Here is a 57671-nt window from a genome sequence, read left to right as displayed (position 1 = left end):
GGAAAAAAGAATACACGGAAGAACGGATCGTGATCCGCCGGGCAAATGAATATACACCGGAATTTAAAGTCTTATTGCAGCCTTATTATCTTTATTTGTGATCCCGAAGCTGTTCTGCCAATGTCTTCAGATCGGGGACCTGAAGATCAATGTCGGGGTGAGGCAGTGTTTCGGGAGCATTGGTAGTGGTAAGATAGATGGTCCGCATCCCGGCACTTCTACCGAATTTCATATCCGAAATATTATTGCCCACCATTACCGATCTTGTAAGGTCAATATCCGGAAAATCCTCTGCAGCCTGTAACGCCATCCCGGGATTGGGCTTTCTGAAAAAATCGCGGGAGTCCACTGCTGTGGCATAGTAAATAGCAGGTATATGGCCGCCGCTTTTTTTTACTTCATCGCTGAGAAGCCGGTGAATGCCGTGCAGCGCTTTTTCTTCCATAAGACCCTTGCCGATACCCCGCTGGTTGGTAACCACGATCACATGCCGGAAATAATGGGTGAACCGGTGAATGGCTTCCGGCACACCCGGATAGAATTCAAACTCACCTTCGTGAAATACGTAGCTGTCGGGTTTTTCTTCATTGATCACACCATCACGGTCGAGGAACAACGTCCATTCCCTGGTAACGGCGGTCAGGTTAAAAGAGGATGTGCGGAAATCATCCTGGGCTCGGTTATAATCTTCAGGAATACCGATGTCGATAAAATACCCGTCGGAAACGGCTCCTGAAAATTTTCCATCGGTCACAAACCGTTCCAGGTATTCTTTTTCAAATGAAAATTTGGAAGGGAAGTCTTTTTGCAACAACGCTTCCCTGTGAACCAGATATACACCTGCGTTGATTAGTCCGCTTTCATAAAACTGCTTTTCCCTGAAACTTAAGATCTGATGCTGCTCATTGGTGGTTACCACGCCGTACCGGTCGAACTGCTTCATAGGCTTTAAGGCCAGGGTGCAATCTGCTTGCGTCTGCAGGTGCAGGGCGATCAGACCCTGCGCATCAAAGGCAAAAAAACTGTCGCCGTTCACAACAAAGACATTGGCCCCGGCGGCTTTTTGAAGCGCCAGCTTTATAGCGCCGCCGGTACCCAATGGTGTTTCCTCAACACAGCACTGGTACTGGAGTGTGGGAAATTCCTGCTGCAGGTATGCTTCTATTATTTCGTGTTTATATCCGAGACTGAAAATAAAACGCTGGATGCCCTGACCGCGCAGGTAACGGATCACATAATAGAGAAAAGGATGCCCGGCAACGGGCGCCATACATTTGGGAAGATCCGGCACTGCCTCCCGCAGCCGTGTGCCCAGCCCGCCGGCCAGTACAATAACTTCCTGTGCATTTTGCCAGTCTCCCTCCAGGCGTTTCTGAATCATGCGAAAAAATTGATAAGTGATGGCTGCCATCGCTTAAGCAGCGGATGTGCCAAAAGTGAGCGGTGATCTTTATGCTTCTTCTTCGAAATATTGTGCTTCCACCAGCTGACAGATGGTATGACCCAACAGCATATGACATTCCTGTATCCGCGGCGTATCCGAAGAAGGAATATTGATCAGGTGATCGCTGGCGGTTTTCAGCAATCCGCCGGTGGCTCCGGTAAATCCGACTGTGATCAGTCCTTTGGCTTTTGCGTGTTCAAAGGCCCGCACAATATTCCGGGAGTTTCCGGAGGTGCTCAGCCCGATAAGTACATCTCCTTTTTTACCGATACCATCGATGATCCGCGAATAGATCAGGTCGAAGCTGTAATCATTGGCGACTGCAGTAAGGTAGGATGTATTGCAATGCAGTGCTTCTGCAGGCAATGCTTTACGATCCTTGTAAAAACGGCCGCTGAACTCCGCGGCCAGGTGTTGCGCATCAGCTGCGCTGCCGCCATTGCCGCAGAAATATACGCTGTTGCCGTTTCTGAATGCGGTTACAATGAGTGCTATCACCTGTTCTACGGTTTGAAGAAGCGCTGCATTTTCCAGTACCTGCTGTTTTACATCAATCGATGCCTGTACCAGGGATTTGATTTGATTATTCATAACTATACGGTCCAGGTTTTTAAGCCATGTTTTACAAATTGATAGTTTCTATACTGGCCGCCAAACTGGCTCAGGCTGGCCCTTACCCGGTATTTTGTATTGCCGGGACAATAAAAGATCATAAAACCACCGCCTCCGGCTCCGCTGATCTTGCCACCCGAAGCCCCGTTCCTTTTTGCGGTTTCATAAATGGTATCGATGAGGTCGTTATTAATGCCGGCCGCCATTCTCCGCTTTTGTTCAAAGCCGATATCAAGGATGCGGCCTATTTCATCCAGCTGGCCTTTCAGCAATGCTTCCTTCATCATCTGGGCCTGGTACTTCAGCTGGTGCATGGCTTCAATAGACTGGCTTTTCTTTTCGGTAACATTCTTGCTTTGTTCGATAATGATCTTCGCCGACTCCCTGCTGGTGGAAGTATAATAAAGGAGGAGGTTGTTTTCCAGTTCATCCAGGTAACGCTGACGGATCCGCAGGGGATTTACAATTACTTTATCGTTGCTGTAGAACTCCATATAATTAACGCCACCGAAGGTAGCAGCATACTGATCCTGGCGGCCGCCGGCGAGCTGGAGGTCGCTGCGCTCGATTTCGTAGGCGTAATGTGCGATGTCATATTCCCCCAGCGGCAACTGCAGCATTTCTACAAAAGCGCCAACTATAGCTACCACGAGTGTGGAGGAGGTGCCGAGGCCCGATCCTGCCGGAGCATCCACATAGGTGCTCAGACGGAAACCACCATTTGAAAAAGGATAATCTTTTTGGATGCGGTTGTAAACCCCCTTCAACAGGTCAAGGTGTCCATCGAGCGGCAGTGCGGTCTGCCAGTCAAACACCACGGTCTCATCGCGGTCCATGGCTTCCAGGAAGATCTTTCCGTCATCCGTCCGTTCGATCGTGGCATTCGCATTCAGGGAAACCGTTGTATTCAGAATGGCCCCCCCAAATTCATCACAATAAGGGCTGACATCGGTTCCGCCGCCTGCCAGTCCGATCCTTAACGGTGCTTTACTTCTGTGAATCATCTTTTATCGGTTTATTGGCCAGATCAACGATGGCATTGACCAGGTTGGTCCAGCTGTATTTTTGTTTTTCGCTGCGAAGATGTGGAATAAAATAGTTCTCGCCTAATTTAAAAAATTCTGCAATGGCAGCCGCTATGGCCCCGGCCTCCGGAGCTGCCACCAGCCCGCTTTTTCCATGGGGAACCAGGGCCGGCAATCCGCCTACATTGGTCACCACCATTGGTTTCTCAAAATAGTAGGCCAGTGGTGTAACCCCGCTTTGCGTAGCGTTACGATAGGGCTGTACCAGCAGGTCGGCGGCGCACAGGTAGTACCTGACCTCACTGTCGGGAATGAAATCCGTTCGTAGCACCAGCTGATCGCGGATGCCCAGTTCGTCAATCTGATGCTGGTATTTTTCCTGGTCTTCATAAAATTCACCGGCGATGAGTAATTTGAGATCTGAGTTTTGAGATTGGAGATCGGAGACCGGGGCGGTAGCGTTTGAGATTTGAGCATTAGGAGTTGACTGTTGCGTTTTAAGTATTGAAACGGCTTCCAGCAACAGGTCCAGCCCTTTATAATTCCGGATAAAGCCAAAAAATAAAATGATCCTGCTATCGGCAGGCAGTCCCAGATGCGCCCTGGCATCGGCTTTGGAAACGGGTGCCCCGAATGTATCGTAAAGCGGGTGTGGCACCAGCAGCGCCGGTTTCTCTGTAAATTTCCGCAGGTCGCCCAGTACCTTTTCACTCATGGTAACAAAGGCATCACAGGCTTTTATAAAATACCGGGTGAATGCAGTATCGCCGGGACGTTTTTCATGAGGGATAATATTGTCGGCGATGCAGACAACAGCTGTTTTCTTATTTTTCCGCGCCCGTCTCAGGATCGTTCCCAGCGCGGGCCCCATCAACGGCAGCCAGTAACGGACCACAATGATATCAGGCGTTTCTTTTGCCAGTTCCCTGCCAACCCTTAGCCAGTTAACCGGAGATACGGAGTTGATGCGGGTCCGGATGGCAAGGTGTTCCGGGGCGGGCTCGTCTGTATATTGCGATTTTCCGGGAAAAAGGAAAGCGGGATATTGCAGTGAGAAGGACCAGATCGCACAGGCGTATCCTTCTTCGGTAAATGCTTTTGCAAGCCGGTGATTGAATGTTGCAAGTCCGCCACGCAGCGGGTGAGCCGGTCCTATGATGATCACTTTTGGCATTATGCAAATAAAAATGAAAAAGGGGAGAATCGGAAATCGGAAAAGGCCCTGCGGAACAGTACTAGATAATCACAAGTGCAGGACGTTATGAACAGCTGTACTACTCCAATCCGGTCTTCTCTTCGATCAGGTAAGAATTACGGCCCGGTGCATTGCGCGCCAGCAGCTCACTGATAAAGCCGGCCATGAACAGCTGTACCCCGATGACGATCGCTGTTAATGAAATGTAAAAACCCGGCCGGTTGGTAATGGAGAAGTCGGGACTGATCAGTTTCTGCAATGCGAGATAGAGCGCAGAGCAAAAGCCGATGATAAAAAAGAGCATCCCCCATACTCCGAAAAAATGCATGGGTCTTTTGGAGAATCTGCCTACGAATGTGATGGAGAGCAGGTCCAGGAACCCGTTAATAAAGCGGTCCCATCCAAACTTGCTGACGCCATACTGGCGTTTGCGGTGTTCCACTACTTTTTCACCGATCTTTTTAAAACCGGCCCATTTGGCCAGCACCGGAATATAGCGGTGCATTTCACCATATACTTCAATACTCTTTACAACCTTTTTCTTATAGGCTTTCAGTCCGCAGTTAAAATCATTTAATTTGATCTTGGATACCTTCCGGGTTACTGCGTTAAAAAATTTGGACGGAATATTTTTTGTCAGGGTGTTATCATAACGCACTTTTTTCCAGCCGCTTACAAGGTCGTATTTGTCACTGTTCACCATATGGAAAAGCTCAGGGATCTCATCCGGACTGTCCTGAAGATCCGCGTCCATCGTGATGATCACATCGCCTGCAGCAGCACGGAAGGCTTCGTTCAACGCTGCTGATTTGCCATAGTTGCGTTGGAATTTGATGCCCTTGACACAGGGATTTTTTTCACGTAATGCGCCAATCACCTGCCAGGAACTATCGGTGCTTCCGTCATCCACAAAAATGATCTCATAGCTGAACCGGTTTTCCTGCATCACTTTTTCAATCCATGCGGCCAGCTCCGGCAACGATTCTTCTTCATTCAATAATGGTATGACTACAGAAATATCCATTTTTAGTTTTTCTTTGACAAAGATAAGGCTCCGGCCACCACAGTGGTTACAACTACTCCGATGAGCAGGTATTGAAATATGGTTTGTGATACCATGATAGGAACATAGTATTTACGGGTATTTTTCGCTTCTTCTTCAATTTCGCGGGGAGTGCGGTCCTTCGCGGTTTTCAGCCGTTCCAGTTTCGATGCCTGTATCTCCCGTTCGATCATTGCCCCGTTGGACTGAAAAAAGACAAATGTATAAATGGCCATGATCAGTGTAACGACCACAAAACAGCGGAATCCGTTGCTGAAAAGGGCACTAAACACTGAGGAACCGTTTTTTGCGGGATACACGGCCCATACAATTCCTGCACCATAAATTAAAAATACGAGGTATTGGAGCGCTGAATTTGTGGGCACCTGCTTCCAAAGCAACAGCAGCCCCAATAGAACCATCCCTACTCCCGTTATCAGTCCCTTTCTTGTTGCGTTTATCTTCATCTGTTTTCCTCAAAGAGATTTGTCTGTTGATTGTGGACAATGCCCAGCGGTTTCCCGGTAAGCGGTTTGCCCGTAAATGCCGAGTTCTTGCTTTGCGACAGGATCGCATCCGCCGTCAGTTCCCATTTTTGAGCCGGATCGAAAACCGTTAGTGAGGCGGCAGCGCCTTCTTCAATTGTTGGAACCGCCAGCCCCATTATCTTCCGGGGATTGACAGAGAGCAACTCCACCCACCGTTCCTGGGAAACACCGGGCAGGGCCGTATTCAGCACCGCATAAGCCGTTTGCAGACCGATCATACCGTTCTTGGCATATTCGAACTCCACCATTTTATGATCGGTATCATAGGGGATATGGTGCGTGGCAATACAGTCAATGGTCCCGTCCGTAATGCCCTTCTGCAGCGCTTTCCGGTCCTCGGTTGTGCGCAGGGGCGGATTCAGTTTCAGGTTGGTATCATATGTCTGCAGGTCCTCTTCGGTGAAGAACAGGTGTGCAGGGGTCACGGAAACGGTAACTGCTGTTTTCTTCTGGCGTGCTTCTTTGATCAGTTTTAAAGAGGCGGCAGTAGTGATACCGGTCAGATGCAGGCGGGAGGCGGCATAGGCGGTCAGTTTCAGATCCCGCGCAATCAGCAGCTCCTCCGCGATCGCAGGCTTTGCCTGCAGGCCCAGCCGGGTTGACACGATCCCTTCATTCATCAGTCCGCGGGGTTGAATATCCTTATTATCCGGTAACTGGATCAATACGCCGTTGAAGGGCCGGATGTACTGCAGCGCCTTTACCATGATATCTGAAGACTGGATGGCATTTTTTCCATCGGTAAAGGCCACGGCCCCGGATTGCCGCATGTCGTAGATCTCCGCCAGTTCCCGGCCCTCCGTGTTCCTGGTGACAGCGCCCAGCGGATGAATGCTTACGGGAAGCTGTGCTGCCTTTCCTTTTATATAAGCTATCGTCGATTTCTGGTCGATGGCCGGCTGCGTGTTGGGCACAATGCATATATCCGTGAATCCCCCGGCGGCGGCGGCGCGGGCACCGGTGAAAAGCGTTTCCCGCGATTCGAAGCCCGGGTCAGCAAAATCAGAAAAAAGGTCCATCCACCCGGGACTCACATGCAGCCCTTTTGCTTCCAAGATCCTGGCGCCTTTTGCTGAAAGATTTTTACCAATGGATTGAATGATTCCGTTTACTATAAGGATATCTGCTGTACGCCCGTTAAAAGAAGAGGTTGGGTCGATGATCTTCGCTTGCTTAATGAGAATTTTCATTAAGGGGCGAAGATACGTGCAATTTCTGATTTTCTGTCGCTAATATATCAGAAGAATAGGACTGAATGCCAGGTATATAGAAAAGATCAGAATAGTTCGGGAAAAATGAAAAAAAACACTATCTTCGCCCTCCGATTTTCGGATCGGGACGTAGCGCAGCCCGGTAGCGCACTTGCATGGGGTGCAAGGGGTCGCTAGTTCGAATCTAGTCGTCCCGACATAACAAAGAGAAGCTCAGCAGCAATGCCGGGCTTTTTTGTTTTATACCGGTAGCGCATCCCGCCGGGGCGGGCGGGTCGTTAGTTAGCCATTCTCTCTACTGGCACGGTCCGGATCTGGTTAACCCGGCAAAATAGTGAATCGCTGATACTTGCCCATGTACTCACAAGAAGAGCGATCTGGAGAGGCATGTTGATATAATCCATTCGAAAATGCAGGCAAAGTATAAGAAGGTTTTTGACACCTATTACGAATCCTATATTGCACGAATCGATAGCTCTTGATGCGCCGGATTGGCGAACGACTAGGACGGCTTATCAATTCAATTTTCGCGTGCCATATAATTGACAACTTTTTAATCTCCGTATGCAATTAACCCGCTGCGATTGCGTTCAGCTGTGTCAAGTAAGATGAGCAATTTCTTTACGTCATCGTCGGTCTGCAGATCCGTCTTAAAAATATGCTGACGGATTTGGTTAATTAATTCAGTATCCAATCTGAAGTCGGAGTAGAAATTAAATTGCATTCCGATAACTTCTTTTCTTTGCAAATTAGCAAATGTTCTATTATCTAGTGCTCCAACGAATTCCAGGCCGGCTTGTTCGGGATAATCTGGCTGAGGTTGCTCGTCTTGTACTATGTAAAAATCTAACATTTTATTTTTTAGTGTAGAAGTGCCCGTGCGAAACTAAGTGAATTTATCCGAAATTCTTTAATCAACGACAAGTGCACAACCTCATTGAACCCCCTGATATAGCCAGCCTTGGCTTTTACCGGAACATATTCCGTGCGCTCTTTATTTCAGTCCGTATTGAGAAATATCGGAAATAGATCTTGCTGCCCCGGCTGTTAATGGTGTCAGGTAAGGTGCAGAAGGAAGGTAAAGTGATTCACGTTGTGGTGCCGGATAGTTGAACATTTGGGACGAGCGCCCCTCATTTATTTATTGTACTCCATACTCATAGAAGGCTATTGGCCGTGGCTATTCTTATCAGCTCTGCAACGTTTTTTGCTTCAAATTTTTGCAACAGGTTTTTACGGTGGCTTTCTACTGTGAACCTGCTTATATGCAGCTGCCCGGCTATTTCCAATGTTGTTTTACCTGATGCGATCAGTTCAAGTACTTCTTTTTCACGGCTCGTTAAGCGGACAGCTGTCTGATCCGTAGATAATTGCGGTGATGCGATGATCTCTTTCACATCCTGGCTGAAGGTGATTTCTCCTTTTACCGCGGCGCTTATACAACCTACTAGTTCATTCCGGGAGATGTTTTTGAGCAGGTAACCATTTGCACCGCTGTTTAGCATATCCATTATGATTTTACGATTATGGTGATGACTGAGAGCGAGCACAGTAGTTTTAGGAAAATGAAGCTTTATCGTTTTACAAAGTTCAATTCCGTTGATATCGGGCAGGGTTATATCCTGCAAGATGACGTCGACTGTGTGGTGATCCAAAAAAGAAAGCAAATCTTTTCCGTTAAAGAAATGTCCGACAACTTCGATATGCTCTACAGTAGCCAGTATTTTCTCCAACCCCTCCACCACAATGGGATGATCGTCAACCAAAGCTATTTTTGTTTTATATAGTAACATAAAGCTCTATATTTACAATTGTACCTGATGGACTTTTCTTACGAAAATACTCAATGGTGCCATTTAGGTAGGCTATCCGGTTTTTAATATTGGCAATACCCATTCCGTGATGCATGCTGCCATCTTCTATGTCAAAACCTTTACCGTTGTCTTCTACTGTAATTAGGAAAATTTTTTCGTTCTGACTGCATTGTAGCAGGATATTACCGGCGCCAGCGTGTTTCACTGCATTGGTCAATAACTCCTGTACGATACGGTAAATGGAAAGCTGTTCGCTTAACGGGATGCCCTGACTGATGTTGAGGCATTGCAGGTCAACAGATGTGTGTTTGGAGATAAAGGATTCGGCAAGTTCTTTTAAGGCAGCCTCCAATCCGTATCTCAATAAAAGATCCGGCATCATATTATGTGCTATATGACGCAGCTCGGATGCCGAATTGTCCAACTGGTGCATCGCATCTTTTATTTGTTGGCCGTATTGTTCCCCGATATCAGAAGTGATAGCGGAAAGATTGATTTTTACCGCGGCCAGCATACTCCCGATACCGTCATGTAAATCACGGGCAACCCTGTTCCGTTCTTCTTCCTGCGACTGAAGCATCGCCTGTGCCAGTTTTATTTCCTGTTGTTGCTGAATGTCTTTTAATTGCTGATCAGAAATTTTTTTGTTTTTACGGTAAAGTATTATTGAATAGCCGGCAATGGAGATGAACAGGAAGCAGCCCACCGCCAGCAGCCAGCTGGTTAATCTGCTATTTTTACCGGCGAGTACGGCCTGCTTTTTTTCAGATTCAAGACGAATGATCTTTTTTTCATTTTCAGCACTGTGGTATTTTATTTCCAGTTCGTTAATGTCTTTGGTTAGTTTTACTTCTGTGAGGCTATCGCTTAACTGGGTATACATTTTTTGCCACTGGTAGGCTTCCGGCATGTTGCCAAGTCCCGCGTTGGCTGTTGCGAGCTCCTTGTACATTTCCACTCGGTTACTTGCCTGTTCGATGGCTTCTTTATCATTCAATAATTCTGTTAAGATTTTTTTTGCCGCTGTGTATTTTTTAAAAGCCAATAAGGTTCTTGTCTTTTGAAATTTCAGTTCGAGGATAGTTCTTTGCTTATTGGTACCTGATGCCCGGGCTATTCCTTTATCCAGACTATTTATTGCGTCGCCATATTTGCCCAGATAGTGTTCATACATGCCTTTTATGAGGCAATATATCGAATACTGTTCCGATTCAGGGTAAGGTGCTAAAATGTTCTCCAAACGATTCAATACGGCTTTTGCCTGCGGATATTTTTTTAACAGCAAAAAATTTTCTCCGGCTCTGTTGTATGCTGCTGCCAACCGGTTAAACTGATCGGGCAATCGCTCTAAAATTTTAATTGCTTCATTCAGGTAAATTTCTGCTTTGTCATATTGCTCCAGGTTCATAAACGTAACCGCTAAAGCCGTTATTTCTGTTGCTATCATGTTGCTGTCATTCGCCAGCCTGGCCAGTGGGACTGCCTTGTTCAGGATTATGTCGATATGGTCTCTGTCGCGGTCGTTCAGCTGTCTTATCACAGCAATATTATTCCAGATTTTGGACCGGGTACGATAAGCAACCGGCGTGGCAAACTTGCTTAACAGGCTGTCTGCTTTAAGATAGGCAACTTCGCTTCTTACCTCGTCTATATTGAAAAAAAGAAACCCTTCTGATGCGTAGGATGTTGCTATAATGTATGGATACCTGGCACCAAGCGTTCTTGCCTGTTGTAAAATTTGTTTTGCTTTAGCGGTATCTTCATTGGCCCAGTAAGCCATCAGATTTAAATAAGCCTGCGCTTTTACACTATCATTTTTGGTGGTGTTTATGACCCGGTTTAAACTGTCGGCATAAGTTTTCATATCAAGCGGAAACTGTGCCTTCATTGCAAAGGAAAAGCATAGGAGAGAAAAAAATATCGGAATCGTGCGCCCAATCATACCCAAAATAAATGTTTCTTTCATTAATTCGGCTATTTTCTGTAAAAACTACCTGAAAAATCAGGAAAAAATCCCTGTTTTCAGGGATAGTAAAAATCGCCAACAACCGGGATTGTTTGTAATAGCGCCTTATGATAATTTTGTCTGTGAAATTGTAAAGGGGGAACAATTGAAGTTCAAAACGCTTAATCAGCTAACCTTTATGTTGCCTCTCGTAAGGGAAGTCGAAAAACGTTTAGCAGAGCCGTAAGGCAAATCATGTTTCAGGGATCTTTTTTAAAAACTCTTTAAATCATTATGTCGTGAAACCCGTCAAACAGGCATCGTTCTTTTTTCTTTTTTTATTTATTTTTTCTTTTGCCAGAGGCCAGTACGTACAACCGGAAAGAAACGATACTACAATAATCATGTCTCAGCTGCCATTTGATACTGCTGCTGCACGCGCCGCTTTGGGGCGCGGAAACTCAACCATTAAAGGCGTAGCGTTTACAAAACCCCGGAGTGGAGACGGAAGCAAATCCTGGAGCTGGAAACGCATTTATGCTAATAAAGCAATGGTGACATTATTTCCTGTAACTCCTTATTTCCTGGACTTCCTTGAGTTGAAAAAGAAAAAGCAGAACCTCCAAAAATTACGGTATGTTTATTTAAGCAATGAAGCCTATCAATTTCGTCTGACTGCAATTACCAACAGTAACGGGGAATTTACGTTCCCGAATATGAAACCCGGAAGATATTATTTGGAAACAACTGTGGGGCAGGTGGTATCCGGCACTGTTGATGTGTACGCCGGGCATGCCAATACTAATTACGGCAATGTGAATTATTATCAGCAAAAAAATTATAGTAATGATTATTACGATCTGGCTACAAAATTTGTAGAAATCCAAAAAGACGGTGAAGTGGTGGAAATAAAACTGAAATAATAACCCGCGTGCACCACGATCGCCCAGGTCCACTGGCTTGTGCAGCAGTATTGTTCCGTAAATAAATGAAGTCTATGTACCGACCGGAAAGCATGCAGAAGTTTAAACTGGCCACACCTCTGCCCACCAATGCCTCGAAAAATAATCGGGAAATAAGCAGGCAATCACAAGAGCGAAGAGGCAACTGCAAACGGCCGAATCTGGATTTATTATCAAGATTCAGGCAAAGCCGGAATTTCTTTAAAGATGAAAATATAGACAGAATAAACGGAGAAAGCACCAGTATCAAACTTGAAATTTGCTATGATAAAAAGAACAATGATGAAGCGTAATGCAGTACTATTATGTGTGGTATTACTTGTCGCTTTGGCTTCCTGCAGTAAAAAGAGCGACGATAAACCTGATGATACTGCAGGCAAGTATTATTTAACGGTAAAAGTGGATGGAGTAGAAAAAAAAGCCACTGACCAGGGTGGCAGCTCAGGCCTGAAAGCCCAGGTCGTTTATCAGAACAGTTCCGGCCGCAATGTAATCCTGATTAGCGGCAGATGGCGGCTTTCCACCAGTGACCTTACAAAATTGGGAGGTACCGACCTTTTAATACAGCCCTTTCTGGAAAAAGCAGGTACTTATGGCGTGGGGGCGGGTTCAGGCACATTGAATGCTATAAACCATTGGGTGGACATGAATCCTCCATCCGACCGGGTAGATGACGACATTTACACTTCCGGGGGTGAGTACGGCTCCGGAAAAATTGTGGTCGAGTCTTTTGATGGTAAGGAAGTGCGTGGCACATTTCAAAGCACAGTTGTAAATAGTAATAGCAAGACAATAAAACTCAGCGAGGGAAAGTTTTATATGCCGGTAGATATGAGCCGGGCAAAATAGCAGATACAAAGATTACATCTCTCCCAAACCTACTACTTAAGAACTATGAAATGCTCCCGGTAACGGCTATGGAAGCAATAGTCTGCTGGAGGACTCTATTCAACGAATTTATAATGTCTATTAAGATGCAGTTTCAAATTGTACCAGGCTCAAAAGAAGAAATAGCGTATCAGCACTATCACTTTAAGCGGCTAAAATTTGCTTTCGAAAAGGCGATTCAATATGCGAAGGGGGCGATACTGGAAATCGGACCATACACCATTACTTATAACCTGATTAAAAATGGGTTCAATGTAGATACATTGGGGTATTTGTCAGAAGGTGTCAAAGGTGTAAACAAACATATAGAATTCGATCTGGACAGTCTGGGGAAAGGAGGGCACCACTTTATTAAAGGCAATTACAACCTGGTTATAATTGCAGAAGTAATTGAACACCTGCACCTGGATTTAGATCGTATCTTACGCCAGCTTTGGGAACTTACTTCATCCCAGGGGGTTGTAATCATCCAAACACCCAATGCCACAGCTCTTAAAAAAAGAATGGCTATGATTGCCGGGAAAAATCCTTTCCAGATGATCATCGATGATTATCGGCCGGGCTACGGTGGCCATTTGAGGGAATTTACAAGAAAGGAATTGAAGACCTACTCAGAGAAAAATGGGTTTGAGGTTCTGGAACTGCATACACTGAACTATTTCGACTACAGCCATTCATATAAGGCAAGGTTGTATAAATTATTTTCCAACAAATTGCCTCAGTTACTCCGGGACGGGGTGACAATTATATTAAAAAAGCCGGTTTAAAAGAGAAGAGGCTTCAATGATGATTTGGAAGATTAGTAAACGAACCTATTCTACTTACATATTTAAAAATAAATGAAAAAACGTGTATTGGCATTCTTGCTTACAGCTATTGTTTCGGCCGGTTACGGACAGAAAGCAAGCGACAACTACCCTCTGGCTGAACGAACAAAAACTACAGAGCCGCTGAAGATCTCCGGTTATCAGGCTCTTGCCCGTGCTGACCTGATACCGCCCCGCATTCCTGCTTTTTATTACGAACGGAATCCTTTCCTAGCGGAGGACACATCCATGAAGCAACTAAAGCGCCAGCTGACAACGCAAAAGACCCTGAAAGGAGTGGGTATTTTTAATATTGTTTGGGGCGGAGCCTGGTTTGGAGCGGGGACCACGCTTACTCTTATGTCTTCTGAAAACCGGTTGCTGGGTATCATTCCTGCAGCAATAGGAGCAGGTGCCTGTATTATGGGAATCCGGCGCGTAAAGATAAGCCGCCGGAAAATCCGGGACCTGCGTGAACAAATCAGCATCCGGGCAGGGGCAAATACTGTGGCGCTCATTTATGGCTTTTAAACAGCTTTTATAGCAAGGTGACGATATACGGAACGGAATGGGCATCCGGTCATTTTTCGCTTCCTAACGGATCTGCTGCAGGCCGCATCATATAAAAGTCAGGTAAGAAAACAACAGAAATGAATCTAAATACCGTCAGGCTCGAAAAGAAAATGCGCATACTACAGGCGTTGTGCGTCTTTACAAGTATGTTGACTTGTGTGATTTTATTGGTAGGATTTAACACTAACAATAGAAAACGATTTGATGAAATTGATGTGGAGCGGATCAATATAATTGAGAAAAGTGGTAAGCTCCGTATGACAATTTCTAACAAAGAACGATCTCCGGCACCGCTTCATAAAGGAAAAGAATTTGGTCTGGCAGGCAGTAACAGAACAGGAATTATCTTTTTTAATGAAGAAGAATCAGAAGTAGGCGGATTAACTTTTGAAGGGAAGATGAATAATACAGGGAAAGCCGATGCTTATGGCCATTTTTCATTTGACCAGTATAATCAGAATCAGGTACTTTATTTAACATACAGTGAAAGCGATGGAAAGAGGAGTATGGGGCTGAACGTGGATGATTGGCAGGAATCTCCCCCATTTTCAGAATGGAATAAAGCGTACAAGAAAGCCGCTGAAACAATGGTGGGAGAGACCAGAGATAAAAGACTGAAAGAATTAATGGAGCCGATGCAGGGGCAGCCTGCATTCGCAAAAAGGGTTTTTGTTGGAAGGGATAAGGACAGGAAAGCAACGGTTATGTTAGCGGATCGCTCCGGAAAACCCCGGCTACGACTTTCAGTTGATGCAGGTGGAGAAGCAAAAATAGAATTCCTGGATAAAGATGGAAAGGTTACCTACAGCTTATCGGGTGATAAAAAATAGTGTAAAAAGAATAAAGCAACTTGGAACGTGAATGGCGAACACCTTGAACACTTTAAGCTGTAATGTCCGCGTTGTAAAAACGAAGATTACGAGTGTCCGGCAAATCCCCAATATCGGCATGTTCTGTTTTTTCAACCAAATCCTTCGGGTTTGTTCATTTCATTTTTTGCGTAATTCGATTTCGTTCAGCTTTTGAGCCACTGAAGAAAAAGCGGCGATTAAAATACTCCTTTAAAAGTATTGTGATGATGGTCGATCCTTGTCAACTTTGGGCATAAACCGTGAAGTATGAAACAGACACTATTGTTACTCCTGTCTTCCGCTGTTGTTTTATCCCAGAGCTGCAGGAAGGATGATGTAAAACCCCGGGAAACCGTCCTGTATGAGACCGATTTTAGCAGCGATGATGGTCAGTGGCCGACGGGCACACTGGCCACCGGCGTCAGCGCCGATATCCAGAATAATTACTATCAGATAACAAGCAGAAATACCAGCTATTACGTTTATGCCTCATCCCGTTTTAACGGTGTTTCCGGAAACACCGCTATCGAAGCAAGTGTATCCGTAAGTGCAATAGGGAACCCGGCCACCCTGTATCCCGGGGGATTGGCATGGAATATTAACCCGTCCCGTAACCTGGTCTTTATGTTTGGTATTTACCCGGATGGGCAGTTTGCCATTGGCGGCTGGCCCGATGCAAATGGTTTTGTGTCCTATAAAGACCCGACAACGAGTACCGCGATCCGTACGGGCGGATTCAATACACTCCGCATTGAGCTTAGGAATAAACGGCTGTACTTTTTTATCAATGGTACACAGGTGCATGATATGTCGCCTGTCAACGATTCTTCGCTGGACCTGCCGGGACTTATCCTCGGTGGCCCGGACCTTTCAATGCGTACGGATCATTTCAAGGCCGTTCAGTTTTAGTGACCGGCCAGGGATTAAAGACGAGCACTGTTTTTTCGCCTGGAATAAAAGAATGAGCCTTATTTCCCAACCGCTTTTTTCAGCACTTTTTCCAGTCTTTTGCGCTTGCTTTCTTTTTCCAGGTCATTGAGGCGGGAACCAAGCGTGCTTATGAACTGCTGCCGCTGTGTTTCGAGGAGGACCGGCAACGCATTTTCAGCGTACATGGGTAACTGATTGGGCGGACATGTTGCCAGCTGCTCGTTTAAAAGTGCAAAAGCATCCTCTGATAAACTTTTTACTCCACACAGTTGTATGAGGATACCAACATAGTTATCGCGCGTGATGACCGACCCTTTTTCGGCAGTGGCAGCGAGTTTTGGTAATGCAGAAAAAACAGGCCCGGGGTTTTCGGCAGTGACAGTAAGGAGGGCTGCCATGGCGCCCCATTGCATCCTGTTGTCGTTGCTGTCCAGGAGCCGGATAAAATCACCGGTATTGCCGGAGAGGAGCGAAGGCCGGATGGCGCCGATCTCATATAAGGTCTTGATGCAGTCGTGCCGAATATTTTTGTTGTTGTCGGCAAGATGCCGGATGAGTTCAGCTATGGCCTTTTTGTCGCCGGCAGCGGCTATTTGCCGCGCCAGTTCAGTATTGGGTGCCTCATCGCGCCGGTTCAGGGAGGAAGCTAATCGGTCAATTATTGTCATAATGTTTCTTTCGCGCTGAAACGGGATCCGGATGAGCGCCGCTTCCCGGATCCGCTGTGGTACTAATTTACAGCTTTTTCGGGTAAATTTCCGGCTACTGCCGGTTGTTGCCGGAGAGCTTCTGTTCAAGTTGTTCGCGGTACATCCTCCCGATGGGGATCAGGTGATGACTGATGATAATGCGGTTGCGGGTCATCCGGTGTATATGGTCCGCTGCAACGATAAAAGATTTATGTACCCTTATAAAAGCCGGTTCGGCAAATAATTCCTGCATCGATTTTACAGACCCCTTAACAACGGTTTTCCCATGGGCGGTATGAATAATAGCATAATCCTTAAGCCCCTGGATAAAAATGACATCCGCCAGGATCAGCTTTATCTTTTCCACTCCGCTTTTTACAAAAATGAATTCCGGCGTGGTTTTATCCCTTTCCACGCCAGCCTCTTGTTTTTGTAATGCCAGGAAATCGGTCACTCTTTCCAGTGCCTGACCGAAACGTTGCCTGGAAATCGGTTTTAGCAGGAAGTCGATCACGCCCAGTTCAAAGCCTTCAAACGCATAGTTGCGGAAAGCGGTGGTAAATACGGTAACAGGAGGCTGTGGCAATTGTTGCAGCAATTCAATACCGCTCATCTCCGGCATTTCAATATCCAGGAACAGTGCATCCACCGGGTGCGCTTTCAGGTACCGGAGCGCATCGGAGGCATTGCCGAAACTGCCGCACAGTATAGTCTCCTGTAATGGTGCCAGGAAGCCTGCGAGGATCTCCCTTGCCAGGGGCTCATCATCCACGATCACACATTTTAGCTTCATAGCAGGATTTTTAAAAGGGTGATATAACTGTCCGGAAGCGCGCTGGTTTCCAGGCTGTGACGACCGGGGTATAAAAGTTCCAGTCGTTTCCGCAGGTTCTGCAGACCGATGCCGCCTCTGCGTGTTCCTGTTGCCGGCCCCGGTCTGCTGTTGATCAGTTTTACTGTAAGCACGGTATCGATAGTGATCTCCAGGTGGAGGAAAGCTCCGGTACCACCGCGGCTAAGACCATGTTTGACCGCATTCTCCAGCAGCGGAAGTATCAGGAAAGGAGGGATCGAACACTGACCGGGACTGCCATTGATCGTTATCCGGATGTCGGCCGCGCTGTCGGAACGCAATTGTTCCAACTCTAAATAATTGTGCAGGTAATCCAGCTCCTTTTCAAGCGGAATGTATTCTTCATCACTTTCATAAAGCATATATTCCATGAGCCCCGAAAGCTTTAGCACCACTTCCGGGGCATCGTCGGATTTTTTCAGTGTCAGGCCATAGAGATTGTTGAGGGCATTGAACAGGAAATGCGGGTTAATCTGGGCACGGAGAAAATCGACCTCAGCGTTCAGTTTTTCCACGGCGATCCGCTGGATGACCAGTTGCTGTCCGTACCAGTCGATGCTCAGCTTAAGGGCCAGCATCAGGCCAAGATACCACAGGGTGCTGAAGAAGTTGTAGGAGAGGGTTTCCAGCAGGTCACTGTTCCGCATGGGACCGATCACATAACCATAGAGGTAATAGTCGAAGAGACTTTGTGCCGCCAGGTAACCCGCCACCGATAATACAACGGCTGTAATATAGGCCGCATAACGCTTCCGCAGCAGGTAGCGCGGTAAGAAATAATGTAGGTTAAGATAGGCTATCAGGATCAGGAGCAGGATCCGCACCGATACACAGGCTACAAAATAAGGCAGACTGGCTTTCTGGATGAGATACCTTTTTTCATAAATAAAAAAGCCGGTGATCAGTATCCAATAGGCACTGTGCACCAGGAAATAACTCAGTGAGACGCTTCGCTTTGAAAACGGCAGATGTATTCTTTTACTCAGAAGATCCATTTTATAATTTGTTCGTCATAAAAGAAAATAAAAACGGCCGCCCGGAAAAATCAGATCGATCAACAGCACAAATCGTAGAGGAAACCAGCAACAGGAGGCCAGGTCTCTCCCGGTTCACCAGCTATTCCCAACCGCAGGGCGACCGGTGATCCCGGAAATATTCTGTTATGCAATCTACTATATTTAACCGGCCATTCGTGAATTATTTACAATGTTCCCTGCCTGTAATAGCAGGGTATCCGGACCATACGGTGTGTTTTTTATACCATTGATGACGTCCTTCAGGCAACTGGCGGAAACCTGTCTCCTGCTCCTGTATCGCTGTTCATTCATCTATTATTCGGTACGCTGCTCTACTATTTTTTTTCATGGTATTGTATTGGAATACTATTGTGATGTATTATTATTTCACTTTAAAATATTCTGTTATGCAATCCACTACATTTCACCGGCCATTGGTAACATCCGTTATATTGGCTGCCCTTTTTCTTACGTTATCCGCCTTTGCTGCAGTGCTCGGGCTTGACAGTTATGAGATCTATCTCAACAAAACACTTGTTTTAAAGCAATCGGTAAACCAGCCGCTGAATCTGCGCAAACTACAGCTGGATAAAGCAAAGGAGCAGGATCAGTTACGTATCTACTACCGGCATTGTCATTCGCCCCAGACCGGAACGGGGAGAAGCCTGGCCGTCCGCGATGACAACGGTAAACTCCTGAAAAAATGGACCTTCAGTAATGCCGCCAATGGAGATCTAAGTATGGTGATACCCGTAAAAGAACTGCTCCGGTTGCAAAAGGATCATGCGCAACAAAATCTCAGCATTGTTTATACCGCGCAGGAACTTGCGAAAGGAGAAACACTGGCGTTGCTCCGTTTTAAATGACAGTCGGCATTGCCGTTCAGCTGATGCGTCCGGACAGTGTCCCGGGCGCATTACAGCTGCCTGTCCGGCAGAAAGACATAGGTATGTTTCGTAGTAGTATCTTTTTCCTTTTTGCATGCTTTAACAGTTGTATGCCTGCGCCCGGCAAAGGGATGCGCTTATGGTAAAATTGAAATCGATTACATTTTAAAAAACAGTATATTGCAATGGTTATATCTTGCAGTTGTTTTTTAAAAAAACGCTTTCATGATTGCTGAAAAGAAGGTTTTCTTACTGGGGATCGATATCGGCACTTCCGCGGTAAAGGTGGCGCTGGTGAATGCGGCAACACAACAGGTTGTAGCTACGGTAACCTGCCCGGAGACCACCGAACGGACGATAAAAGCCTTGAGCCCCGGATGGGCGGAGCAGGATCCCGAACAGTGGTGGACAGATGTGAAAGATGCACTGCACCGGCTGCGGTCGGTGCCGGGTTGCGAACTGGAAGCAGTAGCAGCGATCGGAATTACCTACCAGATGCACGGCCTGGTGATCACCGATGCCGCAGGCAAGGTGCTGCGGGATGCGATCATCTGGTGCGACAGCAGGGCGATCGGCCAGGGAGAACAGGCATTACAGGCCATCGGCAGCGAACGTTGTCTCCGGCACCTGCTGAATTTTCCGGGAAATTTTACGGCAGCAAAGCTGGCCTGGGTAAAGCAGCAGGAACCCGGACTGTATAAGCGGATAAAAAAAGTAATGTTGCCCGGCGACTATATTGCGCTGCGGTTAAGCGGAGCACTTACCAGCACGCCGTCCATGCTCTCCGAGGGCGTTTTCTGGGACTTCCGGGAGCATGCACTCTCAAAAGATATCCTGGATTGTTTCGGATTTGATCCGGATCTTTTTGGTACACAGCGTGCTGTTTTTGATACACACGGCACCCTGAGTGCGGCTGTGGCCCGGGAGCTTCAGCTGAAAGAAGGGATCCCCATAACCTACAAAGCCGGGGATCAGCTGAACAATGCACTTTCCCTGAATGTGCTGCAGTCGGGAGAGATCGCTACAACTGCAGGCACAAGCGGCGTGATCTATGCCGTAACAGACCAGCTGGTATATGACCCGCTTTCACGGATCAACAGTTTTGCACATGTGAATCATCGGAGTGACCAGGCACGCATCGGACTATTGCTTTGTATAAATGGTGCAGGCATCAGCAACCGCTGGATACGGGACTGTACCGCGGCCGGAACCGGCTATCCGCAGCTGAATGCATTGGCAGCTGCAACTCCCGATGGCGCAGATGGGCTGCTGTACTTCCCTTTTGGAAATGGCGCAGAACGGATGCTGGGCAACAAGACCTTAAGCGCCGGCTTTACGGGGATCGATCTGAATAAACATACCAGCGGACATCTGTACCGTGCCGTTCAGGAAGGTATTGCGTTCGCTTTCCGTTACGGACTGGACATCATGCGGAAGAACGGACTGAAGGCGACTATTGTTAAAGCGGGAAAGGCCAATCTTTTTTTAAGTGATGTGTTTTCAAAAGCATTTGTAAATGTGACCGGACTTACCCTGCAGCTGTACCGGACGGACGCCAGCGTGGGTGCTGCAATGGGCGCCGGTATAGGTGTCGGCTATTATACCGAAGCCACTGCTTTTGAGAAACTGGAGCTGGAAGCGGTACTACAGCCGGATGATGCTCAACGTGCCTTATACGAAGCGGTTTATCAGCGCTGGCTCCGGGCACTGGATCAGCAATTTCTTCATAATAAAATAAATTAATTATGCAGGTACTTACGGGAACAACAGAATATTTTAAAGGGATCGGACCGGTAACATTTGAGGGACAGGACACGGACAACCCGCTGGCCTTTCGCTGGTATGATGAAAAAAGGGTGGTTGCCGGCCGGCCGTTGAAAGAATGGTTGCGCTTTGCCTGCTCTTACTGGCACTCATTCAACGGAACCGGCAGCGATCCCTTCGGAGGGCCCACCCATTTTTTTGAATGGGACCGGAAGACGGATGCACTGGAACGGGCGAAAGATAAGATGGACGCGGCTTTTGAGTTTTTTACAAAAATGTCGCTCCCATTCTATTGTTTTCATGATGTGGACCTCATCGATTACGGGAACGATATAGAGGAGAACGAAAGGCGGCTGGACGCCATTACCGATTATGCACTTGAAAAGCAGCGTGCCTCCGGGGTAAAACTTTTATGGGGAACCGCCAACCTGTTCTCACATGTCCGGTACATGAACGGTGCGGCCACTAATCCGGATTTCAATGTGGTGATGCATGCCGGGGCACAGGTAAAGGCGGCGCTGGATGCCACCATAAAGCTGGGCGGTGAAAACTATGTGTTCTGGGGCGGACGGGAAGGGTATATGAGTCTGCTCAATACGGATATGAAACGCGAGCAGGAACACCTGGCGCGCTTTTTACACCTTTCAAAAGAGTATGCACGCAGGCAGGGATTTACCGGTACTTTTTTTATTGAACCAAAACCCTGTGAGCCCACGAAACATCAGTATGATTATGATGCAGCTACGGTGATCGGTTTTTTAAGACAGCACGGGCTGCTGGAAGACTTTAAGCTGAATATAGAAGTGAACCATGCCACACTGGCCGGACATACCTTCCAGCATGAGCTGCAGGTGGCGGCTGATGCGGGTTTGCTGGGATCGATCGATGCCAACAGGGGCGACTACCAGAATGGCTGGGATACCGATCAGTTTCCCAATAACCTGAATGAACTTACCGAAGCGTTACTGATCATCCTGGAAGCCGGCGGATTCAGCGGAGGAGGTATCAATTTCGATGCAAAAATACGCCGCAACTCTACCGACCCCGCCGATCTCTTTTATGCGCACATCGGCGGCATGGATACCTTTGCCCGGGCATTGATCACCGCTGACGCCATCCTGCAGCAATCGGAATACGGAAAGCTGCGCCGCGAACGGTATGCTTCGTTCGCTGATGGACCGGGAAGGGATTTTGAGGACGGCAAACTGACCCTGGAACAGCTCCGGAACCTTGCTGCAAAAAGCGGGGAGCCGGATACGATCAGTGGCAGGCAGGAGTACTACGAAAATATAATCAACCGGTTTCTTTAAATCATCGGGCTGTTCTCCGTCAGCGGAGCAGCAGCATTCAGTAAATCGTTCTATCGGCGGAAGCACACGGGGATCATCCGGGAGTAGCTTCCGCTTTTTTTTCGATCAGCCGTGCCAGTTCAAAACAGAGTTGATCGATGTGTTCTTTATGGGGATGGAATGCAGAAACATTCGAAAGAAGGATCACACCGTTCCGGGATGCGGGATCGAGGGCCATTGACGAAGAATAGCCGGCGGTGCCACCGTTGTGCCAGTACAGGGTTGTTCCGTAATCCGTTTGAATGATATGCCAGCCCAGTCCGATCTGCAGCCGGTCGTTTACCCGGAAGGTCGGAATCCTCGTAAGTGCCAGTTGCCTGCGGGTACTGTCGAACTGCGCCAGTGCAAACAGGGAGAGGTCGCTGGCACAGGAGCGTAGTCCGCCGGCACCGGACAATACATCGAAATCCCAGTTGGGTACTTCATTGCCTGCAGCATCCAGTCCGCGTACGAGCTGCCCCTCCGGATTGTCGGGGTACAGGTACGTGTGCTGCATATTGAAAGGGGTAAGGACCCGTTTCTTCAGGAGCAAGGGGAAGCTGGTTTTTTGGATCAGCCCCAGTGTATATCCCAGCAATCCGGCACCGAGATTGGAGTACGCATATTTTTCTCCGCCTGCCTGCAGTACTGTTACTTCATTTTTCAGATAATCTTCCAGAAGTGCGCGGTTGTAATTCCTGTAGGGATTGCCGGGGCTCGTTTTTGCTGCCGCAAAATTGGACGGCATCCTCGGAAGACCGGAGGTATGATTGGCCAGCTGTCTGAAGCTGAACTGCATTCCCTTGTTAAACGCGAATGGGTAGCAGGTATCGATGCGGTCATCCAGACCCAGCTCTTTTTGTACCACAAGATCTGCCAATAGTGTTGCTGTAAAGACCTTGGTGATGGATCCTGTCTCAAAGATCCGTGCTTCGTTGTTTACTGCAATAAGGTGGCCCTGTTCTTTTATTACACCGTAAAACGTAACGGATCCGTTTTGAATAAGGGCCAGGGACAACTGTGTTTTTGAAGGGAATTCTCCAGTATGGAGTTTGATAGCTGCCCTTACCTGCTGCGTTATGTAGCTGCTGTCTCCGGTAGCTGCTGTACCGGTTTGGATAGCATGCTGGAAGGTGGCAGACCTGTCAGGCGGCTGAAGAAACAGAGAGGGCTGCTGAAGACGGTTCCCCGTAAATACGGCCAGCAGGCAGATCAGTAGTCGGTTCATATTGCAGCGGCTGTTAATTTATATAAAAGTAATACGGGTAAAAATAAGCAAAGCTCCGGAAGTCCGGGCATGCGGAGTACGGTGTTATCGGATGACCCGGGAAAAGGCAGCTGAATTAAAATGCGGTTCCGGAAAAAAACCTATCTTCGCTCCACAAAATCTACTTTGATGAAAATCATTGCTACATCCACCGCTGTACGACCCCACTAAGTACTATCCGGAAACAACCGTTGTAATATCCCATACAAGTGGCGGCTGAAGGCTCCTTCAGCAATTTTTTTATTTTCATCTAAATCACAAAAAATATGTCTTTTGATCATAAAGGTACCGGAAAGGTATCAGCTGCGCTGTTGTTTTTGAAGCAGGCGTTTAAGGGCGAGGAAATGGATTATACCACCATCAGTATCCGCAGGGCAGTGCTGTTGCTGGCAATACCCATGATGCTGGAAATGAGCATGGAGTCTGTGTTTGCGCTGGTTGACCTGTATTTTGTAGGTCATTTAAAGGAAAGCAGTTTTGCAATTCAAACGGTCGGACTTACCGAGTCGGTACTCACCGTGATGTATTCCATCGCCATCGGGATGAGTATGGCAGCCACTGCAGTGGTGGCCCGCCGTATCGGTGAGAAAAACCCCGAAGGGGCCGCGCACAGCGGCGCACAGGCCATCCTGGTTGCTGCTGTTGTAACAGTCCTCCTGAGTCTGGCGGGCATGATCTATGCAAAGGAGATCCTGTTGCTCATGGGGGCTTCTGAAGCAGCTGCCGAACATGGCAAACAGTTTACCGCCATCATGATGGGAAGCAGCATCTCCATTATGTTGCTGTTCCTCATCAATGGTATCTTTCGCGGAGCGGGTAACGCCGCCATCGCCATGAAGAGCCTGTGGGTGGCAAACCTCTGTAATATTATATTATGTCCGGTACTGATCAACGGCTGGGGACCGATCCCTGCCTTTGGTTTAACAGGTGCTGCGATGGCCACAGCCACGGGAAGGACCATTGGTGTGTTGTACCAGTTGTTTCATCTTTTTGGTGGGAAAAGGGCGTTTAAGCTAAAGCGGCATCATTTTAATATGGACATTCCTGTGATCCGCTCCCTGGTCAGGATCGCCGTTCCGGGTATCTTCCAGTTTGTGATTGCTTCCTGCAGCTGGATCGTGCTGGCACGCCTGGTGGCTGTTACAGGGGGAGACCAGGGGTCTGCCGGATACCAGACCGCATTGCGGCTGATGATGTTCTTTATGCTGCCGGCCTGGGGGATGAGCAATGCCGCCTCCACACTGGTGGGGCAGAATCTTGGTGCCAATGCGGCAAAAAGAGCAGAAGCATCGGTGATGACGACCGTAAAATTCAACGTCTTGTTCATGCTCATGGTCAGCATCATTTTCTTTTTTCTGTCCGGCTGGCTGGTGTCTTTTTTTAGCACTGAAGATGCCGTGAAGTCCGTTGCACAAACGGCCATGTATATCATGGCCTGCGGATTTATATTCTATGGAGTAGGTATGGTAATGATCAATGCATTCAACGGATCGGGAGATACCTGGACACCCACCTGGGTGAACTTTTTCGGGTTCTGGCTTTTTCAGATACCGCTGGCCTATTTTCTGGCCGTTTATATCGGACTAAATGAACGGGGGGTATTTATTGCCATTCCCGTATCCGAGGCGGCCATCACCGTAGCTTCATTTATTTTATTTAAACGGGGACGGTGGAAGCTGAAAAAAGTGTAAAAAAAAGCTGTACAGAGTACAGCTTTTTTTTACGCAATAATTGAACCTGCGGAAAAAGAAAGATTCCTTAATCCTTGGCCAGGGCGAGTTTCTGTTCCGTGATCTTCCCGTTATTGTTTTCCTTCCAGGTGCCGTCGATTTTGTTCTTGCCGGCGGATAGCAATCCAGCTGCGGTTGCCTGAACACCCTGCACATCAAAGGTCGCTTCAAAGTTGCCTGCGGCGAACTTCCAGCTGCCGCTGAATTGGGTGTTCTGGGAGAATACGGTTACCTGACCATTCTCTTTAATGTCGAATTTGACCGGAGTAGGGTTGCCGTTTCCAACTACGGATCCTTTCCAGATTCCTATTACGGGAACGGGCTCAGGCGGAGGAGGCGTGTCTTTGTCTTTACTGCAGGAACCTGCAAAAGAAAGGGTGGCAAGTAATATTGTTGCCAGGAAAAAATGTGTAAACGTTTTCATGATTTTTTTTTATTGATTGAATCGGTTTTAACAGTGCAAAGATGCTGCGGCCGCGTGCTGTTGTGCAGCGGCAATTAATAAAACACGGGTTTCGGTTAACCGATTTTGAGATCCGCAAGGTACCCCTTAAAAAGAAATATAAACAGGAGCATTAGGCGTAACTGCAGCGCCAATAGAACAATAGGTATAAAAAGATACCCGCCGTTACAAAGCGTTGTTATTGTAATGCGCTTTCAGCTTTGTTTATTAATTCAAGTAGTGGTTTTATTAAATGTCGGGATACACGGCTTTGCAATGCGGGTAATTTACATCCATTCAATCACGGGGTGTAGGCAGCTCCTGTTGTTTATGCCCGCAAAAAATCATATCATGCAAACAATCGGAATCATAGGAGCCGGAATCAGCGGACTGGCAGCCGCTAAAGCATTTAAGGAAAGGGGATTTAATGTAACGGTATTGGAAAAAGCCGCCGCAATTGGCGGCGTGTGGGACCGGAACCGGTTTTACATCAATGTGACGACACAAACCACAAAGAATGAATATGCATATTCCGATTTTCCCATGCCGGCGCATTATCCGGAATGGCCGACGGGGCACCAGATGAATCAATACCTGCGGGACTATGCACGGCATTTTGAATTGGACGAAAGCATACGATGCCACATTGCCGTTACAGAACTGCATTATGAAAAGGAGTACTGGCGGGTGCTGGCCCGGGAGGTTCACACGGGGAAACTGCTTACATTCCGGTTTGGTTTTGTAGTGGTTTGCACCGGTACTTTTCATGAACCTTATATCCCGGAGTTTCCCGGTGTGGACGATTTCTGTGCCGCAGGTGGTGAGATCCTGCATACATCGGCGTTGCAGGACAGTACGCTGCTTGAAGGCAAGGAGGTGGCGGTGGTCGGTTTTGCAAAATCCGCTACGGATATCGCAACGCAGGCGGCGGATATCAGTACCTCCTGCACATTGCTTTACCGTAAGGCCCAGTGGAAAGTGCCGCGCTTCTTTGGCAATAAGATCAATCTTAAATACCTGCTGTTCTCCCGTTTTTCGGAAGCTTTTTTTGTTCCTTACCGTAAGACGCGGTTCCAGCAACTGCTGCACAGTATCGGTAAACCCCTGGTATGGACACAGTGGCGTACCGTAGAGCTGTTGCTTAAAAAACAGTTCCGGCTTAAAAAGTGCGGGATGGTCCCCCGGCATCGGATCGAAGACCAGATCAGCTGCAGCCTGGGCATTGCTCCGGAGGGGTTCTATGAAAAGGTACGGACCGGGAAGATCCGCGCCATTCAAACGGAGATCGAACGCTTCACGGCAGATGGGATTCTTTTAAAGAATGGGGAGAAGATCCGCCCGGATCTTGTCGTAATGGGCACCGGCTTTCGACAGCGCCTTCCTTTTTTAAGTGAAAACGACCAGCGGCTGATCCGCAGCGAGAAGGGACAGTTTTTACTGCACCGGAATATCATCAATCCCAAACTGCCCTCCCTGGGCTTTGTCGGATTTAATTCAAGCCTCTTCTCCACGCTGACTTCGGAGATCGCAGCGAACTGGCTGGCCGAGTATGTAAAAGGGAATATCCAGTTGCCCTCAACGCGTGAAATAGCAGGGGAGCGCAGGCGGATCGAACAATGGAAAAGAGGGGCGCGGCCGGTATCGGCTGAATTCAGCGGCCTGTGTATTGCGCCTTTTAATTTTATGCACCTCGATCAATTGATGAAGGATATGAAATTGAAAACCGCTTCCGGTAACCTCATCTGCAATTTTTTTAAACCCATCAACCCCCGGGATTACCACCGGCTGCTTCGCCGGTTCCGTTCCGGCGGCCCTGTTGCCAATACCAACGGGCTCCGCCCCGAAGGCAGTATGGCATTTTCTGAATGATCCTGACGGAGGACATTGTCCTTGTTTTTAAAAGGCGCGAAAGAAATACGGCCGGCTTATCATCCCGGTATCCTGTCGTTGGTTGAAACAGTAACAGGCTCAGGACACCAGCAGCAGCTGGGTTTTGGGCCTGTTGTTTTATGAAAACGCAGGATCTTATACCAGGCGTTGCGCCATCAGCTGGAGGAACTCTTCCTTTTTCTTGGGCGAAATGGCGATCATCGATGCATCGCTCATGATCGCATATCCGCCGTCGGTCCTGATCATTTTACGTACCTCCTTGAGGTGAATGATATGTGAATTGTGTACCCGGAAGAAACCGTGATCACTTAATAGCAGTTCGTATTCTTTCAGGTGTTTGCTCACCATTATCTTGCCCTGGTCCTTTAGAAAGAAAGTGGTATAAGGTCCGTTTGCCTCAAGCCGGATGATCTGGGACAGCTGTACATATTCGGTTCCATCTGAAGTGGAAAGGCTGATCGAGTAGCGGTCGCCTGTGGTCTGGTTCAGGTTTTGCATCAACAGGTCGATCCTGTTTTCCTGCTGCTGCCGCACCGATTGAATGGCCTTATCTACCGCCTGTTGCAGTTCCTCAAGATCGATCGGTTTGAGGATATAATCGATCGCGCTGAATTTGATGGCCTTTATAGCATAGTGATCATAGGCGGTGGTAAAAATTACCTGGAAGTTCTTGTGTCGTACGCCCTGCAGCACGTCAAACCCGGTCCCCGGCTGCATTTCAATGTCCAGGAATACGATATCGGGTTTTAGCTGATCAATTCCACGGATCGCATCAGCTACTGTGGCTGCCATCCCTGTTACCAGGATATCCGGACAAAACTCATCAGCAAGATTCTTTAAGAAATCCCTGTTGCGGGCTTCGTCTTCAACAATAAATGCTTTGTAATTCATTTGAAAAGGGCTTTAGTTATGTTTCAAGATCGATGGTTGCTGTATTTGCAAACAAGGGTTGTGGTATACCGAGACTATAAGTATAGGTGTTGTTTGAATGTTCACGCGTAAGCAATATCTTTTGCTTCCGCTGTTTATTGAATAAACGGATGCGTCTCATAACGGTAGCTTCTTCGCCGGACGGGCCGGCGGCCATTGTCTCTTCTGTTTGTGGTGCGGAAGGCGCTTTTCCGCTTCCGGAACCGGTTACCGTAACTTTTAACTGATCGGCGGAAAGCCGGAATGTTATTGCTATTTTCCATTTTTCATACTGACGGATGATCGCTCCGTAAAGCATTTTTTCCACAATCCCGTGTGTGAGCAGGGGCAGTACCTGCAGCGTGCCTGCGTTTTCGTCAACGGTTATCGTATATTCCAGCCGGTCGGGAAAACGTGTTTGTTCCAGCCACAGGTATTCGCGCAGAAGCGCGGCTTCGTCATCAGCAGTGATCAGCACTTCATCTCCGAAGCGGATCAGCTTTCTCAGAAAGCTGGAAAAACGTTTGATGTATTGCAGCGATACCTTCCGGTCGTTCGCGATGATAAAATACTGGATCGAGTTAAGCGAATTGAACAGGAAATGCGGGTTCATCCGGGTCTGAAGCACTTTGAGCTTCAGCATCTGGTTCATGCTTTCGATCTGCGCATTTTGCGTACTGATCAGCTGGTTGCGTTGCTGCAGTATTCCGTTAAGCCGGTGTTTGGTACGGAATCTTCCATACAGCAATACCGCAAGAACCACGAGGAAAGCCAGCAACAGGAGGATCATATTACGGAATGATTGCTGCTGTTGCAGCTCCACTGCTGCGTCCGTTAACCGTTGCGTAACGATCTCGCGTTCTTTTGTCAGCAGTTCAATGTCCGCAGTATTGCCGGTAGTATCCTGAAAAGCGGATACTTCAAGGATGACATGCGCCACTTCCGGTCCCAGGTGTTTACGGATGAGGGAGTTGACAAAAAATTTGCACTCGGCGGAGTTGAAATACTCATTTATGGGAGGTTCCCAGTCGCTGTTTTTCGGATAGATCGCAGCAAATCCCTCCCGGTGCACATCAAAGAGCCGCTGCCGTTTTATTTTATAACCTTTTTGCAGGGCTACCACATAGATGCTGAGCGGAACATAGGCGAATGCGCTTTTATTATCGGACACCTGGCTTAAAATGGCATAATCATCTTTGGTATTATAGGTTACCGGTAACGAAGGAAAATATTGTTGCTGCAACGTTCGAAGGTCGGTTTCCATGGTAGTGCCGGGCTGGGTAAACCCATGCATTTCCCGGATCTGTTTTTTGAATTCCGCTGCATTCGTAAAGGTGGGGACCTGGCTGTTCGTTACGAGGATGTTCAGGTCGGGCATGTAGGGGGGAGAGAACCGCACTTCTTTTTTACGTTCATCTGTGATCGAGTAATAAGAGAGCGCAAAAATGCCGGGCTGCCGGGTATCCCGGATGTTGGGATAGATAGCTGCAAAATCCTGGATCTCTTTCCATCTGATCTCCAGGTTGATCTGGTAATGATTTTTCAGAAAGGTCTTAAACCCTTCCATGAGTTCGTATTCCACACCGATAAGCCCGCCCCGGTTGTCGTGGTAAATGAAGGGCTCTATTTCGTCCCAAAGAACAGTAATGGTGCCCGATTTTTGAATGGCGACCTTATGCCAGGAATCTGCCGCTTCCTGCTGGGCCAGGGAAACGGAGGCCGTACACAGCAGCAGCAGGCAACCTATAAATTGTTTCGTCAGGGGCATCATCCTCCCGTTATTTATGTAAAGGTGTAACAAATATTACGAATCCGCCGTTTGAGTTAACAAAACAGCCATTTGACTTAACGGATCATGGAGGTGGTTTTTGTTGTTTTTAAAATGAATGAGTACTTTTATCCCCATGAAAATATATAGGTTCAGCCTTTTTATTTTTGTACTGATACTCTGCGGCCCTGCTAAACTGTTATCTGCCCAGTCCCTCTTTTTCCGGCATCTGAATACAGCTAACGGCTTACTAAGCGACCAGGGTATTGAGCTGTGCGAGGACCGGCTGGGACGGTTGTGGATCGGAACGGATGAAGGTGTGAATGTCTTCGATGGTTACCAGGTGGCGGCCTATACCCGCGATAACCGCAGCGGGATTCTTAATAACCGGATACGGACTATCCTATGCGACCGTCAGGGAACCATATGGATCGCCACCCCGGCAGGCATTCAATATAAGGCGGAGCACACGAACCGGTTTGCAGTGGTTGATAATCCGGACCGCTATCCGCTTGAAAAGATCGTGCTGATGTATGAAGCTCCCGGGGGGATCCTGAGCTTTACACGCGATTCCTGTTTTTTTATCGATCAGCAAAAGCGCGTACGCCCGCTCAATGGAATTACATCCATAATTAAAGAGCGTGCCGCCATGCTTACTGCCAGTCATGCAGGCGGACCGGTATGGCTGCTGGGGATCAGGGGGAAAACCCTGATGGTGGATATTTCCCGGCAGGTGCTGTTGAAAGAACTGCCCTATCATAACGCGTGGAGCCTGTGCCGGGTAAGTGAAAATGAATGGCTGGCCTGCGGCCTCGCGCGCGATAGCGTGGTGCTGATGAATACTGCCACTGGTACAATGGAGCTGGTGAACAACTGGAAGAACCGGGAAGGAAAGGCAATAGCAGGATACGGAAGTGAAATTGTAAAGATCGATGATGACCGGTATGCTATGGTGACGCGTTATCACGGCCTGTATATATTAAATGTAAGTACGCGGTCGGTAGCACAGTATACCAATGATCCCGGAGATGCTTCATCCATTCACAGCAGTTTTCTACTTAGGGTATTGGTGACCCGGAACCGCACACTGGTGGTGCATGGCAATGGAATTTCCTATACCTCGCTGGATGCACCACCGATCTCGGCAGTCCGGAGTTTTACCAATGAGGAGGGACTGAAATACCAGAATGTGGTGAACTGTTTTTATCAGGATGCTTCCGGACAGATGTGGATCGGCACCAACAGTTACCTGATCCGCTGGGATCGCACAAAAACGGTCAGCAATTTTTATACCTATTATGAGAAAGGAGAAGGCCCCCTGAACGTGCGTACACTGAGAGCTGTATTAGCGGATCATAAAAACCGGCTCTGGATCGGTGCCTTCGGGGCGGGTTTTGGCCGGCTGCGACCGGACGGCCATTTCGATAAGATACCCACCAGCATAACCGGAAGGGGCGACAGCCTGGTGAGCAGCGAATTCCATCGTGTGGTTTCTGATCGTCATGGTAATTTCCTGGTGGCTACCGGTGCGCGGTTTTATCTGTTTGATCCCCTGACCAACCGGCTGGAAACCTTTCGTTCCCATCCCCGGCTCCGCAAGATCATTGAGGGTTATACCACGCATTTTTTTGCCGACCGTGATGACAACTGGTGGTTTGCCCAGAGCCGGGGCCTGAGCTTTTATGATAAAAAGAAAGACAGTCTATACACCATTGTATTGCCGGGTACGCAAAAGGATAATAACATAGTTTCAGTGGAACAGGATCTGCAGGGGGGTATTTATGCCTGCGGATATTATGGAGTGTATATGATCGACCCGGTTACACTGCGTGTGAAAGGCCTGTTGAATAAAAGCAGCGGACTGGAGACCTCGAATGTTGTGGGGTTGCTGCGCGATCTGGACGGCAATATCTGGATCATCGGAAATAAAGGCCTCGCGCGGTACAACCCTCAAAACGGTGCCCTGGTATCCTTTGATGAAAAGGACGGGCTGCTTCAGAGCAATCACCGTGTTTCGGCGTATTACCTGGCACCGGACGGAGAAGTTTTTATCGGTGCACAAACCGGGTTTAATCATTTTTATCCCTCACAACTGCGGATCCGTTCATATCCCCTGCAGGTCTTTATCACCGATGTTTATTCTGCCGATACTGTGCTGAATGTATTGAACGGCCTGCCGTTAAAATTATCCTACCGTGAAAATAACCTGGTGTTCCGTTATCTTACGGTGGATTACCGGCATGCAGGGTCCGTTCGTTACCGGTATAAGCTGAACGGGTTTGATACGGGCTATATATATGCCTATAAAGAACGCCAGGCGCGTTATACCAACCTGCCTGCGGGTAACTACCGGTTCGAGGCAGAAGCGTCCATAAACGGAAAGGACTGGTACAGTGCTGCCCGGCCGCTTGCGGTTACCATCGGCCGTGCATTCTGGAATACCTGGTGGTTCCGGCTTTTGGCCCTGCTGCTGCTGTCCGGACTGGCGTACAGTTTTTACAGGTGGCGGATCCGCCAGGTAGAGAAAGAGGCAAAGCTTCGGAGTGATTTTGAAATAAAGCTGAACGAGCTGGAACAAAAGGCGCTCAGCACACAGATGAATCCGCATTTCATTTTTAATTCGCTCAATACGATCAACTCGTTTGTCAACAGCAACGACCGGATCCTGGCCAATCAATACATCAGTAAGTTTTCAAGACTGGTACGTTTGACGCTGGATAATTCGAGAGCTAAAAAGATCGTCTTACGCGACGAGCTGGAGGTGATAAAGATCTATGTGGAACTGGAACAGGTGCGTTTTGAACAACGGTTTGCCTATGAACTTACCACGGATGGGGTAGACCCGGATATGGTAGAGATCCCTTCCATGGTGATCCAGCCTTTTGTGGAGAATGCTGTCTTACACGGATTGCTGCCATCGGATAAACCCGGCCGGCTGACGGTTTCGGTGACACAAAAAGGAGCCATACTGGTATTTGTCATTACAGATAACGGAGTAGGGCGGCAGGCGGCGCAGCGTAATAAAGAGCAACTGAACTTTAACCGTAAATCCCACGGGCTGGACATCACGCTCAAGCGGATCGAGTCGTTCAATAAAGGGGCCGCCATTGCTGATCCGGTGCGGATCACCGACCTGCTGGATCCTGATGGTAACTCTGCCGGTACCCGGGTGGAAGTACTGCTTGCAGTGGCAGAAGCCTTTTAGCAGTAATACTGTCTCATTCGGATGCATTTTTCAGGATACTTTGTTTAAAGGTCCTGCCGGAGTAAAAAGGTTGTTGCTGCCTGGCCGGAATAATGTGCCGGAAATTCCAACTTCTTTGTACATTAGGAGGAACAATAAACAAAGTAAGCACGTGCAAATGCCAGAGGACACCGGGTTCGACATATATTATGGCTTATTGCCAACGGGTATTTTTATTCTCACGGCGGAAGGCCGGTTCCGTTATATCAATCCGTATGCCGCACAGCTGTTGGGTGTGCAGGCCGGAGCGCTTGAGGGCCGGCATTGGGAAACCTGCTTCCGCTTTCAGGCCCTGCCGCCGCTGCCGGGTGCCGGTGCCAGTTTTGAAGCGATCGCCCTGGCAACAACGGATATGGCACAGAGCCGGTCGGTCGCTATTCATATGGCTCCGGTAAACGACGAGAATGGTATTACCGGGTACAGGGGAGTGCTGACAGCATCTCCCGATGCGGATGCCCGTCAAAAAAAACTGCAGCAGGACCTTCATATTTTCCGGTCGGTTTTTGAAAGCACCAGTGCCAGTATTTTCTCATTCGATACACAGCTGAACTATACCTCCTTCAACAATGCTCACCGGCAGGCTGTATTGCTGGGAAAAGGAATTGAGATAAAGATCGGTGACAATTACATGGCCATCGCGGGAAATGATGCGGAGAAAACACAGGCTATTTTTGATCGAGTAATGGCGGGGGAAACGGTCGAAACGGTTGAAGAATACGGGGCTCCCGGATTACGGCGGGCGGCGTTTTCCATGATCTGCAATCCTGTGTTTGATGAAGCGGGTAAAATTACCGGTATGACGGTTTTCTGCCAGGATGTATCGGAAAAAATGCGCCTGGAAAAAGAGAATCAGGATAAGACACAGCTGTTAAAAAGCGTTCTCAGCAACCTGCCCATTGTTCTTTATAAAGTAGACGACGGGAACCGGATCACCCTGTCGACTGGTGCCGGACTAAAAGCGATGGACCTGGCGGATGGCGAACTGGAAGGCCGGGATCTTACAGACATAATGCCGGAAGCAGTGGAGTTCCACGAACGGGCAAGGAAGGGTGCTGTTGTGCAGTATGTATGCGACGGGAACTGTTTTGGCAGGGAGCTGTATTTCCAGAACATCCTGTTTGCTGATGAGCGCATACCCGGAACGGTGATCGGCATGGCCCTGAACATTACGGAACAAAAGCGTGCCGAGAAGGAGAAAGAAGGAGAAGCACACCTGCTCAACGGGTTGCTGCAGAACCTGCCGGTGATCGCCTATGAGATCGACCGTAACGGGATCATTACCCGTGCGCTCGGGGCCGGACTAAGTGCCCTTGGGTTCCGGGATCACGAGCTGGTGGGTAAAAGCACTTTTGAACTTTTTCCTACTGCAGCAGACCAGGTGCAGGCGGCACAGAACGGGAAACTCAAAAGTTTTACCACCCGGCTTGAAGTAAGAGGGAAGCCGTTATTTTTTCAGAACCATGTTTTTCCGCATCCGTACCAGGAAGGCAGTATTATCGGGTTTGCCCTTGATATCACCTCTCAGGCCACGGCACAGCAGGAGCTGCAGAAATTGCAGGAAGAGCTGGAGCGGACCATCGACCTGCTGGATACCAGCCAGCAGATCAGCAGCACGGGTGGCTGGGAATATGATGTGGAGAAAGACGTGGTGTACCGGACACGGCATATGAAGCTGCTGCTGGGACTGGAAAACGAGGAGACCTCATTACAGGCTGCCGCGTTGTTGTATGAGGAGGAATACCAGGAAGCTGTGGTACAGGCTATGCGGAAGGCCGTAGATCACCAGGAATCCTATGTACTGGAAATGCGGCCCAAGGGCACCAACCGCTGGTTCCGGAGTATTGGTATCCCGGTTGTAGAGAACGGGAAAACGATACGGGTGCGCGGGGCAGTAACAGATATCACGGAGCGGAAGCTGGCGGAAACAGAACTGGTGCGTGCCCGGCTGGCTGCGGAAGCAGCAGCCCTTGCCAAACAGCAGTTCCTTTCCAATATGAGTCATGAAATACGGACACCGTTAAATGCTATTATCGGGATGACGCACCTGCTGCTGGAGAACCATCCCAAACCGGAGCAGGAAGAACATCTGAAGGTCCTGAAATTTTCCAGTGAATACCTGCACAACCTGATCAATGATATACTTGATTTCAATAAGATCGAATCCGGTAAAATAACACTGGAACAGATCGACTTCGATTTTTCGGAACTGATGCGTAATATCCGGCAGACCCACCGGGTGCGGGCGGAAGATAAAGGCCTGCTCTTCCGGGTGGACCTGGGGCCGGACCTCCCGCAAATGGTCAACGGCGATCCGATGCGGTTGTCTCAAATATTGAATAATCTGATCAGCAATGCCATTAAGTTCACGCACCAGGGGGGCGTAACAGTTAGCGTGTCCTTGTACAGCCAGGGGACTGATAAGGCTGAGCTGGATTTCCGGGTTACCGATACGGGTATCGGTATCGATCCGGCCCTGAAAGAATTTATTTTTGAAAGCTTTACCCAGGCGAGCGCAGATACCACACGCATTTTTGGTGGTACCGGTCTCGGACTGGCCATTACCAAACAATTGCTGCTGCTGATGGGCAGTACCATTTCGGTTGAAACAACACCCGGATCTGGAAGCCGCTTTTCATTCCGGCTGCTGCTGACATTGGGAAAAGCAGCGCCGGCTGTCATGCATTTCAGCCGTGTTCCCGAATCCCCGGATACGCTTGCAGGATGCAGGGTGTTGCTGGTGGAAGACAACCGGGTGAATGCGTTTATGGCCGGCAAGTTCCTTCAGAAATGGGGAGTGGAAGCCGACTACGCGGTCAACGGCGTGGAGGCGGTGGAAAAAGTGCAGCAAAAAAATTATGACCTTATTCTGATGGATCTTCAAATGCCATTGATGGACGGCTATACGGCAACACGCCGGATCAGGATGTTGCCGGACATCCGTTACCGGTTGTTGCCCATTATTGCCCTGAGTGCTTCAGCTTTGCCGGAGATCCGGGATAAGGTGCGGCTGGCAGGAATGACGGACTGCGTGGCCAAGCCCTTTCACCCGGAGGAACTGTACCGGGTGCTTGTAAAATACATATAGTGGGCGGCCAGTACAGCAGGGTTAAAAAAAATAAAAAAAAATTTGTCCAATTAAAAGAATGATTTTATCTTAGTTTTTGAATACGTATTCATTCTAATCAACGGATGACAATTGAGCAATAAAGTAAATCAGGGAAAACGGAACGCGACATCAGAAGATGTGGCACAGCTGGCAGGCGTATCGCAGGCCACTGTATCCCGTGTATTTGCCGGAGGTGCCAACGTATCGGAAAAAAAGCGGAAGAAGATCCTTGATGCCGCCGCACAGCTCGAATATAAACCCAATGCACAGGCCAGGAGTCTCATCACCCGGAAGACCATGATGGTCGGCATTATCATGCGTAACATAAGGGATCCGTTTTATTCTGCCGTACTGGAAATTTTTCATACCCGTTTATCGCCCCTGGGCTATCAGCTCATCTTCAATAATTCCGAGAACGAGATCATCGAAGAGTGGGAGATCGCTAAACTGCTGGAGTATAATGTGGAGGGTATCATCGTAACAGATGCGTTACTTTCCGAAGGAGCAACACGTAAATTAAAACGGAGCGGGATCGTTTCGATCCTGTTTAACCGGTATGCCGAAGGATTGAACAGCAGTGCGGTCTATTGCGACAACTACCTGGCGGCGCAGCAGATCGCTACCTACCTGGTGGAAATGGGCCACCGGACATTTGCCTTTATTTCGGGACCCCGTAATACCTCTACCACGGTAGACCGGCTGAAAGGGTTTCAGGAAGTATTGTGGGAGCGGAAGATCAAGGACCTGACGATCATACCGGGCACCTATAGCTACGAAAGCGGGTTCGAATCGGCACAGGAGCTGCTGACCCGCAACAAGAAGATCGATTGCATCTTCTGCGGCAGTGATATCATCGCCCTCGGGGTAATGGACGCTGCCCGGCTGGTGGGTTTCCGTATACCGGAGGACCTGTCGGTAGTAGGGTTTGATAATATCCGGATGCTGGGATGGACACCGTATCCCTTAACGACCTGGGAACAGCCCCTGGAGGAGATGGTGACCAGCACTGTAGAGCTGCTGTTAAAAGAAATTGACGATAAGAATGCAGTGCCCCGGATCATTGCCATGAAGGGGCGCCTGGTGATCAGGAATACAGTAAGAAAAAAGAAATAGATTTTTTTTCTTCTATTTTGAATACGTATTCAAAATAGAAGAAAGCAGCCATCGGCCGGTACGGGGCGATGCGGGGGCTTATTGTGTCCGGGAGAAGGCTGCCCACAAACCATAAAAACAAAAATTGCCTCAGATATGAAAAGAAGAATGATCCCAGAGTCGTATTGCATCCCGGCCGTAAAAACGATCCCGGCCCCGGATGCATCCCCACGACTAAAAACAAAACACTGTTTAATCCTTTTGATGTTCAGCCTGATGCTGGGCATGGCCCATGCGGCCCCTCTTAAGTCTCTGAACAGACCGGTGCCTGCAGCGCAGGACACCCTCCCTTCCTATGTGCTCAATGGCCTTGTACTGGATGAGAACAAAAATCCGCTGCCCAATGCTTCGGTACAGATCAAAGGCACCATACGGACTGCTTTATCGAACCTGGATGGAAAATTCATCATCGAAGCACGGAGCGGCGACTCACTGCAGGTGTCTTCCATCGGATACCTCGACCAAACACTGCTGCTGCAAACAGCACCCACCATCGTGATACAGCTGCTGCCCGATCTGGAAGGACAAAAACTGAATGAGGTCCAGGTGGTGGGTTACGGATCGCAAAAGAAAGTGACCATGGTAGGTGCCGTTTCTACCGTCAGCATTGCCGAGATCCAGAAATATTCCACCCCGCAACTGACCAATGCCATCGGCGGAAAGCTGGCCGGTGTGCTCACCCGGCAAACTTCAGGCGAACCGGGGTATGACGCTGCAAAGATCTATATACGGGGCCTGGTTTCTCAAAGCGGGGTGAACAAACCGCTGATCATCGTGGACGGCGTGGAGCGGGAATTGAACGATTACTGGACGAATATGAACATCCAGGATATCGAAAGCTTCTCCGTGCTTAAAGATGCCTCTGCTACAGCCGTGTATGGAAACAGGGGCGCCAATGGTGTGATCCTGATCGTAACAAAAAAAGGCATCATCGGTAAGCCAAGGGTGATCTTCCGTACGGAAACCGCAGTGGCAACACCGCAGCGGATCGAGAATAATATCAATGCCTACGAGTATGCATCCCTGGTAAACGAATCCCGGGCAAATATTGGTGAAGGACCAAAGTATTCAGCTGACGAATTGCAGAAATTCAAGGATCATTCGGATCCATATCTCTACCCGGATGTGGACTGGTACCGGACCATCTTCCGCAAAAATACCATGCAGACCATTAACAACCTGGGTATTACCGGGGGGACAGATATTATACGCTATTATGTGAACCTGGGCTATACCTTACAACAGGGCATGTATGTTGAAGATCCGAAAGTGGAATACAAGACCAACGCCATGCTGCATCAATATAACTTCCGCTCCAGAGTGGATGTAAAGCTGAACAAGCGTCTGAGCATCGATCTGGGACTGGCGGGCATTTCCAAATCCGCGAATTTCCCCGGCAGGTCGCGTGCGGCAATTTTTGATGTGCTGAAACTGACCAACCCGCTGATGTACCCGATAAAAAACCCGGACGGTTCTGACCCCGGCGCCAGCGGCGATTCGAAAATTAACCCTTACACCCTGGTTACACAAACCGGTTATACCAAACAATTCTATACTACCATCACCAGCAACCTGAACGTACGCTGGGATATGGGCGGCTTGGTACGCGGACTGTCACTGAACGGACTGGCGGCATTTGATGTGGTAGACATTACGCAGAATGTGCGTACAAAGGACCCGGCCACTTTTTATTATAAGAAAGATCCGATCTCCGGTGTGGAAAGTTATACGCCCATTGTTACGGAAACCGCGCTGGGACTCTATAACCTCAATGAAAACTACCGTACCGTATACCAGGAGCTGCGGCTGGATTATGTCCGCAGTTTTGGTAAACACAACATCACCGCCCTGTTTGCTGCAAACAGAAGACAGTACAATAATGTGAACGCGGGCGGTTCGATCGATAATATCCCCGAACGAAGACAGGGCCTGATCGGAAGGATCACCTATAACTATGATACCCGTTACCTCCTGGAAGTTAATGCCGGTTATACCGGGTCCGAACAATTCCCCAAGGGCAAACGCTACGGACTCTTTCCTTCCATAGGACCAGGCTGGGTGGTATCCAACGAACCATTCTGGAACTCGGGTTTTATCAGTCTTTTAAAATTCAGGGGATCTTACGGGCTGGTGGGTAATGACCGTATCGGTGGCGAACGGTTCCTGTTCCAGACAAGATTTGATAAAAGCGCACCCGGTTATGTTTTCGGGCAGGATCAGAATATCAACCCCGGGGGAAAGCGGGAGAATTTTATCGGTAACCCTGATGTGACCTGGGAGCACGCTTATAAATCAAATGTGGGACTGGATCTTGAAATGCTGCACAGCATGATCACGCTTACAGCGGACCTGTTCCATGAGCGCCGGGAAGACCAGCTGCTGAGAAGGCGGATCATCCCGATATACGCGGGGTATCCTGATTTTATTATTCCTTACGGGAATGTGGGGATCGTGGAAAATAAAGGAATCGACGGCAGCTTCCAGTTCAGGAATACCACAAACGGCGGCGTGTATTATTCTGTGAACGGTAACCTGACGTTTGCGAAGAACCGGATCATTGAAAATGATTATCCGCAGCCGCAATATCCGTGGCAGGACCTGCGCGGCTATCCCATCGGATCCAACCTGGGTTATATCGCCGAAGGCTTTTTCAAAGATGAGGCCGATATCGCGAACAGTCCGGACCAGACCTACTTCCAGTCGGTGATCCGCCCCGGCGATGTAAAGTATAAAGACATCAACGGGGATAATAAGATTGATAATGCCGATCAGACGGTGATCGGTAAATACGGGTCGGAACCGCAAATGATGTATGGCCTGGGGATCGTAGTGTCTTACAAAGGATTTGATGCCTCCGTGTTCTTTACCGGTGCTGCCCGGCGCGACTTCTTCTTTACCCAGCAATGGACCGCCATGCCCTTTGCTTCCGGCGAAAGTATGTACAATGTAATGCAGATGGTATACGACCAGCGCTGGGTGCCGGGCGCCGATAACAGCGATGCAAAATTTCCCGCAGTACGTTCCCTGAGTAAAAACAACTATGTAGGATCTACCATCTACCTGCGCAGCGGCGATTACCTGCGGATCAGGAATGCGGAGATCGGGTACAATTTCCCGGATGCGCTGATGAAACGCTGGAAGCTCAACGGGGCACGGCTGTTTGTGCAGGGCACCAACCTGGCAACCTGGGATCATATAAAAGCCATTGATCCGGAATCGGATTTTGGTACGGGAAGTTATCCCATCAGCCGCAATTTCAATTTTGGCCTGGAAGTAAGGTTTTAATGCAAAAAAAATAATCATGAAAAAGTTGATACAAATAATGACGGTCGTGATCGTGTTTGCTGTTCTGTCCGGCTGCAAAAAGGGCTTCCTGGATAAAACGCCGGACGGGGACCTTACCCTCGATCAGATCTTTACCAATTCGGGATTTACCGAACAATTTCTTACCAATATTTATTCACAGCTGCCGCAGGAACTGCGTATGGTGGACAACCCCGGATCTGGATTGCCCAACAATCCCTTCAATGGTGCTTCCGATGATATGGAGATGAGCTATTCCGGGAATTTTGCCACCGAAATGAACCTGGGCAACTGGAACCCTGTCACTTATACGCTGGATTTCTGGTCGAACTGTTACTACGCGATCCGTAAGGCCAATATCTTCCTTGAGAATATTGATAAATTAACGCCCTCGGATCTGGCTCCGGCAACAAAGATCAACCGCTGGAAGGGGGAAGCCATCTTCCTGAGGGCCTTTTATCATTTCCTGCTCATAAGGGTATATGGCCCGGTACCGGTCATTGACCGCACCTACAACCTGAATGAGGATTTTACCAAGGCAAAAAGACAACCCATTGATCAGTGTGTAAGTTTTATTGTTTCCGAATGTGATAAAGCCGCCGCCCTGCTGGAACCAAAAGTAAGCTCGCCCAGTGATTACGGGCGCCCTTCAAAGGCAGCAGCACTGGCATTGAAAGCCCGTACGTTATTGTATATGGCCAGTCCGTTGTGGAATGGCAATCCCGATTATGCCAGTTTTAAAGATAAAGAAGGCACCCGGCTGTTTCCTGATTATGACGACGGCCGCTGGCAGGCAGCGGCAAGCGCTGCAAAACAGTGTATCGATGAAGCCGCAGCAGCCGGATATGCCCTGTACCGCGCAGGTGATAACAATCCTGTAAAGAATTACCAGGAGCTGTTCTATGTCAATTTCAACAATGAAGTATTTTTTACCTGTAATGATCCGGACTATCAGAACATCGATGCCTACAGCGAACCCAGGGGAATGTCCGGAGCAAACTGGCCCCTGCAGTCGCCCACACAGGACCTGGTGGACGATTACGAAATGGCCAACGGTACAAGGCCGATAACCGGCTACAACGCAGATATGACACCGGTCATCAATCCGCTTTCAGGCTATACAGAGAATGCCCAGGCGGCTACGGAAACCAACTATTATTATGCCGGCACCCGCACCATGTATGTAAACCGTGAACCCCGGTTTTATGCCACCATCAATTTTACGGGCGCGAAATATAAAACGGGATCGCCTCAAAACCGTAGCACGCCCCTGCAATTCTGGAAGCTGGGCCTGGATGGGCGCACCAATGTCAGCTCTGATTTTTACAGCAAAACGGGGTATCTGCTTAAAAAACTGACACATCCGGCATTTGTGATGTCACCGAAATCGGATCCGAAACGTACCTGGATCTTTTTCCGGCTGGGAGAGCAGTACCTGAACTATGCCGAAGCATTGAATGAAGCACAGGGACCTGTAGCCGATGTATACAAATATGTAGATCTGATACGGGACCGGGCAGGGTTACCGGGGCTTACGGCCGGTCTTTCTAAAGAGGCGATGCGGGAGGCGATCCGCCACGAACGGCGTATTGAACTGGCATTTGAGACCCACCGGTACTTCGATTGCCACCGCTGGAAGATCGCCGAGGCTACGGACAATAAGAATATATATGGATTGAATGTAGATGGTTTGGTAAGCGAAAATCCTATCGTGCCGTACAATATCACCAGCGATGCTTTTTACAAACGCACTGTTATCGAAAAAAGGGTCTTTGATAAGAAACATTATCTCTGGCCGATACAACAGCGCGATATCGATAAAAATCCCAACCTGGTGCAGAATCCTTTCTGGTAATCAATAAACATCATTCATGAGCAGGTACTATAATAATTTTGGAAAGACCGGTAAGCTGTTATTTAAAACCGCTTTGTTACTGCTGCTGAGCAGCGGGGGAAGAGCCTTGCAGGCGCAGCAGCTTTACGATTTGCCGGAAGCGGGCACAGCAACCCGTTGGATCAGCTTTGAGAACATCCATGGCGAAAAAGGCGCTGCCGCAAAAGAGAACAAAGGGGCTAAAGGCCATTCCTCCGAATGGATCCGCGCGGGCGGGCGTAAAGTGCTGATGGATTATTCCGGGGCGGGTGTCATTCACCGTATCTGGATGACCGTGATCGACCGGAGCCCGGCTGCCCTTCGTTCCATACGGATAGAGATGTATTGGGATAATGCCGCAAAACCGGCCGTGTCTGCACCGCTGGGGGATTTTTTCGGGATAAGCCTTGGCTTGAGAACGGCCTTTCAAAGCGCGGCTTTTTCTGATCCCGAAGGACGTTCCTTTAATTGTTATATCCCGATGCCTTTTAAAAGACATGCGAAGGTTGTTTTTATTAATGAGTCGAAAAGTGATCAGCTGCTTTTTTATGATATCAATTTTTCGGTGCTGAAACAACCGCTTCAGCAAGCCGCCTATTTTCATACCTACTGGAGTACCAACAAAGATACCCGGCTCGGGGAGGATTTTGCCATCCTTCCGCAGATAAAAGGAAAAGGGCGTTTTCTGGGAACCAATATCGGTATCGTAACAGACAAAGTGTATGGCAGCACCTGGTTCGGAGAGGGAGAGGTGAAAATATACCTGGATGGGGATAAAACATATCCCACCCTGGCGGGCACAGGTACGGAAGACTATATCGGCTCTGCCTGGAACCTGGGGGCTTTCTCCAATTTATACCAGGGTGCCCCGGTAGTAGATAAGGTAAAGGGGCGTTTCTCCTTTTACCGCTATCATATTCCGGATCCGGTTTTCTTCAATACCAGTTGTAGGGTCACCATTCAGCAGATGGGTGGCGGCGGAAGGGATTCCATCCGGGCCATCGTTAAGGCCGGTGGCCGGGCACGCCCGGTATCGGTAATGACCAGGGATGGCTTGATCCCGCTGCTGGATACTCCCGGCTATCCGGATCTGTTCGATGACCGGTTCTCCAAAGATGAATGGGTGAATTTTTACCGCGTGGATGATTATTCCGCCACGGCTTATTTCTACCTGGACCGGCCCGAAAATGAGCTGCCGCCGCTGCCACCGGTAGCGGAGCGGATAAAAGGACTGTGAGAAGACCGCCGTCTGTGCAGCCTGGTGCAAGAACAAGTAATTATTGAATAAAAAATAAATGCTCATGCAATGCAATGTCAAACGAATCACTTTCCGGTACAGGATGTTGTTCCTCTGTGCGGGGCTGGTCGCATTTTTTAATGTTGCAGGCCAGGAAAATGCTGTTTCCCTGAAGGGAACGGTTACGAATGAAAAAGATGGGCCGCTGTCCGGGGCAACGGTTGCATCAAAGAACAGTAAGCGGACGGTTGCCACCGGAGCGGACGGCAGTTTTTCCATTGAAGTGCCGGATGGACCGGATTCACTGGTGGTCTCTTATCTCGGGTACAAAACACAGGTGCTGCCTGCGACGGTCGAAGCGGTCCGGCTCATCCGCCTGGCCGCCGATGCGGAAAGCCAGCAGTTGAATGATGTAGTGGTAGTGGGGTTCGGCACACAGAAAAAGATCAATCTTACGGGAGCTGTGGCGCAGATCAGCGGAAAGGAACTCCAGAACCGTCCCATCGCCAACCTGGGCCAGGCCTTGCAGGGGAAGGTTGCCAATCTGAATGTTACCACCACGGGTGATCCCGGCGGTCCGGGTACAAATGCGTCCTTCAATATCCGCGGCAATACCTCGCTGTCGGGCGGCGGCCCCCTCTTTGTAGTGGATGGTATTCCGGTAGCGGATATCAATGATATCAATGCGCAGGATATAGAATCCGTTTCTGTATTGAAAGATGCAGCCTCCTCTGCGATCTACGGGGCGCGGGCTCCTTACGGAGTAATACTCGTTACCACGAAACGGGGTAAAAAAGGAGAGAAGGTCAATGTGGGGATTAATTCCATGGTGGCGCAGAGCACCTATACCCGGTTGCCCAAACTGGCCAATTCCCTGCAATTTGCCTATGCATTGAATGATGCTTCCGTCAACAGCGGACAGGGCATTTTGTTCTCCGATGAGATCATTAAAAAGATACAGGACAATATCAATCATCCCGGCTCCTGGCCGGTAAGCACGCCGGATCCCGCCAATCCCAACCGGTATACCTACGCGTCGCCGCTGAATACCGACAATGTGGACTGGTACCGCGAATATTTCAAGCCCTGGTCGTTAAGTCATAAGCACGACATCAACATCAGCGGGGGAGCTGATAATACGACCTACTATCTTGGTGTGGGGTATTATGACCAGGGCGGGCAGCTGCGCTATGCGGATGAAAAGTTTAAACGATACAATGTAACCGGCAATATCCGGACAGAACCTACAAAATGGTTAAGACTGGGATTGATCACAAGATTTTCCAGGCGTTATACGGATCTGCCGCATCCTTATGCCAATCAATTGGGCAACTGGATCCATATGGCTTCCACACGCTGGCCCAACTGGGCCCTGCGCAATCCCGACGGGCATTTCAGCACCGCATCCAATGTGGAGTTCCTGACCAGCGGAGGCAGGGATACCCGCTATCTTAATGATCTTTCGTTAACAGGTTCCATCGAAGCAGAACCGGTGAAGAACTGGAAGATCAACCTGGACTATTCGTATAATAACCAGGCGATCCAATACCAGGAACACAGTGCCTATGTGTATTCCTGGAATGTGGATGGTACCATGTATAATATCGGACCTTCCGTGAATTCCGTGGCAGAAGGAGGAGTGGCGAATAATTACAATACGCTCAACCTGTACTCTTCCTGGTTTAAGAATTTCGGGGCACATCATTTTAAGATCCTTGCCGGTACCCAGATCGAAACCTTCCGGGGATTTGATGCCAGTGGCAGCCGCTCTGATCTGATCACGGATAAGATCCCTTCGATCAGAACAGCAACCGGCATACAGAATGTATATGATCTGCTGGGACAATACGCAACGGTAGGTACCTTCGGAAGGCTCAATTATGATTACCGGGAAACCTACATGATCGAACTGAACGGACGTTATGACGGCTCATCACGATTCAGCGAAGGCCATCGTTTCGGATTTTTCCCTTCTGTTTCAGCAGGGTATAATCTGGCCCGTGAAAAATACTGGGCCGGTCTTAAAGAGGTGATCAATGAATTCAAAATCCGCGCAGGCTATGGTTCGCTGGGCAACCAGAATGTGCCCAACTATCAATACCTAGCCATCATTCCCATTGGTACCAACCTGGGGTATATTTTAAACGGCGAACGCCCGGGCTTTATCAATCCTCCCGGGCTGGTAAGCCCGGATCTTACCTGGGAAACCTCCCGTACACTGGATGCAGGGCTGGACGCGGCATTTCTTAAGAACCGGCTTACATTGAGTTTCAGCATTTATACGCGTACTACTTTAAATATGCTGGGCCCGGCATCGGTATTGCCGGCAACCTTAGGCGCTGCAGTTCCTTATCAGAACAATGCCGACATGCGGACGCGGGGATTTGACCTGACCCTTGGATGGAAGGACCGGATTGGCGAGGACTTTGCGTACAATATCGGAGTGTTGTTGTCGGATTATAAATCCCGTATCGTCAACTACTATAATCCCAATAAACTGTTGTCCAATTATTATCCCGGTGCCATCGTGGGCGATATCTGGGGATATGAAACTGCCGGTATCCTTCAAACCGACCAGGACCTGGCGGGAATGCCCGACCAGTCCTACCTGTTTGGCCAGTGGAATAAAGGCGACATCCTGTATAAGGATCTGAACGGGGATGGTAAAATTGATATCGGGGAGAATACACTGGATAAACACGGCGATCTGAAAGTGATCGGTAACAATACACCGCGTTATAGTTACAGTGTGAACCTGGGCGCAGACTGGAAACATTTTGATCTGTCGATATTTCTGCAGGGAGTGGGCAAAAGAGACCTCTGGCTGGGCGGGTCTCCCGGTAATAATTCCGGAAGTCTTTTCTGGGGCTTTGTTCCCAATTTCGGCAACAATATTTACCAGACCACACTGGATTACTGGACACCCGAACGCACCGGTGCTTACTGGCCCCGGCCTTATACATCCTCCGAAGCGGCCAAGAACCACCAGGTACAAACCCGGTACCTGCAAAACGGAGCTTATCTGCGCGTAAAAAATATACAGCTGGGATATGATTTTTCAAACCTGCTTCGGCTTGGGGGAAGGGGACGGGTTCGTTTGTATTTCAGCGGGGAGAATATTCTTACGTTTTCGCACATTAACAAAAATTACGACCCTGAAGTAGTGGACGGGGGATGGGGAACCGGAAAGATCTATCCGTTGCTGAAGACCTATTCACTGGGAGCGAATATTAATTTTTAATCTTAAAAACAGGAATCATGAATCTGCATAAAATTTTTTATTACGGGTTTGTTGCCGGAATGCTGCTCACTTCCTGCAGTAAAATACTGGACAAGCCGCCGCTGGATCAGATCCCGGACACAGAGCTGAGCTTTACAGCCACAGAAATGAAATTGTATTCCAACCAGTTTTATACATCATTCCCGGGATGGTTTCCCAATGCCTATACCGGTGGCATCTTCTGGCTGGATAATGCTTCCGATAATCTTGTACATGGCAATTATAATTACAGTGCCCAGTTATCCGGCACCGGAACCATTCCGCCTTCGGGCGGCGGCTGGGACTGGGGGAATATCCGGGCGGTGAATTATTTTCTGGCCAATTATCAGAAGTCGACGGACGACCCGGCGCAAACCAATACCTATGTGGGAGAAATGTATTTCTGGCGGGCGTGGTTTTATTTTAATATGCTGAAACAGTTTGGCGATCTGCCCTGGTACAATCAACCGCTGACCACAGCTGATATGGCAGCCCTGCAGGCGCCGAGGTTGAAACGGAATATCATTGCAGATTCGATCCTGAACGACCTGGATAAAGCCGTACAGCTGCTGGCTGCTCCGGGAAAGGCAGAGCCACTGCGTATCAACCGCGGTGCGGCATTGGCTTTTCAATCGCGTGTGGCTCTGTATGAAGGGGCCTGGGAAAAATACCACAGGGGCACTGATTTTGGTGTAAGTGATGCCGATTACAATAAGTATTTCAGGAAAGCCGCAACTACTGCCCTGGCCCTGATGGATGCGGGATATTACAGCATTACCTCCATTGCTGATGATCCGCAATTTGGCTACTGGCGCCTGTTCAACCAGAAGGATCTTTCCAATAATACCGAGATCATTCTATGGAAAAAATTTGATAAGGCACTTGGTCTTACCCATTTCGGACAGAATATGATGGCCTATGGCGGCGGCAATACCGGATTGTCGAAACCTTTGGTAGATGCGTACCTGTGTACGGATGGCAGGCCCATATCCATAAGCACCCGGTACCAGGGCGATAATACCATCGAGCAACAGGTGACCCAACGGGACCCCCGGCTGGTGCAAACAATACTGATGCGCGGTTATCCCCGGATCATCGCCAATGGCGATACAACGGGGCGGTTTATACTACCGGATATCAACCTGCTGGGCGACGGACGCTGTACCACCGGCTTTGAGATCTTTAAAGGGATCGCTCCGGATGATGCGGACGGTACCGGAAGTGTTACCGCCAGTATCGTGTTCCGGTATGCCGAGGTATTACTGAATTATGCGGAAGCCAAAGTGGAGCTGGGCGAAGGCAGTCAGGAGGTACTGGATAGAACCATCAATGTATTGAGGGATCGCGTACAGCTTCCGCACTTAACAACAGGTGTGGGCTTTACGGATCCGAAATGGGAATTCACGGAGATCACACCCTTGCTGAATGAAGTGCGCCGCGAGCGCAGGGTGGAGCTGGCGTTGGAAGGCTACCGCTTTGATGACCTGATGCGCTGGAGTGCGGCCCACCTGATCAAACGTCCTCTGTATGGTGCAAAATACCAGCAGTTTGCAGGCAAGCCGTTTGATCCGCCTTTAAACAATATTCCTGTTTCTGCGGACGGGTATATATTCCCGTTAAAGAACACACCGGCAGTGAACGGATGGCAGTTCAATCCCAACCGGGATTACCTGCTGCCTTTGCCTTCCAATGAACTGGTGCTGAATAAAAATCTCCAGCAAAACCCGGGCTGGCAATAGTGTATCTTTCCTGTAATAAAGTATATTAAAATGAGGATTTGGAATCATCTGGACATTTGGATCGTTATCGGGTACCTGCTGATAATGCTGGGGATCGGCTTCTGGCACCGGCGCTTTGCCAATAAGAGCATGGATAATTTTTTCCTGGGCGGACGAAAGATACCGGGATGGCTGAATGGTGTTTCCTATACGGCTGCACTGGTAAGCCCGGATGCCGCCACCGGCTATGGTGGTCTCGCAGTGGCCACGGGCGGTTTTATCTGCTGGTGGTATTTAAGCCGCTTCGGACTGGCATTATTTCTTGGAGGAGTGTTGTTCGCTTTTTTCTGGCGGAGGCTGAACCTGTTCACCTCGCTTGAATTTTATGACCTGCGCTTCCCGAAAGGAGCGGCCGGTGTGATGCGGTTGTGGATCGCCCTGCGTACCTCGCTCATTGCCATGCCCGCCTGGACCGGCATTACACTGCTGGCGGCCTATAAAATAATGGGCCCGGCTTTTGACCTTACCAAATTTGAAACGCTCTGCCTGGTGGTGCCGGTTTCATTGCTCTTTGTTTTTTCATCGGGATACAAGGGCGTGGTAATCTCCAACTTTATACAGATGCTGATCTTTTTTGCCGGAACGCTATTGCTGTTGTTCCTCACACTGCAACATTTTGGCGGTGCCGCTGCTATGGTGCAGGCTATTGAACAGGCATTCGGTCCGCAGAGCAAAGAGATACTTGGCAGTATTCCGCCGGAAAAGCAGGAAGTGTTTCCGCTTGCCGCAGCCTTTGGCTGGCTCATAGGGCAAAGCATCGGCTATGGCGGTGATGCGGCCCCGATGGGCGGCGCTATGGAAGGACAGCGCATCCTTTCCACACGTACTCCATCCGAAGCACTGACGATGTATGTGGTGGCGGCCATCTCTATGTTTGTGTTGTTACTGCTGGTGACCTTGCCCAGCATCAGCGCAGCCGTATTGTGGCCGGAGTTACGACAAACAGGGGCAGACCGGGAACTGGTATACGGCCGGCTGATGAAGATGCTGCTGCCACCCGGCGCCATGGGACTAATGGTGGCAGCGATGCTGGCAGCGACGATGTCTACCGTGGGGGATAACCTCAACTTCGGCAGCCAGATCATGGTCAGTGATATCTACCGCCGCTGGTTTGTGCGCAACCGTTCAGAAAAGCATTACCTGTTCATCGGTAAGATTTCCATGCTGGTCATACTTGCTGTTTCCATCGCTGTTGTTTACAACGTACTCATCATTACCGATGTGGCCATTTTTATGTTGTCCTTAAGTGCGGCCGAACTGCCGGCCAACTGGGCACAGTGGTGGTGGTGGCGGTTTAACGGTCCGGCAAGGATTGCAGCATCCTTTGGAGGAGCGGCGATATTTTGTATCGTGGTACTGGGTCCAAAATTGCTGATCTACCTCGGCGTGGCAGGTGCCGAAAACCTGGTGATCGCCTGGTACTGGCAAACCCTGCTGGTAATGGGACTGACCACATTGCTCTGGATCGTGGTGGCCCTGCTTACCAGGCCCGACCCTCAACCTTTATTACAGGATTTTTACAAACGTGCCCGTCCGCTGGGATTCTGGAAGCCATTCCGGGACGTGTCTCAACCCCGCGTGTACCGGCCGTTGCGGCCCATTCTTAAGGGGATCTTTATAGCCGTTATTGGAACGGCATCTGTTTCCTTGCTGATACTCGGCCTGACCCATGCCTGGTTTGCGCGGTATGGTACCAGTCTGCTTACGCTGCTGGCAGCCGTCCTGCTTTTTATCCTCTTTCGGAAAATGGCGTCCCGCTATCTTACTGAACTGGAAATAAGCACAGGTGATCGTATAACAGAAGAGCCGGCTGTCCGGCATGCAAAACAATCTTAATCATCAATACGGAATTCATAAAACACATATAAAAGTTATGAGAGCAAAACAAGTAGTACGAACAAAAGAAGAACATGTACTGTACCTGGGCGACTGGGTATTCCATGTAGGGCCAACGTTTATTGAAACACCATTTGGCACAGAGACAAAAGACGCGGATCTGCATTTTTACGGAGAACGTCTTACGGAAGCGCTGGAGCAGCAGGCTGATGTTACTCCCTTATCCAACTGGGAACTGTACCGGTTGGAGCCGGGTAAGCTGGAAGAATACCTGAAGGAATCTGAGGCCCTCATCATCAGCGATGTGGAAGCCAAATGTTTTCACCTGTATCCGAGCTTTTTTGACCGGGCACGCCGGGAGAAAAAGATTGTAACCTTTCCGGACCGTATAGAGGTGATTAAAGAATGGATCCACGGTGGTGGCGGCATGATGATGCTGGGCGGATGGCTGTCATTCAGCGGGGTGCAAAGCCGGTCGGGCTGGGGCCGGAGTGTATTACAGGAAGCGCTTCCCGTAAACTGCCTGCTGATCGAGGACCTGGTGGAATCATCCGCAGGATTCACAGCGGAAGTAGTGAAGCCGGATCATCCCATTGTAAAAGGGCTGGCATGGGACAGCTTCCCGCCGATCTTCGGCTATAATGAGGTGACGGTTAAGAACGAAGAAGAGGTGATCGTACGTGTAAAAGAGACCGGTCATCCGCTGGTAGTAGCGGGTGAATATGGCCAGGGCCGTGTGTTCACTTACATGTCGGACCCTGCGCCGCATTGGGGTATCAATTTTGAGTTGTGGGAAAGCTACAATGATTTCTGGCTGCAGGCCTACAACTGGATAAAAAAAGAACTATGAGTCAGTCTGAACTATGTGCGGCAACCGCAGTAACCGATATTACACCACCGCTGGAAGTAGGATTGCTTACTTCATCCGTAAAGGCGGAATATGCTCCCTTTGAATCCATACGCACACCATTGAAAGCACGGGTGCTGGTGTTACAATCCGGAAAAGAAAAAGTGGCGGTGGTGTCACTGGATCTACTGTCCCTTACCGATACATCGGTAGGCGGATGGGATCATTTTAAAGCAGCAATGGCCGGTGCCGTCCCGGCAGCAAATATTGTGATCTGCTGTACACATACACACAGCGCCCCGGAATCCGGCGCACTGACGGGGCTTTACCAGACACCGGCGTTTATTGATTGGTTAAAGAAAATGCAGCAGGATATCCGGACGGCTATCAATACGGCAGCAGAACAGCTTCAGCCCTGTACTTTGTCGGTTGCAACCGCCTCACTCGAGGGCTATTCGCTGCAGCGGCGGATCAAACTGCCGGAAGGTATGGTGATCTCTGATTCGTTACAACCGGTGTCGGAAGAATTGATGAACGGCGTGCCGGTGGACCGGAGGGTGAAGACCGTCCGGCTGATGGGTAACAACCGGCAACCCGTTGCAACGGTGGTGCAGGCGGTCTGCCATCCGGTACACGAGATGTGCATTCCGCGCGTGTCGGCAGATTTTCCGGGTGAACTGTGTACGGCACTGGAACAATCCGGTAAAAACGGAACGGCATTGTTCCTGAACGGTGCTGCCGGCAATATCAATCCTCCCACGGTATCCATGGGCGCGGCTTATTCAGAAGCACACGGAACAGCAATGGCTGACCTGGTAGAAGCAACGGAGCCACTGCTGTTGGGGGATACAGCGTTTTCTTTCCGGCGGATTTCGATCCCTTTTGCAGTTCGCAGCGGATCCGGTATCAGTAACCCGCTGGATGCTGTGGCACGGATCAGCCTGGTGCATTTTAAATCCCTGGCCATACTGTTCCTGCCGGGTGAGGTCTTTGTGGAAACGGCATTGAAGATCGAACAGGCATCACCGTTTGAATATACTGTAATAGCCGGTTTTTCTGAGAACAATATCGGATATATGCCAACGCCGCAGGCATTTGAAGAAGGCGGCTACGAGACTGGTCCGGGAAAATGGTCCTTTCTTGAGAAAGGCGCCAGCGATCGTATAAGCGAGGCAGCGATCGACCTGCTGCACCAGCAATTTGATAAAATGAATGCGCACCTGATTAAATCTTAAAATATGTTTTGGCGAACTAAAATCACAGGAGTTTTTCTGGTATTGTGTATGACCATTGCAGCACAGGCCCAGTCATTCAAAAAGACCATCTCCTTTTACGGGGGTGAAAAAAATGATCTGTACCTGCTGCTGAAAGAGCAGGGGTATGCAATAAAACGTTATAACAGCCCGGAAGCCGCCATCCGTTCGGCGCCTGCAGGAAGCGGCGTGTTGATCACAGCAGCTCATTACCCGGAAATGGATGCGAAGAACCGGGTGAGTGAGATGCTGTTGGGGTTGGCTGCTTCCCGCAAACTGCGGTTGTATGTGGAATATCCTTCGGCTTATCCCGGACTGGAACTCCCTGTCAAGCCGCTTGAAACCCATCTGGAGCGGGGCGTGGTAACCACGGATCTGTTTGGCACCCGGCTGCCGCGGATGGCGCTGCTGGGCATTCATAACTGCCATGTATTACCGGTGGAGGCAACGGACCCGCTGCTGGTACTGGCCAAAGTAGTGGGCGTGGATAAAGCCGAACTGGGCCTCGACAGTACCAAAACCTATCCGTTATTATTCCGGAAGAATGACGTACTTATCGGCACCACGGCATTGAGCAATTTTAAAACAGGCCGTTATGGTCCGGTACAGCCGGTTAAAACGGTGTTGTCTTATATCCTCGCCCAGCTCACCGGAAACACAGCAGTAACCATTAATAACTGGCCGGAAGATGTACGGCCGATGTATGGGCGGAACGCACCCCTGCCGCAGGACGCGCTGCGTACCAGTGTGCAGAAAGGTGTGGAATGGTTTTCAAACGGCCGGTTCTATGTGCATCCCAGCTGGAAGGCTGACTGGATGAAATACGGTGGTGTGGACGGACTGAAGCCGGTAGGACCGCCGGTAGCACAGAACAAGCCTAACGGCGACGGATCACTGGGGATCATTGAAGGGCATACCTCCACGATCTATTACGACGGAAGTCAGCAATACCGTTACTGGATGCGCGCCGATGTACAGGGAGAAGCCAGTATGGCACTGGCGGCAGCGGGTGACCTGCTGAACAATACAGCGTATAAAACAAAAGCAACGAATATCATCGATTTTCTTTTTAAAACCTCCAACCTGAGGGCAGGCCCAAAGAATGACCCGGGCAGTCCGGCGTACGGATTGATCGGCTGGGCAACCACCAATGCCGGCACCTTCTACGGAGATGATAATTCCCGCGCCATCCTCGGAGCGCTGGGCGCAGCGGCCTATCTGAAAACGGATCAGTGGGATAAGGAGCTGGCAGAAGCCATCATGGCCAATTTCCGGACAACCGGCCGGCAGGGGTTCCGGGGTGAACGGCTGGAAGAAGCGGACATCATAAAAAATGGATGGCCTTATTATTACAACCGCGACCTGGAGCATCCCTCACCGCATTTTGAATCCTGGATGTGGGCGCTTTACCTGTGGCTGTATGATAAAACGCATTATACACCGCTGCTGGAGCGGACAAAAGAAGCCCTGGCGATCACCATGAAAGATTATCCGGATAAATGGAAATGGGGGAGCAGCCTGCAGACCCAGCGTGCCCGGCTGATCCTGCCCCTGGCCTGGCTGGTACGCGTGGAGGATACACCAGAGCACCGCCGCTGGCTGGATGAGATGATCCGCGAGATGCTCAAATACCAGGATGAAAGCGGCGCCATCCGGGAAGAGCTCGGAAAAGGAAAAGGCATGTTCCGGGAACTGAAATCAAACAATGATTACGGTTCAGATGAAGGCTCACTGATCTCGCAGAACGGGCAAAAGATATCCTGTATGCTGTACACCAACAATTTTGCGGTGTTCAGTCTGCATGAGGCGGCATTGGCCACCGGTAACGCGGAATATATGAAGGCCGTAAAAAAACTGTCTGATTTCCTCACCCGCATCCAGGTGCAGAGCAATAAACATAAGGACCTGGATGGTGCCTGGTTCCGGGCTTTCGACTATGGCAAGTGGGAATACTGGGCCTCCAACTCCGATGCAGGCTGGGGCGCCTGGTGCACGCTTACGGGCTGGATCCAGAGCTGGATCGTGACCACACAGGCCGAGATACTCCGGCAGCAAAGCTTCTGGGATGTGACAAAGAACTCGGGTATGCGTACTACCGGTAACAATATTATCGATTACATGATGAAAAAACCTTAACGATGAGAACAGGAATATTAATAGTTGCGGCAGTATTGCTTGCCCGCATGGTTTGCGGGCAGACCACTACAAGCAGTGACCTGGCCGCGCTTTCGATGATGCAGGATGGCGTGACTTCCAAACGTGTGAGCAGTCATGATACGGCGGGTGCCGGTAATGATTTTATAAGGATTGCAGACAAGGAAACAAGGACCATCTTTGATGTGAAGGGCGCCGGTATGATCAATCATATCTGGATCACCATGGCACCGGGACCCGAAGCATTAAGCCGCAATGATGTGATCCTGAAAATGTACTGGGACGGGAATGCGGCACCATCCGTTATTGCACCTATCGGTCCGTTTTTCGGTCAGGGGTGGAATGAGTCCTACACTTATACTTCCCTGCCGTTGTCGGCCAGTCCGGTGAACGGGAAAGGCATGGTCTGTTATTTCTCGATGCCCTTTGCAAAAGGCGCGCGCATTGAAATTGAGAACCAGGCCGGAAAGGAGATCAGTCATTTTTATTATTATGTCGATTATGTGGCGCTGGACCAGTTGCCGGCAAAGGCCGGGCGCTTTCATGCCTGGTACAATAAGCAGCTTACCGAAACCTCAAAGACCGAAGGCGAAAACGAATGGGCCATTTTTGGAAAACCGGGTAACAATACCACCGGAGAAGCCAATTACCTCATCGCGGATATCAAAGGCAAGGGGCATTTTGTAGGCGTGAATTATTATGTGCATTCGCCCACACCGATGTGGTATGGCGAGGGCAATGACCGGATCGAGATCGATGGGGCAAAGGGCACGGTGCTTAAAGGTACCGGTACGGAAGATTACTTCAATACCGCCTGGTGCCCGAAATCCATTTATGAGCATCCGTATTATGGTTATGCAAGGGTGAACAACGACATCGGTTGGCTGGGAAGGACGCATTTGTACCGGTTCAATATTACAGATCCTTTTTTCTTTAACACTTCATTCCGGTTCAGCATTGAGCACGGACATAACAATGTACTGACGCTGGATCTGGCCAGTGTGGCCTATTGGTACCAGCCGGAGGCCCATGCAGTGCCGGCCATTCCTTCAAAAGAGGCCCGGCAGCCCATGCCGATGATCGATATCGGCGACATCCACCGCTGGCGGAATGAGTGGCGGAAGAGCAAAGGAAACGATCCGAAGCTTTGGGGTAACGAGCGATGATGCCCCGGGCTATCCGGATCTGCTTTACACCGTGACGGAGGAGCGCATACGCGGTGTTGCACGCGTTCCGCCGGTCACTTGTAACAATCGTCATTGCTTTGATTGAATCAAAAAACAGGAACCATGAAAAAAAATCTCATACTGTTATTGCTGCTGGCTGGTTCACTGCAAGTGACAGCCCAGGACCTGATGGGCCTGACTGAAATAAAACAGGGCGTGAAATCGAAGCGGGTCAGCAGTTACGACCAGACAGGGGATAATAACGATAACCTGAGAGCTATAAAGCCCGGGGAAAAACGTACGATCTTTAATGTGAAAGGCACGGGCATCATCAATCATATCTGGATGACCCTTTCACCGGAGCCGAATGTGCTCAGTCGCAATGACGTGATCCTCCGGATGTACTGGGATGATAATAGCTATCCCTCTGTGGAGTCGCCCATCGGGCCTTTTTTCGGACAGGGATGGAACGAATCCTACCTTTTTACTTCGGCGGCGCTGGCAGCCACGCCCACCAATGGAAATGGGTTGGTCAGTTATTTTGCCATGCCTTTTGAAAAAGCGGCCCGGATCGAAATTGAAAATCAGACGGACAGAACTATAAATGCATTGTATTTTTACATCGATTATGCGGAAATGAAGACGCTGCCCCCACATACGGGGCGGTTTCATGCGTGGTATAATAAGCAGCTGACGATGCCTGCGGACAGCGTGGAAAATGAACACTGGATGTTTGGCGGCAACCCGCCCAATAAAGACGGTAAGGCCAACTATGTAATTGCGGATATTAAGGGGAAGGGGCACTTTGTAGGCGTGAATTATTATGTGCATTCGCCCACGCCCTACTGGTATGGTGAAGGAGATGATATGTTGTTTATCGATGGGGATACCTTACCAACCATGAACGGTACCGGAACCGAGGATTATTTTAATACATCCTGGGGGGCACCGAAACAACCGTATGGATCGCCTTATTTCGGCTATGCAAAGGTGAATGAGGATATCGGCTTCCTGGGCCGCACCCACATCTACCGGTTCCATATTGCCGATCCGGTTTATTTCGACCGCTCGCTG

At 49.2% G+C, this 57671-nt stretch carries 44 protein-coding genes and 1 tRNA gene (2 of these 45 running past the window's edge); 28 read left to right on the top strand and 17 right to left on the bottom strand.

Features of this window, described 5'->3' with window-relative positions:
- Positions 1-101, top strand: the 3' end of a protein-coding gene (locus K7B07_RS01360; RefSeq protein WP_223706768.1) for a tRNA1(Val) (adenine(37)-N6)-methyltransferase. It extends 610 nt beyond the left edge of the window; the window shows 101 of its 711 coding nt (coding positions 611-711); its start codon lies beyond the left edge, outside the window; the stop codon is at positions 99-101.
- Here K7B07_RS01360 and K7B07_RS01355 read toward each other — a convergent pair.
- The 7 genes from K7B07_RS01355 to K7B07_RS01325 all read right to left on the bottom strand — a co-directional run bounded on the left by K7B07_RS01355 (position 92) and on the right by K7B07_RS01325 (position 7056).
- The gene (locus K7B07_RS01355; RefSeq protein ID WP_223706766.1) at positions 92-1381 is read right to left on the bottom strand and encodes an HAD-IIIA family hydrolase; all 1290 of its coding nucleotides are present in this window, start codon (positions 1379-1381) and stop codon (positions 92-94) included. The two genes, K7B07_RS01360 and K7B07_RS01355, sit on opposite strands and share 10 nt — an antisense overlap.
- 69 nt (positions 1382-1450) lie before the next feature.
- Complete coding sequence (locus tag K7B07_RS01350; RefSeq protein WP_223706764.1) at positions 1451-2035, bottom strand: D-sedoheptulose-7-phosphate isomerase; 585 nt, start codon at positions 2033-2035, stop codon at positions 1451-1453.
- 2 nt (positions 2036-2037) lie between these two features.
- A complete protein-coding gene (locus K7B07_RS01345) occupies positions 2038-3060 on the bottom strand; it encodes a GHMP family kinase ATP-binding protein (protein ID WP_223706762.1) in 1023 nt (340 codons plus the stop codon).
- Complete coding sequence (locus tag K7B07_RS01340) at positions 3044-4255, bottom strand: glycosyltransferase (RefSeq protein ID WP_223706760.1); 1212 nt, start codon at positions 4253-4255, stop codon at positions 3044-3046. The genes K7B07_RS01345 and K7B07_RS01340 overlap by 17 nt, the downstream gene beginning before the upstream one ends.
- 100 nt (positions 4256-4355) lie before the next feature.
- On the bottom strand, positions 4356-5300 hold the full coding sequence (locus tag K7B07_RS01335; RefSeq protein WP_223706758.1) for a glycosyltransferase family 2 protein: 945 nt from the start codon (positions 5298-5300) through the stop codon (positions 4356-4358).
- 2 nt (positions 5301-5302) lie between these two features.
- A complete protein-coding gene (locus K7B07_RS01330; protein WP_223706756.1) occupies positions 5303-5785 on the bottom strand; it encodes a DUF4199 family protein in 483 nt (160 codons plus the stop codon).
- Positions 5782-7056 (bottom strand): dihydroorotase, encoded by a 1275-nt coding sequence (locus K7B07_RS01325; RefSeq protein WP_223706753.1) that lies wholly within the window; start codon positions 7054-7056, stop codon positions 5782-5784. The genes K7B07_RS01330 and K7B07_RS01325 overlap by 4 nt, the downstream gene beginning before the upstream one ends.
- A gap of 144 nt (positions 7057-7200) precedes the next feature.
- On the opposite strand from K7B07_RS01325, the gene K7B07_RS01320 reads away from it, so the two are divergent.
- A tRNA-Pro gene (locus K7B07_RS01320) sits at positions 7201-7274 on the top strand.
- Positions 7275-7630: 356 nt separating this feature from the next.
- Here K7B07_RS01320 and K7B07_RS01315 read toward each other — a convergent pair.
- From K7B07_RS01315 to K7B07_RS01305, 3 genes are all read right to left on the bottom strand, one after another.
- Positions 7631-7930 (bottom strand): hypothetical protein, encoded by a 300-nt coding sequence (locus K7B07_RS01315; protein ID WP_223706751.1) that lies wholly within the window; start codon positions 7928-7930, stop codon positions 7631-7633.
- 304 nt (positions 7931-8234) lie between these two features.
- Complete coding sequence (locus K7B07_RS01310; protein WP_223706748.1) at positions 8235-8870, bottom strand: response regulator; 636 nt, start codon at positions 8868-8870, stop codon at positions 8235-8237.
- Positions 8857-10779: a tetratricopeptide repeat-containing sensor histidine kinase gene (locus K7B07_RS01305; protein ID WP_223706746.1), complete on the bottom strand. Its 1923-nt coding sequence runs from the start codon at positions 10777-10779 to the stop codon at positions 8857-8859. The genes K7B07_RS01310 and K7B07_RS01305 overlap by 14 nt, the downstream gene beginning before the upstream one ends.
- A 40-nt stretch (positions 10780-10819) precedes the next feature.
- Between K7B07_RS01305 and K7B07_RS01300 the strand changes: the two genes are divergently transcribed.
- The 7 genes from K7B07_RS01300 (at position 10820) to K7B07_RS01270 (ending at position 15825) form a co-directional block, all read left to right on the top strand.
- Positions 10820-11083, top strand: coding sequence for a hypothetical protein (locus K7B07_RS01300; RefSeq protein WP_223706744.1), 264 nt, complete (start codon positions 10820-10822; stop codon positions 11081-11083).
- A 52-nt stretch (positions 11084-11135) separates the two neighbouring features.
- Positions 11136-11759: a carboxypeptidase-like regulatory domain-containing protein gene (locus K7B07_RS27765; protein ID WP_223706742.1), complete on the top strand. Its 624-nt coding sequence runs from the start codon at positions 11136-11138 to the stop codon at positions 11757-11759.
- Positions 11760-12062: 303 nt separating this feature from the next.
- Positions 12063-12647 (top strand): hypothetical protein, encoded by a 585-nt coding sequence (locus K7B07_RS01290; RefSeq protein ID WP_223706740.1) that lies wholly within the window; start codon positions 12063-12065, stop codon positions 12645-12647.
- A 125-nt stretch (positions 12648-12772) separates the two neighbouring features.
- Entirely contained in the window at positions 12773-13453 is a 681-nt protein-coding gene (locus K7B07_RS01285) for a class I SAM-dependent methyltransferase (RefSeq protein WP_223706738.1), read from the top strand.
- 72 nt (positions 13454-13525) lie between these two features.
- Positions 13526-14023: a hypothetical protein gene (locus K7B07_RS01280; protein WP_223706737.1), complete on the top strand. Its 498-nt coding sequence runs from the start codon at positions 13526-13528 to the stop codon at positions 14021-14023.
- Positions 14024-14142: 119 nt separating this feature from the next.
- Entirely contained in the window at positions 14143-14895 is a 753-nt protein-coding gene (locus K7B07_RS01275; protein WP_223706735.1) for a hypothetical protein, read from the top strand.
- Between the two features lie 288 nt (positions 14896-15183).
- Complete coding sequence (locus tag K7B07_RS01270) at positions 15184-15825, top strand: hypothetical protein (protein WP_223706734.1); 642 nt, start codon at positions 15184-15186, stop codon at positions 15823-15825.
- 59 nt (positions 15826-15884) lie between these two features.
- On the opposite strand, the gene K7B07_RS01265 is transcribed toward K7B07_RS01270, so the two are convergent.
- The 3 genes from K7B07_RS01265 to K7B07_RS01255 form a co-directional block, all read right to left on the bottom strand.
- Positions 15885-16514, bottom strand: a complete 630-nt coding sequence (locus K7B07_RS01265) for a HEAT repeat domain-containing protein (protein ID WP_223706732.1) — start codon at positions 16512-16514, stop codon at positions 15885-15887.
- 94 nt (positions 16515-16608) lie between these two features.
- Positions 16609-17328 carry a LytR/AlgR family response regulator transcription factor gene (locus K7B07_RS01260; protein WP_223706730.1) on the bottom strand — a complete coding sequence of 240 codons (720 nt, stop codon included), beginning with the start codon at positions 17326-17328 and terminating at the stop codon, positions 16609-16611.
- Positions 17325-18383, bottom strand: a complete 1059-nt coding sequence (locus K7B07_RS01255; RefSeq protein WP_223706728.1) for a sensor histidine kinase — start codon at positions 18381-18383, stop codon at positions 17325-17327. Before K7B07_RS01255 ends, K7B07_RS01260 begins: the two co-directional genes overlap by 4 nt.
- Before the next feature lie 428 nt (positions 18384-18811).
- Between K7B07_RS01255 and K7B07_RS01250 the strand changes: the two genes are divergently transcribed.
- The 3 genes from K7B07_RS01250 (at position 18812) to xylA (ending at position 22365) form a co-directional block, all read left to right on the top strand.
- Positions 18812-19270: a hypothetical protein gene (locus K7B07_RS01250; protein WP_223706726.1), complete on the top strand. Its 459-nt coding sequence runs from the start codon at positions 18812-18814 to the stop codon at positions 19268-19270.
- 246 nt (positions 19271-19516) lie between these two features.
- Positions 19517-21034, top strand: coding sequence for a xylulokinase (locus K7B07_RS01245; protein ID WP_223706725.1), 1518 nt, complete (start codon positions 19517-19519; stop codon positions 21032-21034).
- Between the two features lie 2 nt (positions 21035-21036).
- A complete protein-coding gene (gene xylA / locus K7B07_RS01240; protein WP_223706724.1) occupies positions 21037-22365 on the top strand; it encodes a xylose isomerase in 1329 nt (442 codons plus the stop codon).
- Between the two features lie 73 nt (positions 22366-22438).
- Here xylA and K7B07_RS01235 read toward each other — a convergent pair whose 3' ends face one another.
- A complete protein-coding gene (locus tag K7B07_RS01235; protein ID WP_223706722.1) occupies positions 22439-23611 on the bottom strand; it encodes a serine hydrolase domain-containing protein in 1173 nt (390 codons plus the stop codon).
- 305 nt (positions 23612-23916) lie between these two features.
- Between K7B07_RS01235 and K7B07_RS01230 the strand changes: the two genes are divergently transcribed.
- A complete protein-coding gene (locus K7B07_RS01230) occupies positions 23917-25341 on the top strand; it encodes an MATE family efflux transporter (protein WP_223706720.1) in 1425 nt (474 codons plus the stop codon).
- A 67-nt stretch (positions 25342-25408) separates the two neighbouring features.
- On the opposite strand, the gene K7B07_RS01225 is transcribed toward K7B07_RS01230, so the two are convergent.
- Entirely contained in the window at positions 25409-25804 is a 396-nt protein-coding gene (locus K7B07_RS01225) for a hypothetical protein (RefSeq protein ID WP_223706718.1), read from the bottom strand.
- A 369-nt stretch (positions 25805-26173) separates the two neighbouring features.
- Here K7B07_RS01225 and K7B07_RS01220 point away from each other — a divergent pair, with 369 nt between their 5' ends.
- Entirely contained in the window at positions 26174-27691 is a 1518-nt protein-coding gene (locus K7B07_RS01220) for a flavin-containing monooxygenase (RefSeq protein WP_223706717.1), read from the top strand.
- A 156-nt stretch (positions 27692-27847) separates the two neighbouring features.
- Here K7B07_RS01220 and K7B07_RS01215 read toward each other — a convergent pair whose 3' ends face one another.
- Together K7B07_RS01215 and K7B07_RS01210 are read right to left on the bottom strand one after the other, a co-directional pair.
- Complete coding sequence (locus K7B07_RS01215; RefSeq protein WP_223706715.1) at positions 27848-28603, bottom strand: LytR/AlgR family response regulator transcription factor; 756 nt, start codon at positions 28601-28603, stop codon at positions 27848-27850.
- Positions 28604-28619: 16 nt separating this feature from the next.
- Positions 28620-30392, bottom strand: coding sequence for a histidine kinase (locus K7B07_RS01210; protein WP_223706713.1), 1773 nt, complete (start codon positions 30390-30392; stop codon positions 28620-28622).
- Between the two features lie 115 nt (positions 30393-30507).
- Here K7B07_RS01210 and K7B07_RS01205 point away from each other — a divergent pair, with 115 nt between their 5' ends.
- The 14 genes from K7B07_RS01205 to K7B07_RS01140 all read left to right on the top strand — a co-directional run.
- Entirely contained in the window at positions 30508-33594 is a 3087-nt protein-coding gene (locus tag K7B07_RS01205; protein ID WP_223706711.1) for a sensor histidine kinase, read from the top strand.
- 157 nt (positions 33595-33751) lie between these two features.
- A complete protein-coding gene (locus K7B07_RS01200) occupies positions 33752-36718 on the top strand; it encodes a PAS domain-containing protein (RefSeq protein WP_223706709.1) in 2967 nt (988 codons plus the stop codon).
- Between the two features lie 111 nt (positions 36719-36829).
- On the top strand, positions 36830-37852 hold the full coding sequence (locus K7B07_RS01195) for a LacI family DNA-binding transcriptional regulator (RefSeq protein WP_223706707.1): 1023 nt from the start codon (positions 36830-36832) through the stop codon (positions 37850-37852).
- A 135-nt stretch (positions 37853-37987) separates the two neighbouring features.
- Complete coding sequence (locus K7B07_RS01190) at positions 37988-41176, top strand: SusC/RagA family TonB-linked outer membrane protein (RefSeq protein WP_223706705.1); 3189 nt, start codon at positions 37988-37990, stop codon at positions 41174-41176.
- Between the two features lie 16 nt (positions 41177-41192).
- Positions 41193-43049 carry a RagB/SusD family nutrient uptake outer membrane protein gene (locus tag K7B07_RS01185; protein ID WP_223706704.1) on the top strand — a complete coding sequence of 619 codons (1857 nt, stop codon included), beginning with the start codon at positions 41193-41195 and terminating at the stop codon, positions 43047-43049.
- Positions 43050-43065: 16 nt separating this feature from the next.
- Positions 43066-44304: a glycoside hydrolase family 172 protein gene (locus K7B07_RS01180; RefSeq protein WP_223706702.1), complete on the top strand. Its 1239-nt coding sequence runs from the start codon at positions 43066-43068 to the stop codon at positions 44302-44304.
- A 64-nt stretch (positions 44305-44368) separates the two neighbouring features.
- A complete protein-coding gene (locus K7B07_RS01175; RefSeq protein ID WP_223706700.1) occupies positions 44369-47545 on the top strand; it encodes a SusC/RagA family TonB-linked outer membrane protein in 3177 nt (1058 codons plus the stop codon).
- A gap of 17 nt (positions 47546-47562) precedes the next feature.
- A complete protein-coding gene (locus K7B07_RS01170; protein WP_223706698.1) occupies positions 47563-49302 on the top strand; it encodes a RagB/SusD family nutrient uptake outer membrane protein in 1740 nt (579 codons plus the stop codon).
- 30 nt (positions 49303-49332) lie between these two features.
- A complete protein-coding gene (locus tag K7B07_RS01165; RefSeq protein ID WP_223706696.1) occupies positions 49333-51177 on the top strand; it encodes a sodium:solute symporter family transporter in 1845 nt (614 codons plus the stop codon).
- Between the two features lie 37 nt (positions 51178-51214).
- Positions 51215-52027 (top strand): glutamine amidotransferase, encoded by an 813-nt coding sequence (locus K7B07_RS01160; protein WP_223706694.1) that lies wholly within the window; start codon positions 51215-51217, stop codon positions 52025-52027.
- Complete coding sequence (locus K7B07_RS01155; protein ID WP_223706692.1) at positions 52024-53259, top strand: hypothetical protein; 1236 nt, start codon at positions 52024-52026, stop codon at positions 53257-53259. The genes K7B07_RS01160 and K7B07_RS01155 overlap by 4 nt, the downstream gene beginning before the upstream one ends.
- 3 nt (positions 53260-53262) lie before the next feature.
- Positions 53263-55413 (top strand): hypothetical protein, encoded by a 2151-nt coding sequence (locus tag K7B07_RS01150; protein WP_223706691.1) that lies wholly within the window; start codon positions 53263-53265, stop codon positions 55411-55413.
- A 2-nt stretch (positions 55414-55415) separates the two neighbouring features.
- Positions 55416-56597 carry a glycoside hydrolase family 172 protein gene (locus tag K7B07_RS01145; RefSeq protein ID WP_223706690.1) on the top strand — a complete coding sequence of 394 codons (1182 nt, stop codon included), beginning with the start codon at positions 55416-55418 and terminating at the stop codon, positions 56595-56597.
- 123 nt (positions 56598-56720) lie between these two features.
- A protein-coding gene (locus K7B07_RS01140; RefSeq protein WP_223706688.1) for a glycoside hydrolase family 172 protein crosses the window boundary here: on the top strand, positions 56721-57671 show its 5' portion. The gene runs 213 nt beyond the window's last position; the window shows 951 of its 1164 coding nt (coding positions 1-951); the start codon lies at positions 56721-56723; its stop codon lies beyond the right edge, outside the window.

It is taken from the genome of Niabella beijingensis (genome assembly GCF_020034665.1).
In the GTDB taxonomy this organism is placed as follows: Bacteria; Bacteroidota; Bacteroidia; order Chitinophagales; family Chitinophagaceae; genus Niabella; species Niabella beijingensis.
The sequence above is the reverse complement of the archived record's forward strand: the minus strand, read 5'-3'. Positions and strand labels throughout refer to the sequence as shown.

Bases quoted from the DNA above. Each gene is read 5' to 3' on its own strand.
- K7B07_RS01355 (WP_223706766.1), bottom strand. From the start codon at position 1,381: ATGATTCAGAAACGCCTGGAGGGAGACTGGCAAAATGCACAGGAAGTT.
- K7B07_RS01350 (WP_223706764.1), bottom strand. From the start codon at position 2,035: ATGAATAATCAAATCAAATCCCTGGTACAGGCATCGATTGATGTAAAA.
- K7B07_RS01345 (WP_223706762.1), bottom strand. From the start codon at position 3,060: ATGATTCACAGAAGTAAAGCACCGTTAAGGATCGGACTGGCAGGCGGC.
- K7B07_RS01340 (WP_223706760.1), bottom strand. From the start codon at position 4,255: ATGCCAAAAGTGATCATCATAGGACCGGCTCACCCGCTGCGTGGCGGA.
- K7B07_RS01335 (WP_223706758.1), bottom strand. From the start codon at position 5,300: ATGGATATTTCTGTAGTCATACCATTATTGAATGAAGAAGAATCGTTG.
- K7B07_RS01330 (WP_223706756.1), bottom strand. From the start codon at position 5,785: ATGAAGATAAACGCAACAAGAAAGGGACTGATAACGGGAGTAGGGATG.
- K7B07_RS01325 (WP_223706753.1), bottom strand. From the start codon at position 7,056: ATGAAAATTCTCATTAAGCAAGCGAAGATCATCGACCCAACCTCTTCT.
- K7B07_RS01315 (WP_223706751.1), bottom strand. From the start codon at position 7,930: ATGTTAGATTTTTACATAGTACAAGACGAGCAACCTCAGCCAGATTAT.
- K7B07_RS01310 (WP_223706748.1), bottom strand. From the start codon at position 8,870: ATGTTACTATATAAAACAAAAATAGCTTTGGTTGACGATCATCCCATT.
- K7B07_RS01305 (WP_223706746.1), bottom strand. From the start codon at position 10,779: ATGAAGGCACAGTTTCCGCTTGATATGAAAACTTATGCCGACAGTTTA.
- K7B07_RS01290 (WP_223706740.1), top strand. From the start codon at position 12,063: ATGATAAAAAGAACAATGATGAAGCGTAATGCAGTACTATTATGTGTG.
- K7B07_RS01285 (WP_223706738.1), top strand. From the start codon at position 12,773: ATGCAGTTTCAAATTGTACCAGGCTCAAAAGAAGAAATAGCGTATCAG.
- K7B07_RS01280 (WP_223706737.1), top strand. From the start codon at position 13,526: ATGAAAAAACGTGTATTGGCATTCTTGCTTACAGCTATTGTTTCGGCC.
- K7B07_RS01275 (WP_223706735.1), top strand. From the start codon at position 14,143: ATGAATCTAAATACCGTCAGGCTCGAAAAGAAAATGCGCATACTACAG.
- K7B07_RS01270 (WP_223706734.1), top strand. From the start codon at position 15,184: ATGAAACAGACACTATTGTTACTCCTGTCTTCCGCTGTTGTTTTATCC.
- K7B07_RS01265 (WP_223706732.1), bottom strand. From the start codon at position 16,514: ATGACAATAATTGACCGATTAGCTTCCTCCCTGAACCGGCGCGATGAG.
- K7B07_RS01260 (WP_223706730.1), bottom strand. From the start codon at position 17,328: ATGAAGCTAAAATGTGTGATCGTGGATGATGAGCCCCTGGCAAGGGAG.
- K7B07_RS01255 (WP_223706728.1), bottom strand. From the start codon at position 18,383: ATGGATCTTCTGAGTAAAAGAATACATCTGCCGTTTTCAAAGCGAAGC.
- K7B07_RS01250 (WP_223706726.1), top strand. From the start codon at position 18,812: ATGCAATCCACTACATTTCACCGGCCATTGGTAACATCCGTTATATTG.
- K7B07_RS01245 (WP_223706725.1), top strand. From the start codon at position 19,517: ATGATTGCTGAAAAGAAGGTTTTCTTACTGGGGATCGATATCGGCACT.
- xylA (WP_223706724.1), top strand. From the start codon at position 21,037: ATGCAGGTACTTACGGGAACAACAGAATATTTTAAAGGGATCGGACCG.
- K7B07_RS01235 (WP_223706722.1), bottom strand. From the start codon at position 23,611: ATGAACCGACTACTGATCTGCCTGCTGGCCGTATTTACGGGGAACCGT.
- K7B07_RS01230 (WP_223706720.1), top strand. From the start codon at position 23,917: ATGTCTTTTGATCATAAAGGTACCGGAAAGGTATCAGCTGCGCTGTTG.
- K7B07_RS01225 (WP_223706718.1), bottom strand. From the start codon at position 25,804: ATGAAAACGTTTACACATTTTTTCCTGGCAACAATATTACTTGCCACC.
- K7B07_RS01220 (WP_223706717.1), top strand. From the start codon at position 26,174: ATGCAAACAATCGGAATCATAGGAGCCGGAATCAGCGGACTGGCAGCC.
- K7B07_RS01215 (WP_223706715.1), bottom strand. From the start codon at position 28,603: ATGAATTACAAAGCATTTATTGTTGAAGACGAAGCCCGCAACAGGGAT.
- K7B07_RS01210 (WP_223706713.1), bottom strand. From the start codon at position 30,392: ATGATGCCCCTGACGAAACAATTTATAGGTTGCCTGCTGCTGCTGTGT.
- K7B07_RS01205 (WP_223706711.1), top strand. From the start codon at position 30,508: ATGAGTACTTTTATCCCCATGAAAATATATAGGTTCAGCCTTTTTATT.
- K7B07_RS01200 (WP_223706709.1), top strand. From the start codon at position 33,752: ATGCCAGAGGACACCGGGTTCGACATATATTATGGCTTATTGCCAACG.
- K7B07_RS01190 (WP_223706705.1), top strand. From the start codon at position 37,988: ATGAAAAGAAGAATGATCCCAGAGTCGTATTGCATCCCGGCCGTAAAA.
- K7B07_RS01185 (WP_223706704.1), top strand. From the start codon at position 41,193: ATGAAAAAGTTGATACAAATAATGACGGTCGTGATCGTGTTTGCTGTT.
- K7B07_RS01180 (WP_223706702.1), top strand. From the start codon at position 43,066: ATGAGCAGGTACTATAATAATTTTGGAAAGACCGGTAAGCTGTTATTT.
- K7B07_RS01175 (WP_223706700.1), top strand. From the start codon at position 44,369: ATGCAATGCAATGTCAAACGAATCACTTTCCGGTACAGGATGTTGTTC.
- K7B07_RS01170 (WP_223706698.1), top strand. From the start codon at position 47,563: ATGAATCTGCATAAAATTTTTTATTACGGGTTTGTTGCCGGAATGCTG.
- K7B07_RS01165 (WP_223706696.1), top strand. From the start codon at position 49,333: ATGAGGATTTGGAATCATCTGGACATTTGGATCGTTATCGGGTACCTG.
- K7B07_RS01160 (WP_223706694.1), top strand. From the start codon at position 51,215: ATGAGAGCAAAACAAGTAGTACGAACAAAAGAAGAACATGTACTGTAC.
- K7B07_RS01155 (WP_223706692.1), top strand. From the start codon at position 52,024: ATGAGTCAGTCTGAACTATGTGCGGCAACCGCAGTAACCGATATTACA.
- K7B07_RS01150 (WP_223706691.1), top strand. From the start codon at position 53,263: ATGTTTTGGCGAACTAAAATCACAGGAGTTTTTCTGGTATTGTGTATG.
- K7B07_RS01145 (WP_223706690.1), top strand. From the start codon at position 55,416: ATGAGAACAGGAATATTAATAGTTGCGGCAGTATTGCTTGCCCGCATG.